Annotated in this window: 41 protein-coding genes (1 of these 41 cut by a window edge); 19 read left to right on the top strand and 22 right to left on the bottom strand. The window is 60.8% G+C overall.

Translation table 11 applies throughout. From position 1 onward, the window contains the following. Window positions 1–310 carry the beginning of a M16 family metallopeptidase gene (locus tag ACP7EE_RS05235; protein ID WP_426233809.1) on the bottom strand. It extends 1,178 nt beyond the left edge of the window, so 310 of the gene's 1,488 nt are visible here — the first part of the coding sequence; its start codon is at window positions 308–310; the stop codon falls past the left edge of the window. Then, complete coding sequence (locus tag ACP7EE_RS05240) at window positions 303–1,658, bottom strand: M16 family metallopeptidase (protein ID WP_426233810.1); 1,356 nt, start codon at window positions 1,656–1,658, stop codon at window positions 303–305. Before ACP7EE_RS05240 ends, ACP7EE_RS05235 begins: the two co-directional genes overlap by 8 nt. A 344-nt stretch (window positions 1,659–2,002) precedes the next feature. Between ACP7EE_RS05240 and ftsY the strand changes: the two genes are divergently transcribed. The 4 genes from ftsY (at window position 2,003) to rpoH (ending at window position 6,102) form a co-directional block, all read left to right on the top strand. After that, a complete protein-coding gene (gene ftsY / locus ACP7EE_RS05245; RefSeq protein ID WP_426233811.1) occupies window positions 2,003–3,442 on the top strand; it encodes a signal recognition particle-docking protein FtsY in 1,440 nt (479 codons plus the stop codon). Beyond that, complete coding sequence (ftsE, locus tag ACP7EE_RS05250) at window positions 3,439–4,110, top strand: cell division ATP-binding protein FtsE (protein ID WP_095057385.1); 672 nt, start codon at window positions 3,439–3,441, stop codon at window positions 4,108–4,110. The genes ftsY and ftsE overlap by 4 nt, the downstream gene beginning before the upstream one ends. After that, window positions 4,107–5,132: a permease-like cell division protein FtsX gene (gene ftsX / locus ACP7EE_RS05255; protein ID WP_426233812.1), complete on the top strand. Its 1,026-nt coding sequence runs from the start codon at window positions 4,107–4,109 to the stop codon at window positions 5,130–5,132. Before ftsE ends, ftsX begins: the two co-directional genes overlap by 4 nt. 115 nt (window positions 5,133–5,247) lie before the next feature. Next, window positions 5,248–6,102 carry an RNA polymerase sigma factor RpoH gene (gene rpoH / locus ACP7EE_RS05260; protein ID WP_420647366.1) on the top strand — a complete coding sequence of 285 codons (855 nt, stop codon included), beginning with the start codon at window positions 5,248–5,250 and terminating at the stop codon, window positions 6,100–6,102. A gap of 147 nt (window positions 6,103–6,249) precedes the next feature. Here the strand turns inward: rpoH and mtgA are convergent, their stop codons facing one another. After that, window positions 6,250–6,972 (bottom strand): monofunctional biosynthetic peptidoglycan transglycosylase, encoded by a 723-nt coding sequence (mtgA, locus tag ACP7EE_RS05265; protein WP_426233813.1) that lies wholly within the window; start codon window positions 6,970–6,972, stop codon window positions 6,250–6,252. 74 nt (window positions 6,973–7,046) lie between these two features. Here mtgA and ACP7EE_RS05270 point away from each other — a divergent pair, with 74 nt between their 5' ends. From ACP7EE_RS05270 to trmB, 4 genes are all read left to right on the top strand, one after another. Further along, window positions 7,047–7,418 carry a DUF423 domain-containing protein gene (locus ACP7EE_RS05270; protein WP_420647364.1) on the top strand — a complete coding sequence of 124 codons (372 nt, stop codon included), beginning with the start codon at window positions 7,047–7,049 and terminating at the stop codon, window positions 7,416–7,418. Between the two features lie 79 nt (window positions 7,419–7,497). Further along, window positions 7,498–7,698, top strand: coding sequence for a sulfur carrier protein ThiS (gene thiS, locus ACP7EE_RS05275; protein ID WP_162184594.1), 201 nt, complete (start codon window positions 7,498–7,500; stop codon window positions 7,696–7,698). A 59-nt stretch (window positions 7,699–7,757) separates the two neighbouring features. Then, on the top strand, window positions 7,758–8,552 hold the full coding sequence (locus ACP7EE_RS05280; RefSeq protein WP_426205257.1) for a thiazole synthase: 795 nt from the start codon (window positions 7,758–7,760) through the stop codon (window positions 8,550–8,552). Window positions 8,553–8,561: 9 nt separating this feature from the next. After that, window positions 8,562–9,287: a tRNA (guanosine(46)-N7)-methyltransferase TrmB gene (gene trmB / locus ACP7EE_RS05285; protein ID WP_426233814.1), complete on the top strand. Its 726-nt coding sequence runs from the start codon at window positions 8,562–8,564 to the stop codon at window positions 9,285–9,287. A 132-nt stretch (window positions 9,288–9,419) separates the two neighbouring features. Here the strand turns inward: trmB and ACP7EE_RS05290 are convergent, their stop codons facing one another. The 9 genes from ACP7EE_RS05290 to ACP7EE_RS05330 all read right to left on the bottom strand — a co-directional run bounded on the left by ACP7EE_RS05290 (window position 9,420) and on the right by ACP7EE_RS05330 (window position 16,199). After that, window positions 9,420–9,743, bottom strand: coding sequence for a DUF3392 domain-containing protein (locus ACP7EE_RS05290; protein ID WP_008083808.1), 324 nt, complete (start codon window positions 9,741–9,743; stop codon window positions 9,420–9,422). A gap of 35 nt (window positions 9,744–9,778) precedes the next feature. After that, window positions 9,779–10,984 carry a radical SAM family heme chaperone HemW gene (gene hemW, locus ACP7EE_RS05295; protein ID WP_426233815.1) on the bottom strand — a complete coding sequence of 402 codons (1,206 nt, stop codon included), beginning with the start codon at window positions 10,982–10,984 and terminating at the stop codon, window positions 9,779–9,781. Beyond that, window positions 10,981–11,577: an RdgB/HAM1 family non-canonical purine NTP pyrophosphatase gene (rdgB, locus tag ACP7EE_RS05300; protein WP_426233816.1), complete on the bottom strand. Its 597-nt coding sequence runs from the start codon at window positions 11,575–11,577 to the stop codon at window positions 10,981–10,983. Before rdgB ends, hemW begins: the two co-directional genes overlap by 4 nt. Further along, complete coding sequence (locus ACP7EE_RS05305) at window positions 11,574–12,008, bottom strand: DUF4426 domain-containing protein (protein ID WP_426233817.1); 435 nt, start codon at window positions 12,006–12,008, stop codon at window positions 11,574–11,576. The genes rdgB and ACP7EE_RS05305 overlap by 4 nt, the downstream gene beginning before the upstream one ends. A 26-nt stretch (window positions 12,009–12,034) precedes the next feature. Next, window positions 12,035–12,655, bottom strand: coding sequence for a methionine biosynthesis protein MetW (gene metW, locus ACP7EE_RS05310; protein WP_420647357.1), 621 nt, complete (start codon window positions 12,653–12,655; stop codon window positions 12,035–12,037). Window positions 12,656–12,662: 7 nt separating this feature from the next. Then, window positions 12,663–13,802, bottom strand: a complete 1,140-nt coding sequence (gene metX / locus ACP7EE_RS05315; RefSeq protein WP_426205253.1) for a homoserine O-succinyltransferase MetX — start codon at window positions 13,800–13,802, stop codon at window positions 12,663–12,665. Window positions 13,803–14,069: 267 nt separating this feature from the next. Next, window positions 14,070–14,660 carry a YggT family protein gene (locus tag ACP7EE_RS05320; protein WP_420647355.1) on the bottom strand — a complete coding sequence of 197 codons (591 nt, stop codon included), beginning with the start codon at window positions 14,658–14,660 and terminating at the stop codon, window positions 14,070–14,072. A 10-nt stretch (window positions 14,661–14,670) separates the two neighbouring features. Then, window positions 14,671–15,489 (bottom strand): pyrroline-5-carboxylate reductase, encoded by an 819-nt coding sequence (gene proC, locus ACP7EE_RS05325; RefSeq protein ID WP_426233818.1) that lies wholly within the window; start codon window positions 15,487–15,489, stop codon window positions 14,671–14,673. 23 nt (window positions 15,490–15,512) lie between these two features. Further along, the gene (locus tag ACP7EE_RS05330) at window positions 15,513–16,199 is read right to left on the bottom strand and encodes a YggS family pyridoxal phosphate-dependent enzyme (RefSeq protein ID WP_426233819.1); all 687 of its coding nucleotides are present in this window, start codon (window positions 16,197–16,199) and stop codon (window positions 15,513–15,515) included. Window positions 16,200–16,255: 56 nt separating this feature from the next. Between ACP7EE_RS05330 and ACP7EE_RS05335 the strand changes: the two genes are divergently transcribed. Continuing rightward, the gene (locus ACP7EE_RS05335; protein WP_420647352.1) at window positions 16,256–17,290 is read left to right on the top strand and encodes a type IV pilus twitching motility protein PilT; all 1,035 of its coding nucleotides are present in this window, start codon (window positions 16,256–16,258) and stop codon (window positions 17,288–17,290) included. 104 nt (window positions 17,291–17,394) lie between these two features. Here ACP7EE_RS05335 and ACP7EE_RS05340 read toward each other — a convergent pair whose 3' ends face one another. Then, window positions 17,395–18,012, bottom strand: a complete 618-nt coding sequence (locus ACP7EE_RS05340; protein ID WP_426205250.1) for a C40 family peptidase — start codon at window positions 18,010–18,012, stop codon at window positions 17,395–17,397. A 248-nt stretch (window positions 18,013–18,260) separates the two neighbouring features. On the opposite strand from ACP7EE_RS05340, the gene ACP7EE_RS05345 reads away from it, so the two are divergent. Next, entirely contained in the window at window positions 18,261–18,695 is a 435-nt protein-coding gene (locus tag ACP7EE_RS05345; protein ID WP_426205249.1) for an NINE protein, read from the top strand. Window positions 18,696–18,823: 128 nt separating this feature from the next. On the opposite strand, the gene ACP7EE_RS05350 is transcribed toward ACP7EE_RS05345, so the two are convergent. The 7 genes from ACP7EE_RS05350 to gshB form a co-directional block, all read right to left on the bottom strand. Next, window positions 18,824–20,095 (bottom strand): dihydroorotase, encoded by a 1,272-nt coding sequence (locus ACP7EE_RS05350; RefSeq protein WP_426233820.1) that lies wholly within the window; start codon window positions 20,093–20,095, stop codon window positions 18,824–18,826. Continuing rightward, window positions 20,092–21,096, bottom strand: a complete 1,005-nt coding sequence (locus tag ACP7EE_RS05355; RefSeq protein WP_095164512.1) for an aspartate carbamoyltransferase catalytic subunit — start codon at window positions 21,094–21,096, stop codon at window positions 20,092–20,094. Before ACP7EE_RS05355 ends, ACP7EE_RS05350 begins: the two co-directional genes overlap by 4 nt. A gap of 27 nt (window positions 21,097–21,123) precedes the next feature. Further along, complete coding sequence (pyrR, locus tag ACP7EE_RS05360) at window positions 21,124–21,630, bottom strand: bifunctional pyr operon transcriptional regulator/uracil phosphoribosyltransferase PyrR (protein ID WP_426233821.1); 507 nt, start codon at window positions 21,628–21,630, stop codon at window positions 21,124–21,126. Between the two features lie 97 nt (window positions 21,631–21,727). Continuing rightward, window positions 21,728–22,165, bottom strand: a complete 438-nt coding sequence (gene ruvX, locus ACP7EE_RS05365; protein ID WP_420647347.1) for a Holliday junction resolvase RuvX — start codon at window positions 22,163–22,165, stop codon at window positions 21,728–21,730. Further along, complete coding sequence (locus ACP7EE_RS05370) at window positions 22,165–22,737, bottom strand: YqgE/AlgH family protein (protein WP_420647524.1); 573 nt, start codon at window positions 22,735–22,737, stop codon at window positions 22,165–22,167. Before ACP7EE_RS05370 ends, ruvX begins: the two co-directional genes overlap by 1 nt. Before the next feature lie 223 nt (window positions 22,738–22,960). Then, window positions 22,961–23,860: an energy transducer TonB gene (locus ACP7EE_RS05375; protein ID WP_426233822.1), complete on the bottom strand. Its 900-nt coding sequence runs from the start codon at window positions 23,858–23,860 to the stop codon at window positions 22,961–22,963. Window positions 23,861–23,937: 77 nt separating this feature from the next. Further along, the gene (gene gshB / locus ACP7EE_RS05380) at window positions 23,938–24,891 is read right to left on the bottom strand and encodes a glutathione synthase (RefSeq protein ID WP_426233823.1); all 954 of its coding nucleotides are present in this window, start codon (window positions 24,889–24,891) and stop codon (window positions 23,938–23,940) included. A 225-nt stretch (window positions 24,892–25,116) separates the two neighbouring features. Between gshB and pilG the strand changes: the two genes are divergently transcribed. From pilG to trhA, 7 genes are all read left to right on the top strand, one after another. Beyond that, the gene (gene pilG / locus ACP7EE_RS05385) at window positions 25,117–25,521 is read left to right on the top strand and encodes a twitching motility response regulator PilG (RefSeq protein WP_420647344.1); all 405 of its coding nucleotides are present in this window, start codon (window positions 25,117–25,119) and stop codon (window positions 25,519–25,521) included. Window positions 25,522–25,580: 59 nt separating this feature from the next. After that, window positions 25,581–25,946 (top strand): twitching motility response regulator PilH, encoded by a 366-nt coding sequence (gene pilH / locus ACP7EE_RS05390; RefSeq protein ID WP_027926574.1) that lies wholly within the window; start codon window positions 25,581–25,583, stop codon window positions 25,944–25,946. Window positions 25,947–25,956: 10 nt separating this feature from the next. Continuing rightward, window positions 25,957–26,496 carry a chemotaxis protein CheW gene (locus ACP7EE_RS05395; protein WP_426205244.1) on the top strand — a complete coding sequence of 180 codons (540 nt, stop codon included), beginning with the start codon at window positions 25,957–25,959 and terminating at the stop codon, window positions 26,494–26,496. 154 nt (window positions 26,497–26,650) lie between these two features. Next, window positions 26,651–28,711 carry a methyl-accepting chemotaxis protein gene (locus ACP7EE_RS05400; protein ID WP_426233824.1) on the top strand — a complete coding sequence of 687 codons (2,061 nt, stop codon included), beginning with the start codon at window positions 26,651–26,653 and terminating at the stop codon, window positions 28,709–28,711. Window positions 28,712–28,735: 24 nt separating this feature from the next. After that, on the top strand, window positions 28,736–34,636 hold the full coding sequence (locus ACP7EE_RS05405) for an Hpt domain-containing protein (RefSeq protein WP_426233825.1): 5,901 nt from the start codon (window positions 28,736–28,738) through the stop codon (window positions 34,634–34,636). Further along, window positions 34,629–35,111 carry a chemotaxis protein CheW gene (locus ACP7EE_RS05410; RefSeq protein ID WP_420647340.1) on the top strand — a complete coding sequence of 161 codons (483 nt, stop codon included), beginning with the start codon at window positions 34,629–34,631 and terminating at the stop codon, window positions 35,109–35,111. Before ACP7EE_RS05405 ends, ACP7EE_RS05410 begins: the two co-directional genes overlap by 8 nt. Before the next feature lie 37 nt (window positions 35,112–35,148). Next, window positions 35,149–35,766, top strand: a complete 618-nt coding sequence (gene trhA, locus ACP7EE_RS05415; RefSeq protein ID WP_426233826.1) for a PAQR family membrane homeostasis protein TrhA — start codon at window positions 35,149–35,151, stop codon at window positions 35,764–35,766. 126 nt (window positions 35,767–35,892) lie between these two features. Here the strand turns inward: trhA and ACP7EE_RS05420 are convergent, their stop codons facing one another. Together ACP7EE_RS05420 and ACP7EE_RS05425 are read right to left on the bottom strand one after the other, a co-directional pair. After that, complete coding sequence (locus ACP7EE_RS05420) at window positions 35,893–36,612, bottom strand: 16S rRNA (uracil(1498)-N(3))-methyltransferase (protein WP_426205239.1); 720 nt, start codon at window positions 36,610–36,612, stop codon at window positions 35,893–35,895. Between the two features lie 144 nt (window positions 36,613–36,756). Beyond that, on the bottom strand, window positions 36,757–38,163 hold the full coding sequence (locus ACP7EE_RS05425; protein ID WP_426233827.1) for an adenosylmethionine--8-amino-7-oxononanoate transaminase: 1,407 nt from the start codon (window positions 38,161–38,163) through the stop codon (window positions 36,757–36,759). Between the two features lie 223 nt (window positions 38,164–38,386). Here ACP7EE_RS05425 and ACP7EE_RS05430 point away from each other — a divergent pair, with 223 nt between their 5' ends. Both ACP7EE_RS05430 and ACP7EE_RS05435 read left to right on the top strand, forming a co-directional pair. Continuing rightward, the gene (locus ACP7EE_RS05430; RefSeq protein ID WP_426233828.1) at window positions 38,387–40,246 is read left to right on the top strand and encodes a flavin monoamine oxidase family protein; all 1,860 of its coding nucleotides are present in this window, start codon (window positions 38,387–38,389) and stop codon (window positions 40,244–40,246) included. A 287-nt stretch (window positions 40,247–40,533) separates the two neighbouring features. Next, window positions 40,534–41,057: IS110 family transposase (locus ACP7EE_RS05435; protein ID WP_426233829.1), on the top strand; the 524-nt coding region annotated here is incomplete at its 3' end.

Here is a 41,057-nt window from a genome sequence, read left to right on the forward strand (position 1 = left end):
GCGCGTTGCCGTCCTGGCTGCTGCCGGCGGCGAAGATCAGGCGCAGGTCGAACATCGGCAGTTCATGGGCTTCAACGAACAGCACCTTGGCGCCTTCGGCGGTGTTCCAGGTCTGCACGTCGAGTTTGCGGCTGCTCGGCGCCTTGCCGTCGAGTTCGGCCAGCGATTGCAGTTTCTGGCTCGACTTGGCTTTGTCCAGCGCCTCGCTGGCGGTGCTCTTGTCGCTTGGTACCAGGTAGAACGCGGCGGCGCCGAACACTGCGACGGCAATCAGCCCGAGCAGCAGGCGTGGGGTTTTACGCTCACTCATGAGGCGTCTCCAGTGGCAGAACATGGGCGACGCTGAGACGTTCGCGGGTGAAATACAGCTTGGCGGCGTTCTGGATGTCTTGCGGGGTGACGCTTTCCAGATCGGCGAGTTCGGTGTCCATCAGCTTCCACGACAGACCAACGGTCTCCAGTTGACCGATGGCGGTGGCCTGGCTGGTGATCGAGTCACGCTCGAACACCAGACCGGCGATCACCTGCGCTCGCACGCGTTGCAGCTCTTCAGCGGAAGGCGCGGTGGTTTTCAGCTGCTCGAGCAGTTTCCACAGGCCGGCCTCAGCCTGGGCCATGGTTTTTTTCTTCTGGGTGTTCGGTGTGGCGGACAGGGTGAACAGGCTATCGCCGCGCGTGTAGGCGTCGTAGCTCGACGAACCGCCGGACACCAGCTCTTCGCCGCGCTCCAGTTGAGTCGGGATGCGTCCACTGTAGCCGCCATCAAGCAGCGCCGAGATCAGGCGCAGAGCGTTGACCGAGCGTTTGTCTTCAGCGGTGGCGATGCTCGGCACGTTGAAGCCAAGCATCAGGCTCGGCAACTGCGTCTGCACATGCAGAGTGATTTGGCGTTCGCCGGGCTCGGCCAGTTCCAGCGGTTGCTTGGCTGGCGGTACGTCACGCTTGGCGATGGGGCCGAAATAGCGTTGGGCGAGAGTTTTCACTTCGTCCGGGGTCACGTCGCCGACCACCACCAGCGTGGCGTTGTTCGGCACGTACCAGGATTGGTACCAGTGGCGAAGTTCTTCAACCTTCATCCGGTCGAGGTCGGCCATCCAGCCGATGGTTGGCGTGTGGTAGCCGCTGGCCGGGTAAGCCATGGCCTTGTAGCGCTCGTAAGCCTTGGACATCGGCTTGTCATCGGTGCGCATGCGGCGCTCTTCCTTGATGACTTCGATTTCCTTGGCGAACTCGTCGGCCGGCAGGCGCAGGTTGGCCATGCGGTCGGCTTCGAGTTCGAAGGCTACACCCAGACGGTCACGGGCCAGCACTTGGTAGTAAGCCGTGAAGTCGTCGCTGGTGAAGGCGTTTTCTTCGGCGCCAAGATCGCGCAGGATCAGCGAGGCTTCGCCGGGGCCAACCTTGTCGCTGCCCTTGAACATCATGTGCTCAAGCGCGTGGGACAGACCGGTCTGGCCCGGGGTTTCGTAACTGGAGCCGACCTTGTACCAGATCTGCGAAACCACCACCGGTGTGCGATGATCTTCGCGCACGACGACCTTCAAGCCGTTGTCGAGGGTGAATTCGTGAGTCGGTTGCGGGTCGGCTGCCAAGGCCGAAAGGGGCAGGCAGACTGTGCTGAGCAGCAGGCCTGCGGCGCGGCGGGCTAGAGCATTCATTCGTTTTTAAACCTGTTGGGCTGCCCGCTTGGTCTTAGCGTCAGCGGGCGAGAGGGTGCTAGGATACTGATCCGTTTTACTGGCGGCCACGCCTATGAGTCCACTTATCGGTCTATAGGTTGTACGGGTTACCGGCAGAAGCTTTGAGTTTCTCAGCTAAACTCGGCGTTTTCGCCGACGATGCCGCTCCAGTCCTTCGTATTTACAGACCTTTGAGGTGCCTGTGGCGCCTCGACAAAATGTTGCGCGTGAACAAGCTGAGTGAATAACAGTCTGTTCTGCATCGAATATTCAATTGCCGGGGCGCCCATGGGCGCGTCGCCACCGTGAGATAGCCGTCCTCCATGTTTGGTTCCAACGACGACAAGAAGACCCCAGCTGCGGCTGGCGAGAAGAAAAGCCTGTTCGGATGGCTGCGTAAGAAACCGCAGGAACCCGTCGTCGAACAGCCGCCTGCGATTCCTGAGCCAGCTCCTGAGCCTGCTCTTATAGAAGAAGCGCCGGCGCCGGTTGTGCTGCCGATTACCGAGCCAGTGTTGCAACCGGTGGTCGCGGCAGAGCCTGAGCCTGGAGTGGCCGCCGAGCTGCCGCTGACGCCAGTTGCCGAGCCTTGGTTGACCTTGCCGGTGGCGGAAGAGCCAGTGGCGCTGGTTGAAGAAGCTGCACCGCATGTGACGCCGACGATTCCTGCGCCAGTCGTTGAGGCCGCGCCTGTTATCGCCGAGCCTGAGGAGGTTGCTCCGGTCGTCGAAGTGCCTGCGCCTGCACCCGTTGTCATCGCTGAGCCGGTAGTCGTTGCAGTTGAAGTGCCAGTCGAGTCCGCCGTCGAAGCACCGCGCACAGAGGAAACCAAGGCCGGTTTCTTCGCCCGTCTCAAGCAAGGTCTGTCGAAGACCAGCGCGAGCATCGGCGAGGGCATGGCCAGCCTGTTCCTTGGCAAGAAAATCATTGATGACGAGCTGCTCGACGACATTGAAACCCGCCTGCTGACTGCGGACGTTGGCGTCGAAGCGACTTCGGTGATCATCCAGCGCCTGACGCAGAAGGTCGCCCGCAAGGAGCTGGCCGACGCCGACGCACTGTACAAATCGCTGCAAGCCGAGCTGGCGGCGATGCTCAAACCGGTTGAACAGCCGCTGAAGATTTCTTCGCAGACCAAGCCGTTTGTGATTCTGGTGGTTGGCGTCAACGGCGCCGGCAAGACCACCACCATCGGCAAATTGGCCAAGAAGCTACAACTGGAAGGCAAGAAAGTCATGCTGGCCGCCGGTGACACCTTCCGTGCCGCTGCGGTCGAGCAATTGCAGGTGTGGGGCGAGCGCAACAAGATTCCGGTGATCGCCCAGCACACCGGCGCCGACTCGGCTTCGGTGATCTTCGACGCCGTGCAAGCCGCCAAGGCCCGTGGCATCGATGTGTTGATCGCCGACACCGCCGGTCGTCTGCACACCAAAGACAACCTGATGGAAGAACTGAAAAAGGTTCGCCGGGTGATCAGCAAGCTCGACGCGGATGCGCCGCACGAAGTGCTGCTGGTGCTCGATGCCGGCACTGGCCAGAACGCCATCAACCAGGCCAAACAATTCAACCAGACCGTCGAACTGACCGGTCTGGCGCTGACCAAGCTCGACGGCACCGCCAAGGGCGGGGTGATTTTCGCCCTGGCCAAGCAGTTCGGCCTGCCGATCCGCTACATCGGCGTCGGCGAAGGCATCGACGATTTACGTACCTTTGAAGCAGAACCCTTTGTCCAGGCATTGTTTGCCGAGCGGGAGCGTGCATGATTCGTTTCGAACAGGTCGGTAAGCGCTACCCGAACGGTCACGTCGGCTTGCATGAGCTGAGCTTTCGAGTGCGCCGCGGTGAGTTCCTGTTTGTCACCGGCCACTCCGGTGCCGGTAAATCCACGCTGTTGCGTCTGCTGCTGGCGATGGAGCGCCCGACCAGCGGCAAATTGCTGCTCGCCGGGCAAGACCTGAGCACCATCAGCAATGCGCAGATTCCGTTTCTGCGTCGGCAGATTGGTGTGGTGTTTCAGAATCACCAGCTGCTGTTTGATCGCACGGTGTTCAACAACGTCGCGCTGCCGTTGCAGATCCTCGGTTTGTCCAAAGCCGAAATCGCCAAACGTGTGGATTCGGCGCTGGAGCGCGTCGCGCTGTCGGATAAAACCGATCTGTACCCCGGCGACCTGTCCACCGGACAGCAACAGCGCGTCGGCATTGCCCGCGCCATCGTTCACCGTCCGGCCCTGCTGCTGGCGGACGAACCGACCGGTAACCTCGACCCGCGTCTGGCGGCGGAGATCATGGGCGTGTTCGAAGACATCAACCGTTTGGGCACCAGCGTGCTGATCGCCAGTCACGACCTGGCACTGATCGCACGCATGCGCCACCGCATGCTGACCCTGCAACGTGGCCGATTGATTGGCGACGGGGAGGCTGCGGAATGAGTGCGACACGTAGCCCCAAGGTTTCCGAACGCGTGGCCCCGAAAGCCGCCGATCCGCAACCGCCGAAGAAGAAAAAGCACGACGATGACGACGGCCCGGACTTCGCAACGCTGTTCCGCGCCTGGGTCGAAAGCCATCGCGCCAGCCTGCTCGACAGCCTGCGTCGTCTCGGCAAACAGCCAATCGGCAGCTTCTTCACTTGCATGGTGATGGCTGTTGCGCTGAGTTTGCCAATGGGCCTGTCATTGCTGCTGAACAACGTCGAACGTCTCGGCGGTTCATGGCAACGTGCGGCGCAGATCTCGTTGTATCTGCAACTGGATGCGAGTCCGGAGCAGGGCGAGAAGCTGCGCGAACAGATCAAAGGTATGCCTGGCGTTTCTGATGCTGAATATGTCGGCAGTGATCAGGCGCTGGAAGAGTTTCAGCAACAGTCCGGACTGGGCGAAGCCCTGCGCGAGCTGCCTGAGAACCCGCTACCCGGTGTAGTTCTGGTAACGCCGAACGAAGTCGACAAGACCACGCTGGAAGCATTAAGACAAAAACTTTCCGAGCTGCCCAAGGTACAGCAGGCACAACTTGATCTAGTCTGGGTCGAGCGTCTGGCCGCCATCCTCAAGCTCGGTGACCGTTTTGTCTTCGGTCTGACGGTGCTTCTGGTGTCTGCATTACTTTTGGTGATAGGCAATACCATTCGTCTTCATATTGAAAACCGCCGCACCGAGATAGAAGTGATTAAACTCGTCGGCGGCACTGACAGCTATGTGCGGCGTCCTTTCCTTTATATGGGCGCACTGTATGGCTTCGGTGCGGGGCTGTTGTCCTGGGGTGTATTGGCGTTTGGTCTGGACTGGCTGAACGATGCGGTGGTTGGCCTGGCCGGTTTGTATGGCAGTGATTTCGCGCTGGCCGGAGTGCCAGTTGCCGACGGTCTGTCGCTCTTGCTTGGCGCGGTGCTGTTGGGTTATATCGGTGCATGGATTGCAGTCGCACGCCACCTCAGGGAGCTGGCGCCGAAGTAGAATCTTTTTTGCGCGTGATTGACCTCACGGTTTTTTAGGGAACTCGTACTTGAATTCCCGGTCAATTTTTCGCAGTGCTGAGAAGCACGAGTATGTAAGTCGGAGGTTTTTTCGTATGACCAATTCTTTGCAACCTGCGTACGCGTTGGTTCCAGGCGCAAACCTGGAAGCCTACGTGCACACCGTCAACAGCATTCCATTGCTGACGCCGGAGCGGGAGCGTGAACTGGCCGAGAGTCTCTATTATGAGCAGGATTTGGGGGCGGCTCGGCAGATGGTGCTCGCCCACCTGCGGTTTGTTGTACACATTGCCCGTAGCTACAGCGGTTACGGTCTGGCTCAGGCTGACCTGATCCAGGAAGGCAACGTCGGCCTGATGAAGGCTGTGAAGCGTTTCAACCCGGAAATGGGCGTGCGTCTGGTGTCCTTCGCGGTGCACTGGATCAAGGCCGAGATTCACGAGTTCATCCTGCGCAACTGGCGGATCGTGAAAGTCGCGACCACCAAGGCTCAGCGCAAGCTGTTCTTCAACCTGCGCAGCCAGAAGAAGCGTCTGGCCTGGCTGAACAACGAGGAAGTCCACCGTGTGGCGGAGAGCCTCGGTGTCGAGCCGCGTGAAGTGCGTGAGATGGAAAGTCGCCTGACCGGTCATGACATGGCCTTCGACCCGGCTGCAGAAGCCGATGACGACAGTGCTTTCCAGTCGCCGTCCAACTATCTGGAAGACCACCGGTATGACCCGGCCCGTCAACTGGAAGATGCCGACTGGAGCGACAACTCCAATCACAACCTGCACGAAGCTCTGGAAGTGCTGGACGAGCGCAGCCGCGACATTCTCTACCAGCGCTGGCTGGCGGAAGAAAAAGCCACGCTGCATGACCTGGCGCAGAAGTACAACGTGTCGGCCGAGCGTATTCGTCAGCTCGAGAAGAGCGCGATGAACAAGCTCAAGTTGTCGATCGCCGCATAACCGGCGCCTCGGCAATGAAAAACGCCCCGATCATCACTGATCGGGGCGTTTTTTTATTCGCGTATTTCTGGGGCTGCACCAATCCCTGTGGGAGCTGGCAAGTCAGCTCCCACAGGGATTTCGAAAGTTTGGAAGATGTGTGCCCGGCTATTGGGTCCAAGGCGCCCGTCGCGAATCATTGAGCGTCAGCAAATAGCTGTCCCCACCCAACTGGCTCATCTGCTGACGAATCCACCCGGCGCGGCGCGACACGTAACCGGTCGGATGGCTCGCGCTCCACACTCGTGGATTCGGCAGAACTGCCGCCAGATAACTCGCCTGCTGCCGTGACAGTGACTTGGCGCTCACGCCAAAGTGATGTCGCGCTGCCGCTTCTGCGCCAAACACGCCGTCGTCCCACTCGACGCTGTTCAGATACACCTCGAGAATCCGCTGCTTGGGCCAGAACACTTCGATCAGCGCGGTGAACCAGGCCTCCAGACCTTTGCGCAGATAGCTGCGACCCGACCACAAAAACAGATTCTTCGACACTTGCTGACTCAAGGTGCTGGCGCCGCGAATCGAACCGCCCAACTCGTTGTGCGCCAGTGCCGCCTGAATCGCGCGCAGATCAAAACCCCAGTGCTCAGGAAATTTCTGATCTTCGCCGGCAATCACCGCAACCTTCAGGTCATCGGAGATTTCATCCCACGGCTTCCAGTTGCGTTGCAGATCAATCGGCTCGCCATCGACCCACGATTCAATTTTGCGCTCGACCATCAGCGCAGTGCCCGGTGGCGGCACAAAGCGAAACACCAGCACCAGCAACACGCTGGCGCCCGCGAACCAGAGCAGGGCCTTGATGAAACGGCGGAAAATTAAACGCAGCATAGAGATGGCTTGGCCGAACCCGTGGAGCGGGCCATTATACAGACCCTGCCGACCGAGTCTGACTGGAGTTCCAAATGCTGCGTGGCTTTCTGATGCTGGCCGCTTTTTTCGGTTTCACTGGCGTCGCCCTCGGCGCTTTTGCCGCTCATGGCTTGAAAAACCGCCTGACGCCCGAGTACCTGGCGATCTTCCACACTGGCGTCACCTATCAACTGGTGCACGCACTCGCGCTGTTTGGCGTAGCGCTGCTGGCCACGCAGATTCAGGGTCGGCTGATCACTTGGGCAGGGATTTCGTTTGCCGTCGGCATCCTGCTGTTCTCCGGCAGCCTGTACCTGCTGACTACCATCGGCATTGGCAAACTCGGGATCATCACCCCGTTCGGTGGCCTGGCATTTCTGATCGGCTGGATATGCCTCGGCCTGGCCGCCTGGCGTTTGCAGTAACCGCTTGACGCTTGGTGCTGACCTTTGGGTCATGAACGGGCTAGAATGCCAGCCCCTAAAAATGATGGCGGCATCCGGCATGCGCATTCAGTTGAACGGCGAATCCCTTGAACTGCCCGACGGTGAAACCGTTGCGGCCCTGCTGACCCGTCTGGATCTGACCGGACGCCGGGTGGCGGTCGAACTCAATCTGGATATCGTCCCGCGCAGCCAGCACGCCGACACCGCGCTCAACGACGGCGACAATGTTGAAGTGGTGCACGCCATTGGCGGTGGCTAATCATCTGGCCTAAATCGGCCGAGAATCTGCAAGACCCTCACCCCAACAGAGGATTTCCCATGAGCATCGTTCGTAGCGACAAGCCTTTTGTACTGGCCGGTCGTACTTACCAGTCGCGTCTGCTGGTCGGTACCGGCAAGTACCGTGACATGGAAGAAACCCGCGTGGCCATCGAAGCCTCGGGTGCCGAAATTGTCACGTTCGCCGTGCGCCGCACCAACCTTGGCCAGATCAAGGGCGAGCCGAACCTGCTCGAAGTGTTGTCGCCGGATCGCTACACGTTCCTGCCGAACACCGCCGGGTGCTTCGATGCGATCGAGGCCGTGCGTACTTGCCGCCTGGCCCGTGAGCTGCTCGATGGGCACAATCTGGTGAAGCTGGAAGTGCTGGCCGACCAGAAAACCCTGTTCCCCAACGTGATCGAAACCCTCAAGGCCGCCGAAGTGCTGGTCAAGGAAGGCTTCGACGTGATGGTTTACACCAGCGATGACCCGATCATCGCCCGGCAACTGGCGGAAATCGGCTGCATCGCGGTGATGCCGCTGGCCGGTCTGATCGGTTCGGGTCTGGGCATCTGCAATCCGTACAATCTGCAGATCATCCTCGAAGAAGCCAAAATTCCCGTGCTGGTGGATGCTGGTGTTGGTACTGCTTCCGACGCCACCATTGCGATGGAGCTGGGTTGCGATGCGGTGCTGATGAACTCGGCACTCGCCCACGCGCAGCAGCCAGTGATGATGGCTGAAGCCATGAAACACGCGATCGTCGCGGGCCGTCTGGCCTACCTCGCCGGCCGCATGCCGAAAAAACTCTATGCCAGCGCCTCTTCGCCGCTGGATGGTCTGATCAAGTAAGAGCTACTGATGACTGAATCGAACGACACGCCAATCCAGACGGAAGAAGGCGACGAGCGCCAACACCGCCGCATCAAGAGTTTCGTGATGCGCGCCGGGCGCATGACCGAAGGCCAGCAGAAAGGTCTTGATCAGGGCACGCCGCTGTTCGTCCTGCCATTGGCCGATACGCCGGTGGATTACGACCAGGTGTTCGGCCGCTCGGCGCCGCGCTCGCTGGAAATCGGTTTCGGCATGGGCCACTCGCTGCTGGAAATGGCCGCCGCTTCGCCGGAGCAGGATTTCATTGGCGTCGAGGTGCACCGTCCGGGTGTCGGCGCGCTGCTCAACGGCGTGCTGACGCAAGGCCTGACCAACCTGCGGGTCTACGATTGCGATGCGATCGAAGTGCTCAACCGCTGCATCGCCGACAACAGCCTTGATCGTCTGATGCTGTTCTTCCCCGATCCGTGGCACAAAAGTCGCCACCACAAGCGTCGCATCGTTCAGGCGTCCTTCGCTGAACTGGTGCGCAGCAAGCTCAAGGTCGGCGGTATTCTGCACATGGCCACCGACTGGGAACCGTACGCCGAATACATGCTGGAAGTGATGAACGTCGCTCCGGGCTATCGCAACCTCGCCGAAGACGGCAAGTGCGTGCCACGCCCAACCGAACGCCCGATCACCAAGTTCGAACGCCGCGGCGAACGACTTGGGCATGGTGTGTGGGATCTGAAGTTCGAAAAACAGTCCTGATTCCAGGATGTAGATGAACCTGTGGGAGCGGGCTTGCCCGCGATGAGGCCATAACATTCAACATTTTTTGTCGACTGTTATGCCGCCATCGCGGGCAAGCCCGCTCCCACAGGTTTTTGTGGTGGATACAATTCAGCGGCGGTCGGCTACTACGCCAATCAACACCAGCACCACCAACAACACCGGCGCCAAGCTGTAGTTGTTGAATTGGCTCAAACCCTTGATCACCCACGGTGTGGCGTAGATCAGTGCCGCGCCGCTGCCGATCAGGCACAGCAGCGCCATCAGTGGCACGCGCAGGGCGCCGGCGATACTGCCCAGACGTTGCTCGACCCAGCCTTTGAAGTCCGCGCCGAACAGCACCAGCAGGCAACCGACCAGCGCCAGAGCGATTTCCGAAAGGTTGCTGCGGCTCCAGCGGGACACGGTGGCGAGCAGGTCGAGAATCAAATCCATGGGTTTTTCCTTGGGGCTGCCGTTGGGCGTTGGGCTCAGCTCAGAAATTTCTGCAGCAAGTCGTTGAGGAACAGTTGTCCGCGCTCGGTGGCCGCCAGACGTGACGGTTCGACCTGCAACAAGCCGCTTTGTTCTGCCTCGCGGCGGTGTTCGTCGAGGCTTTCCAGTGACAGGCCGGTGCGTTCCGGATACAGGTGCGATTCGACGCCAGCAGTCAGGCGCAGTGCGTTCATCAGAAACTCGAACGGCATTTCGTCATTGGTCAGGGCTTTCTCGCCCGCCTGATAATGCTTGGCCGGGTTGAGATAGTCCTTCGGCAGCCGCGTCTTCCAGGTGCGCACGATGCGCCCGTCCGGATGGCTGAGTTTGCCGTGAGCGCCAGCGCCGATGCCGATGAAATCGCCGAAACTCCAGTAATTGAGGTTATGCCGCGCCGCGCGACCGGGTTGGGCATAAGCCGAAACCTCGTACTGCGCGTAGCCGTGCTCGGCCAGCAGCGCTTGCCCGGCCTCTTGAATGTCCCACAGCGTGTCGTCTTCCGGCAGCACGGGCGGCTGGTTCCAGAACACCGTGTTCGGTTCCAGCGTGAGTTGATACCAGGACAAGTGTGTAGGATTCAGCGCGATGGCCTGACGCAGGTCGCTCAAGGCGTCGTCCAGCGATTGATCGGGCAAACCGTGCATCAAGTCCAGGTTGAAGTTATCGAACCCGGCCTGGCGTGCCATGCCAGCAGCACGCACCGCTTCGTCACCGTTGTGGATCCGCCCAAGCGCTTCAAGCTTTTGTTGCTGAAAACTCTGGATGCCAATCGACAGGCGATTGATGCCCAGTTTGCGGTACGCGACGAATTTTTCTTGTTCGAAGGTGCCGGGGTTGGCTTCCAGAGTGATTTCGATGTCGTGAGCAAACGTGATGCGTTGTTCAACACCTTTCAACAGCCGCCCAAGCGCTTCGGCGCTGAACAGGCTTGGCGTGCCGCCGCCAAAAAAGATCGAACTCAACTCGCGGCCATACACCGCGTGCAAATCCTGATCGAGATCGGCGAGCAGCGCGTCGACGTACTCCTGCTCCGGCAGCACCGGGCTGGCGGTGTGCGAGTTGAAGTCGCAATACGGGCATTTGCGTACACACCACGGGATGTGGATGTACAGCGCCAGAGGCGGCAGCGTCGGCAACGGCGCCCGAGGCGAGGAGGCGGCGCCGCCAATGATCAGCGACGACGCGGAGGAATCGTGAGTCATTTCAAGCCCAGACGCTGGCGCAGCAGAACCATTGCACGGGCGCGGTGGCTGATCTGGTTCTTGTCGACCGGGCAAAGTTCGGCGCTGGAAACTTCGCGCTCCGGCACCCAGAACAGCGGGTCGTAGCCGAAACCGTGCTCGCCGCTGGCGGCGGTCAGGATGCGCCCGTGCCACAGGCCCTCGCAAAGGATCGGCAACGGATCGTCGGCATGTCGCACCAGCGCCAGTACGCAAACGAACTGCGCGCCGCGCTCGGCTTCAGGCACATCCTTCAAGGCATCCAGCAGTTTGGCGTTGTTCGCCGCATCGCCTTTACCGTCGGCATAGCGTGCCGAGTAGATGCCCGGCGCGCCGCCGAGAAAATCCACCGCCAAACCCGAGTCATCGGCCAGCGCCGGCAACCCGGAGATGCGCGCCGCGTTACGCGCCTTGAGGATCGCGTTTTCGACGAACGACAGACAGGTTTCTTCCGGCTCCACGCTGCTGAATTCGCCAATCGAGCGCAGTTGCACCGATTCGCCGAGCATGGCCTGGAGTTCTTTGAGTTTGCCGGCGTTATGGCTGGCCAGTACGAGCTGTGTGAGGTTCATCATTCGCCGGGGAAAAGTTCCTGGTTGAAATTGATGGTGTCGATCTTGTCGCCGGTCTGTACTTTGATCTCAAAAGTGCGCACTTCCTGCTGCTCGACCGGGTATTGGGCGATGTAGTAGATCGCGCCCTGTTCGGTGATCTGGCGGAAGGTCAGCGGCACGCTCTGGCTGGTCAGGTCTTTGACCGTGCCAGTCACCTGCGCGATGACTGGCTTGCCAGCCTTGATCACCGAGACGTTGATCACGCCTTGATTCTTGCTGCGGATCAGCTCGGCAGCCTTGGCGATGTCCGGCGTCAGAAACGTCGAGTTGAAGGTGTTGTAGTGCACCGTCACGTCGCCGAAGGTTTGCTTGCGCTCGCCCTTGATCACGTCGGCGGCCATGGCACTGATGCTCAGGCAGGCGGTTAACACGAACAACGCTAGACGACCCATGATCTCTCTCCTCGAAATGGCGTGTTTCAGACCGCGATCTGGTGATCCGCAAGCCCGGGGCTGCTGACGCGGTAGATACCGATCTCACCCAACAGATTAGGCCATAGCTTACTGGCCCACCCGTGGCGGTGCTGTTGATCCACGGCAAGCCGATCAATGACCTTGGCTTCGCGTTCGCGGCACAGTTCTTCAAAGTCTTCGAAGGTACAGAAGTGGATGTTCGGCGTGTTGTACCAGGTGTACGGCAGAAACTCCGACACCGGCATCCGGCCCTTGCTCGCCAGGTACCAGCGGCAGCGCCAGTGGCCGAAGTTGGGGAAGGTGATGATGCACTGACGCCCGACCCGCAGCATTTCGTCGAGGATCTTGTCCGGGTAATGCACGGCTTGCAGCGCCTGCGTCATCACCACCACGTCGAAACTGTTGCTGGCGAAGTTGCCCAGGCCCTTGTCCAGATCCTGCTCGATGACGTTGACGCCTTTGGCCACGCACTGCGCGATGTTGTCGGCGTCATTTTCCAGGCCATAACCGGTGACCTGCTTGTGGTCGCGCAGCCAGGTCAGCAACTCGCCATCACCGCAGCCGAGGTCGAGCACGCGGCTGCCGGCGGGGATCCATTCCTGGATGATTTCCAGATCAGCTCTCATGGCTTTCTCACAACGTGATTCGGTTCATGTAATTGCCGAACGCCTGCAAATAACGCGGGATCGGAATCAGGAAGGCGTCGTGGCCCTGCGGCGCGTCGATCTCCAGGTAGCTGACGTCCTTGCGCGCGGCCATCAGCGCGTCCACCAGCTCCCGCGAGCGGGCAGGGGAGAAGCGCCAGTCAGTGGTGAACGACATCACACAGAACTTGGCCGTAGCGTTGGCGAAGGTTTTCGCCAGGTCATCATCGAAGTTCGCCGCCGGATCGAAGTAATCCAGCGCCTTGGTCATCAACAGATAGGTGTTGGCATCGAAGCGCCCGGAGAACTCTTCGCCCTGATAGCGCAAGTAGCTTTCGACCTGGAATTCGACGCTGTGGAAGTCGTAGTTGAGCTTCTCGCTCTTCAGGCCCCGGCCGAATTTCTCGCCCATCGAATCGTCGGACAGATACGTGATGTGCCCGACCATCCGCGCCAGCATCAGGCCGCGCTTGGGGATTACGCCGGCTTCCTGGAACGAGCCACCGTGGAATTCCGGGTCGGTGAGGATCGCCTGACGCGCCACTTCGTTGAAGGCGATGTTCTGCGCCGACAGCTTGGGGGCCGAGGCGATGGCCAGGCAATGCCGCACGCGATCCGGGTAAGTGATGGTCCATTGCAGCGCCTGCATGCCGCCGAGGCTGCCGCCGATCACTGCCGCCCATTGGCCGATGCCGAGCAGGTCAGCGAGACGCGCCTGGCTGTGCACCCAGTCTTCCACGGTCAGCACCGGGAAATCGGCGCCGAAGGGCTTGCCGGTCTCGGGGTTGATGCTGCTCGGGCCGGTGGAGCCGTTGCATCCACCGAGGTTGTTCAGGCTGACCACGAAGAATTTGCTGGTGTCGATCGGCTTGCCGGGGCCGATGCAGCTGTCCCACCAACCGGGCTTGCGGTCGTCGACGCTGTGATAACCGGCGGCGTGATGATGGCCGGACAAGGCGTGGCAGATCAGCACGGCGTTGCTCGCCTGTGCGTTCAGCGTACCGTAGGTTTCGTAGATCAGGTCATAAGCGGGCAGCGACCGGCCACAGGCCAGGGCCAGCGGTTCGCTGAAGTGCGCCGTTTGCGGCGTCACCAGACCAACAGAATCGGGGGGAAAGGCAGCTGGCATCGACCCTGCTCTCGTTGAAATGAGGCGTAAGTCTAAAGACCGGGGGGGTTAGCGGCAAGCGGCCCTCACCCTAACCCTCTCCCGGAGGGAGAGGGGACTGATCGAGGCGATCTTCAGAGCGACGCCGACCTGAAATTTCCGCGCCGGACTCCGGTCTCGGAAACAACACAGCTGAGCTCCCTCTCCCTCGGGAGAGGGCTGGGGTGAGGGGAGAGGCCGACACGGAATCAGACCGAACAACGCCCACACCGCCCCAGCAAAAACCGATCACATCAACAAACGCAATATCTCCGGCATCATCGTCATCGCCGCCAGGTTGTTGATCACCAACATATCGATCAACTTCAACACCAGGAACGCGAAGATCGGCGATAGATCCAGGCCACCAAGATTTGGCAGGAAGCGACGGAACGGCGCCAGAGCCGGTTCACAGATCTGGTTCACCAGTTCAGCGCCCGGGTTATGGCTGCCCGGTGCGACCCAAGACAGAATGATGCTGATGATCATGGCCCAGAAGAAGATCTTCAGGAACAGCGCGGCCACGCCGATCAGCGACCAGATAAACAGTTGCAGCGGATTGCCGGTGGTGCCGTACGTCAGCAGCAGGGTCAGGGCCATCAGCGCCAGTTGCACCAGAATTGCCAGTACCAGCGACGACATGTCCAGACCGAACATGCTCGGGATGATCCGGCGCAGTGGCTTGAGCAGCGGCTGGGTGGCTTTGACGATGAACTGGCAGAGCGGGTTGTAGAAGTTCGCGCGCACCAGTTGCAGAACGAAGCGCAACAACACGATCAGCAGATATAGACTGCCGAGGGTTTGCAGCACGTAAACCGCTGCGGTGTTCAATCCAATCATGTAAGGCTCCTTATTTGCCCAGTTGTTCGGCCATTTCGGCCGAGCGGTGCGCGGCGGCGCCGAGTGCTTTTTCTACCAGCGCTTCGAAGCCGCCAGCCTGGAACGATTTGATCGCGGCTTCAGTGGTGCCGGCCGGCGAGGTCACGCGACGGCGCAGTTCGGCGGCGTCAACGTCACTGGAAACGGCCATATGCGCGGCGCCGAGAGCGGTTTGCAAAGTCAGTTGTTCGGCGGTTTCTTTTGGCAGACCGAGTTTGACGCCAGCGGCAGTCATGGCTTCGATCAGCAGGAAGAAGTACGCCGGGCCGGAGCCGGACACGGCAGTGACTGCGTCCAGTTGCAGCTCTTCGTTCAGCCACAGCGCGATGCCGACGGCGGACAGCAACTCTTCGGCCTGCTGACGCTGCTCGGCAGTCACTTCGCCGGTGGCGTACAAGCCGCTGACGCCTTGGCGCAGCAGCGCCGGAGTATTCGGCATGCAGCGCACAATCGGCTGCTCGCCGAGCCACGCGGTCATGCTCGCGCAGGTGATGCCGGCAGCAATCGAGACCACCAGTTGATGGGGTTTGAGGCTCGGGCGAATCGCTTCGCATACGGCTTTCATGGCTTGCGGCTTGACCGCTAGCACTACTACGTCGGCGCCGTCGATGGCCTGAGCGTTGTCGGCGAAGGTTTCGATGCCGTGCTCGCGGCTGACGCGCGTGCGGGTTTCTTCACCCGGATCGCTGGCGCGGATCAGCGCGGCGTCCAGACCCTTGGCCCGCAGGCCGCCGATCAGGCTGGCGGCCATGTTGCCGGCACCGATAAAGGCAATACGTGTGTCGCTCATGTCTGATCCTTATCTGGAAATGTTCAAGATTGGGAATAGTCTCTGGCGCCAAACAGGGCCGTACCAATACGTACCCAAGTGGCGCCTTGGGCAATGGCCGACTCTAGGTCGTGGCTCATGCCCATGGAAAGTGTGTCGAGCGGCAGATCGAGGCTGGCTTGCAAGTGTTGTACGGCGGCAAACGCCGCGTCCTGTTCGGCGCGATCTTCGGTCGGCTCGGGAATCGCCATCAATCCGCGCAACTTGATCCGTGGCAACGCACTGATCGCTTGCGCCAATGCCGGCAGGTCAGTCGGAGTGCAGCCGGACTTGCTGGCTTCACCGCTGACGTTGACCTGAATGCAGATGTTTAGCGGCGGCATGTTCGCCGGGCGTTGTTCGGACAGGCGTTGGGCGATTTTCAAACGATCCACAGAGTGCACCCAAGCGAAATGCTCGGCGATGGCGCGAGTCTTGTTCGATTGAATGGGGCCGATGAAGTGCCAGATCAAGGGCAGGTCGGCCAGTTCGAGCTGTTTGGCCAAGGCTTCCTGCAGATAGTTCTCGCCAAAATCCCGCAGGCCGGCGGCGTACGCTTCACGCAGGGCTGCGGCGGGTTTGGTCTTGCTCACGGCCAATAGCTGGACGCTGTTTTCGGCGCGCCCGGCGGATTCGGCGGCGGCACGGATGCGCGAACTAACCTGAACAATGTTGTCTGCTATCGTGGACATCAAGAGGCGCCAGCGGTCTGAAGGTTCGCGGCATTCTACTGGAATTGAGGGACGCTATGGATATCACTGAACTGCTGGCCTTCAGCGCCAAACAGGGCGCTTCCGACCTGCACTTGTCGGCCGGATTGCCGCCGATGATCCGCGTCGATGGCGATGTGCGGCGGATCAATCTGCCGGCGCTCGATCACAAACAAGTGCACGAATTGATCTACGCCATCATGAACGACACCCAGCGCGTGGACTTCGAGAAACATCTGGAAACCGACTTTTCCTTCGAAGTGCCCGGAGTCGCGCGCTTTCGGGTCAACGCCTTCAATCAGAATCGCGGCGCTGGCGCGGTGTTCCGCACCATTCCGTCGAAGGTGCTGAGCATGGAAGACCTCGGCATGGGCGACGTTTTCCGCAAGATTACCGACGCCCCGCGCGGGCTGGTGCTGGTCACCGGGCCGACTGGCTCGGGCAAGTCGACCACGCTGGCGGCGATGATCGATTACCTCAATACCCATCGCCATCACCACATCCTGACCATTGAAGACCCGATTGAATTCGTCCATGAATCGCGCAAATGCCTGATCAATCAGCGTGAAGTCCACCGTGATACCCGCAGTTTCGCCACAGCGCTGCGTTCGGCATTGCGTGAAGATCCGGACGTGATTCTGGTCGGCGAGATGCGCGATCTGGAAACCATCCGCCTGGCGCTGACCGCCGCGGAAACCGGACACCTGGTGTTCGGCACGCTGCACACCACGTCGGCGGCCAAAACCATCGACCGGGTGGTGGACGTGTTTCCCGGTGACGAGAAGTCCATGGTGCGTTCGATGCTCTCGGAATCGCTGCTGGCGGTGGTGTCGCAGACGCTGATCAAGAAGATCGGTGGCGGTCGGGTGGCGGCGCACGAGATCATGCTCGGCACGTCGGCGATCCGCAATTTGATCCGCGAGGACAAGGTCGCGCAGATGTATTCGTCGATTCAGACCGGTGGGTCGTTGGGCATGCAGACACTCGATATGTGCCTGAAGGAACTGGTGACCAAGGGCTTGATCAGCCGCGAGCATGCGCGAGAGAAAGCGCGTACGCCGGATAATTTCTGAGGGCCAAAAGCAAAAGATCGCAGCCTGCGGCAGCTCCTACAGGGAAACGCTAATCCCGTGTAGGAGCTGCCGCAGGCTGCGATCTTTTGATCTTGCTGTAAGGCTTAGCGCTGAACCACGCGCAACTGGTTCGGTTCTTTCGGCAACACACGCTTGGCAACCACGTAGTGTTTTTCCCAGTACGGCTTGTTCAGTGTGTCGATGCTCACCGACTTGCCACGACGCGGTGCGTGGATAAAGCGGTCGTTGCCCAGGTAGATGGCAACGTGATTGACCCGACGACTCTTGATGTTGAAGAAAATCAGATCGCCCGGCTTCAGATCCTTGCGTTCGACTTTCTCGCCGTGGCCGCTGGCCATGGCGTTCGAGGTGCGTGGCAGGTCGAACGTAGCGTCGTTGAACGCGTATTTCACCAGACCGCTGCAATCAAAGCCTTTACTTGGGCTGCTGCCGCCCCAACGATACGGAGTACCGAGGACGTTTACCGCGCGGCTGAGGACATTGCTGCTTTCCTTGCTCGCCATCGGTGGCACCAGCTTGCTGTTGCCTTTGCTGCTCAGCGTGGTGGTTTTGCTCTGCTTGCTCTTGTTCGAGGGAGCAGAAGCATGGGATTTCGGGGTGAAACCGTTAACGTTGGGAAGACGTTGCTCACGATTGGTGGCGTGGGCGGCCAGTGGCAGTAACAGGCAAATGGTTAGCCATGTCTTGAAAAATGGTCGCATTAGGCGTGGCTCTTAAGTGATAGCGCGCAACTTTATAACAGCTTTTTTGTCCCTTCCGAGGCCGTTGGTCGATTCAAGCGGCGGGCAACGGAACCAAATAAGCGGCAAATTGACGCGATTGTCGGACACGAGTCCGATGCTATAAGGCTTTGACGGACGTCACCCTAACATTTGCCATACGTCGGCTACCTGTAAAAAAGTCACAAAGAATTCAACAATATTTATCTATCGTGTGCATCGAGGTCTTAATGAGCAGCTATCAGCTACCCCGTGTGAAAGAAAAAGACACCCACAGCAAATTCATCGGTTACCTGCTGTGGATATTCGGATTTACCGGCGCGCACCGCTTTTATTACGGCAAGCCGGTGACCGGGACGATCTGGTTTTTCACCCTTGGATTGTTGGGAATCGGCTGGCTGATCGACCTGTTTCTGATCCCGGCAATGGATCGCGAAGCAGATCTGCGTTTCACCGCAGGGCCGATCGAGTACAACGTGGCGTGGATTCTGCTGGCGTTTCTCGGCGTATTCGGCGTGCACCGGATGTATCAGGGCAAGTGGATCAGCGGATTGCTGTACTTGCTGACGGGCGGGTTGTTCTTTCTGGGGGTGTTGTATGACTTCTGGACGCTGAACGATCAGGTCTCGGTGCGTAACGCGCAGAATCGCGGCACCTTCCAGTAAGCCATCGCCAGCCTGCTGGCGATTGCGGCAACGCTGAGTGAAGATCAAAAGATCGCAGCCTGCGGCAGCTCCTACAGGTTGGAACGCATTCCATTGTAGGAGCTGCCGCAGGCTGCGATCTTTTGCTTTTAGGCTTGGTGGCTGATCCGCCCATCCACCAAGGTGTAGCGAACCACACCCGGCAAAGTGTGACCCAGGAACGGGCAGTTCTCACCCTTCGAGCGCCAGCCTTCACCGGCCACTGTCGAAGCCTTCGGATCGAACAGCACGATATCCGCTGCGCCACCCACCGCCAGCTTGCCCGCCGGCAGGCGCAAGGCGTCGGCCGGGCCAGCGCTCAAACGCGCGAGCAAGGTCGGCAGATCGAGCAGACCATCCTCAACCAGCGTCATCGCCAGCGGCAGCAGCAGCTCAACACTGCTGATGCCCGGCTCGGTCGCGCCGAACGGTGCCAGTTTCGCGTCACGTTCATGCGGTTGGTGATGGCTGGAGATGGCCGACACCACGCCGGACTTCACCGCTGCACGCAAACCATCGCGGTCGGCGCGGGTGCGCAGTGGCGGTTGTACGTGATACAGGCTGTTGAAGTCGATCAGCGCTTCGTCAGTCAGAATCAGCTGATACAGGGCGACATCCGCCGTCACCTTCAGACCACGCGCCTGCGCCTGAGCGATCAATGCCACGCCGCGCGCGCTGGTGAGCTGACTGAAATGCGCACGCACGCCAGTCTGCTCGACCAACAATAGATCCCGAGCCAGCGCGACTGTTTCAGCGGTTTCCGGAATGCCTGGCAGGCCAAGGAAACTTGCGGTCGGGCCTTCGTGCGCCAAACCACCTTCAGCCAGATCGTGATCCTGCGAATTGAAAATCACCGTCAGATCAAAGGTCGCCGCATAATCCAGCGCCCGGCACAGGGTGCGAGTGTTGCGGAAACTCTCGAGACCGTTGCCGAACGCCACGCAACCGGCGTCGCGCAGGGCCACCAGTTCGGCCAACTGTTCGCCGTCCAGACCTTTGCTCAGCGCGCCAATCGGGAACACCTTGGTGTTGCCGGCTTCGCGAGCGCGGTCGAGGATCAGCTCGGCCACCGCCGAGGTATCCAGCACCGGTTTGGTCTGTGGCGGGCAGCACAGGCTGGTCACGCCACCGGCGGCAGCGGCGCGGGTTTCGCTGGCAATCGAGCCTTTGCGGCTGTAGCCCGGCTCGCGCAGGGCGACGTTGAGGTCGACCAGTCCGGGCGCGGCTACCAGACCGCTGGCGTCGATAGTTTCCACGGCTGTGAAACCGGCCGGCGCAGCGCCAATTGCGATGATCTTGCAGGCTTCAACGTGAATATCGGTGATTTGATCCAGGCCACTGCTTGGATCGATGACGCGGGCGCCGAGAATGCTGAGCTTCACTGGGCGTTCTCCTGCTCGAATTGACGTTGCGCAGTCTGCCCGCTCATGGCCATCGACAGCACGGCCATACGGATCGCGATGCCGTAGGTAACTTGATTGAGGATCACCGAATGCGGGCCGTCGGCCACTGCGGATTCGATCTCCACGCCACGGTTGATCGGCCCCGGATGCATCACGATGCAATCGGGTTTGGCCCCGGCCAGACGCGCGGTGGTCAGGCCGAACAGGCGATAGAACTCGCCTTCACTCGGCAGCAGGCCGCCGGTCATGCGCTCGCGTTGCAGACGCAACATGATCACCACGTCAACGTCTTTCAGGCCTTCGGTCATGTCGGTGTAGACCTTCACGCCGTACTGCTCGATGCCGATCGGCAGCAATGTTTTCGGCGCGATCACGCGAATGTCCGGGCAGCCGAGGGTTTTCAGCGCGAGCATGTTCGACCGCGCGACCCGCGAGTGCAGGATGTCGCCGACGATGGCCACCGAGAGGTTTTCGAAGCTGCCCTTGTGCCGACGGATGGTCAGCATGTCGAGCATGCCCTGAGTCGGGTGCGCGTGACGGCCGTCGCCGCCGTTGATGATCGCCACTTGCGGGCAGACATGTTCGGCGATGAAGTGCGCAGCGCCGGAATCACCGTGGCGCACGACGAACATGTCGGCAGCCATCGCTTCGAGGTTGCGCAGGGTGTCGAGCAGCGTTTCGCCCTTGCTCGCCGACGAGGTCGAGACGTTCAGGGTGATCACGTCCGCTGACAGCCGTTGGGCGGCCAGTTCGAAGGTGGTACGGGTGCGCGTGGAGTTTTCAAAGAACACGTTGCACACGGTCTTGCCGCGCAGCAACGGGACTTTCTTCACCGCCCGGGCGCCGACTTCAAGGAACGAATCGGCAGTATCGAGGATTTCCGTCAGCAACTCGCGGCGCAGGCCGTCGAGCGAGAGGAAGTGGCGCAGCTGGCCCTGATCATTGAGCTGCAGCGGGCGCTTGGTATCTAGAGGCGTCATCGCGAGGGGGACTCTCAATAGGGCGGATTAAAGGGTGAAGTCTTGCAGTTCGAGCGTCAGCGGCTCCGGGCCGGACAGCTTCACGCGCTCGTGAGCGGCCAGCGACAGGGTCGCGCCCACCACGTTCGGGCGGATCGGCAGCTCGCCGGCGTCCAGATCCAGCAGGCACACCAGCGTCACGCTGGCCGGGCGGCCGTAGTCGAACAATTCGTTCATGGCGGCGCGGATGGTGCGGCCGCTCATCAGTACGTCGTCGATCAGCACCAGATGCTGGCCTTCGATCTCGAAGGGCAGGGCGGACGGGCGCACTTGCGGGTGCAGGCCGTTCTGGCTGAAATCGTCGCGGTAGAAGGACACATCCAGGGTGCCGAGCGGCGCATCGCTGCGCATTTCCTTGAGCAAGGCCTGGGCGACCCAGATGCCACCGGTGCGAATGCCGATGTAACGCGGTTCGCTGATGCCGCGCTGGGCCAGGTGCGCCTTGAGGCTAGTGGCCATCTGGCTGATCAGTTCGGCGGGATTGGGCAGACTCATGGTTGCTCCTTCTTTGACCCGAGCCGAATCCTGCCGGACGTGGCTCGGGGGTTTAGCCAAAAGAAAAGCGCCGTAGCGCTTCTCGAATTAAATGCGCTCAGGACGCAAACAGTGCAGTGTTTTCATCGAGCCAGCCTTGCAGCAGCAGGGCGGCGGCGATGGCGTCCACCGGGTTGTCGCGGTAGCTGCCTTTTTGTCCGCCACGCGCCAGGCGCTCGCCCTTGGCTTCGAAAGTGGTCAGGCGTTCATCGTGTGTATAGAAGGGCAGGTTGTAGCGGCCGTTGAGGCGGCGGGCGAATTTCTCGGCGCGTACGCACATGTCGCTTGGCGTGCCGTCCATGTTCAGCGGCAGGCCGACTACTACAGCGTCGGGTTTCCATTCCTTTATAAGCGCTTCGACCTGATTCCAGTCCGGAACGCCGTTTTGCGCTTTCAAGGTGCACAGCTCGCGGGCCTGGCCGGTAATCACCTGACCGACCGCGACGCCGATCTGTTTGGTGCCGTAATCGAAGCCGAGAATCAGACGCAGAGCCATCAGGCGTGTCCCGCCTGGCTGGTCAGCAAGCTGAGGTTGATCCCCAGATGCTTGGCTGCCGCTTCCAGACGCAGTTCGCTGCTGGTGTTGAACAGGATGTCCGCGTCATACGGGCAGTTGAGCCAGGCGTTGTCGGCGAATTCGGCTTCGAGTTGCCCGGCTTCCCAACCGGCGTAGCCGAGGGTGATCAGGCTTTTCGCCGGGCCGACGCCGTCTGCGATGGCGAACAGCACATCTTGAGAAGTGGAGAGCGCCAGATCGCCTTCCAGTTCGACGGTGGCCTGAAAGGTCTTGCCCGCCGGATGCAGGACAAACCCGCGATCAGTCTGCACCGGACCGCCGATGAAGATTGGCACGTGCTGGCACAGTGCTGGCGGCTCGATGTCCGGGCGCAGTTGTTCGAGGATGTCGGCCAGATTCAGCTCTTGCGGTCGATTGACCACCAGCCCCATTGCGCCATTGGCCGTGTGCTCGACGATGTAGGTCAAGGTGTGGGCAAAGTTCGGGTCGGCCATGTGTGGCATGGCGATCAGGAATTGATGCTTGAGGTAGCTGGGGCTGACGTTTTTCATGTGCGCTAGTGTGGCGTTCAAGGGGCGAACTGACAAGCTGGGGATGCGTTGCAAATGGTCTTCTGATCGTTCAACAGACCACTGTGGCGAGGGAGCTTGCTCCCGCTCGGCTGCGCAGCAGTCGCAAAATCTGCTGGCGCGGTGTGTCTCAAGAAAAGCAGGGGGCCGCTTCGCAGCCCAGCGGGAGCAAGCTCCCTCGCCACAAAAGCTGTACGGGTGGTATTCAGTTACTGGAAAGCTTGTCGCCCCGAGCGAATTTCCAGGTGCGGATGATTTCCAGTCGGTCGACATCTGCCAGATCGCCGCTGAACGGTGCAAACGGCGCTGCCAGCCGCACAATCCGCTGCGCCGCCTGATCCAGCAGCGGCTGGCCGGAGGATTCCAGCACCAGCACTTCATACAGCGAGCCGTCGCGGTTGATCGAAACCATCAGGCGCAGGTTGCCGTAAATCTGCTGGCGGCGCGCTTCGTCGGGATAATTCAGGTTGCCGATGCGCTCGACCTTCTTGCGCCAGTCATCCTTATACCAGGCGCCCTTGTCGCGCATGGTCGAGGCCGCGCTGAGGCGGTGGATACGCGGGCGTTTGGCGTACAGCTGTTGTTCGTTGGCCAGTTCCGCTTCGAGACTGGCGATGTCGCTGGACAGCTGCGAGCTGTCGAACGTCGGCGCATCGACCGTCGGTTTGATCGGGGTTTTGGCTTCTTCTTTCTTGGTCGGGGCTTTTTTTGGCTTCGGCGCGACGGTGGTCACCGCAGCCTTGGGCGCGGCCTCCTGCACCTGCGGCTTGGCGGCCGGCGGCGGGGTGACCTTCTTCACCTCGTTGGCCTGGAACGGCGCGACTTCAGTCGTCTTCGGAATCGCCTTCTTATCGAGCGTGCCGCTGCCTTCCTGATTTTCCTGCGCAAGGAAATCGGCCTTCTTCGGCTTGCTTTCGCTCTTGAACGTGGCGAGGGTGATTTCCAGGGTTTTGCTGATCTGCTTGGGCTCGACCATGGTGAAACCCACGCCAAGCAGCAGCGCCAAATGGATCAGCGCCGCGAGAAACAGGGTAAATCCGAGGCGATCGACCGGGCGCACGCCACGATGGGCGAGTTCTGCGGGCAGATCGGACGGGAGGGTCATGACAAGTAAACCAACATCGCGTTTTTCACAGGCCGCGCATGATAACGCAATGTTGGTCGCATCTTGGTTGTTCTAACTCAACGAGCCTTGAGCTTCTGATCGATGGCATCCATCAGCATGCCGCCGATGTCGGTGCCGAACGCGTTGTCGATCTCGCGGATGCAGGTCGGGCTGGTGACGTTGATTTCGGTCAGGTGCTCGCCGATCACGTCCAGACCGACGAACAGCAGACCTTTCTCGCGCAGGGTCGGGCCGACTTGTGCGGCGATCCAGCGATCCTTGTCGGTCAGCGGACGTGCTTCACCACGACCACCGGCCGCGAGGTTGCCACGGGTTTCGCCCTGAGCGGGGATCCGCGCCAGGCAGTAATCCACCGGCTCGCCGTCGATCATCAGGATGCGTTTGTCGCCGTCCTTGATCGCCGGCAGGTAGGCTTGGCCCATGATCTGCTGGCCGCCGAGAGCGGTCAGGGTTTCCAGAATCACCGACAGGTTCGGGTCGCCGGCACGGTGACGGAAAATCGAGGTGCCGCCCATGCCGTCCAGCGGCTTGAGGATCACGTCGCCGTGTTTGGCGGCGAATTCACGCAGCACGTCGGCGCGGCGGCTGACCACGGTTGGCGGCGTGCACTGCGGGAACAGCGTGGCGAACAGCTTTTCATTGCAGTCGCGCAGGCTCTGCGGCTTGTTCACCACTAGCACGCCAGCGGCCTCGGCCTGCTCCAGCAGATAGGTGGAGTAAACGAACTCCATGTCGAACGGCGGATCCTTGCGCATCAGGATCACGTCCAGATCGCTCAGCAGCGAATCCTGCTCGGCGTCCAGTTCGAACCATTTTTCCGGGTTGGCGAACACCTTCAGCGGACGCATGCGCGCCCGCGCCTGACCTTCGCCCTGATACAGGTCGCGCTGTTCCATATAGAACAGTTCCCAGCCGCGCTTCTGCGCGGCCAGCAGCATGGCCAGCGAGCTATCCTTTTTATAGGAAATGCTGGCGATAGGGTCCATGACAATCCCGACGCGAACGCTCATTGGGTTTTCCTCGAAAATGGGCTACCGGAACGGTATGAAAAAAGTGCCGCCAGAGTGGCGCCGGGCGGGTTTGCGGTCAAGGAAAAACCCGTCGATAGATTGCATCTGGAGACTGTGCTAAAAAGGCTGGCAATACGTGCTGGCCCTTGAGCATCAAGGGTTTGAAGCCAGCGGTCATCGCAAAACGGACAAATTGATTCGCAAAGGCGACGGTAGAGCCCCCTTATGGAACAGCAGTCCAGCGCCTTGAAGGTCATGGTGATCGACGACTCGAAAACGATTCGTCGCACCGCCGAAACATTGTTGAAAAATGCGGGTTGCGAAGTCATCACGGCAATCGACGGTTTCGACGCTCTGGCGAAGATCGCCGATAACCATCCCGGGATCATTTTTGTCGACATCATGATGCCGCGTCTGGATGGTTATCAGACCTGCGCTTTAATCAAGAACAACAGCGCGTTCAAGGCCACGCCGGTGATCATGCTGTCGTCGCGTGACGGGCTGTTCGACAAGGCCAAGGGGCGGATTGTCGGTTCCGATCAATTTTTGACCAAGCCTTTCAGCAAGGAAGAACTGCTCGACGCGATTTCGGCCCATGTTCCGGGCTTCGCCGCCGTTTTGCCGCAGTAAGACATGTATACAGACGCGCGGTCAGCGGGCCGTGGGTCGACAAGAAAATGGGGAAAACCATGGCACGTATTCTGATCGTCGATGATTCGCCGACCGAAATGTACAAACTGACCGGCATGCTCGAAAAGCACGGTCATGAAGTGTTGAAAGCCGAAAACGGTGCCGACGGCGTCGCCTTGGCCCGTCAGGAAAAACCCGACGCGGTGCTGATGGATATCGTCATGCCCGGCCTCAACGGCTTTCAGGCCACGCGCCAGTTGACCAAAGACCCGGACACCGGGCACATCCCGGTGATCATCATCACCACCAAGGATCAGGAAACCGACAAGGTCTGGGGCACCCGTCAGGGCGCCAAGGACTACCTGACCAAACCGGTCGACGAAGAAACCCTGATCAAAACCCTGAACAACGTGCTGGCCGGTTGATCGCGCAGCCATGAGCGAGTCGCTGACCGCGTTCGAGCTGTTATGGCAGATCGACCAGCGCTGCCGTTTGCTGGCGGCGGACTTGCCGTCGCAAGCGGCGCGCGAGGATCGCTGGAGCGGCATCGGCTTTCGTCTCGGCGAACACTGGTATGTCGCGCCGATGGGCGAAGTCAGCGAAGTGCTGCCGGAACCGCGCTTCACTCAATTGCCCGGGGTCAAGCCGTGGGTCAAGGGTGTGGCTAACCTGCGCGGGCGTTTGCTGCCGATCATGGATCTGTGCGGGTTCTTCGGCCATGAGCTGTCGCCGATGCGCAAGCAGCGGCGGGTATTGGTGGTGGAGCATCAGGACGTGTTTGCCGGGCTGATCGTCGATGAAGTGTTCGGCTTGCAGCATTTCGAACAGGACAGTTTTGAACCGATGCCGATCAGCCAGCGCCACGGCTCGAAGGCCGAGTTCGTGCAGGGGCATTTCCGCCGCGAACAGGACTGGCGCGTGTTCAGCCTGTTTGCGCTGGCGCAGTCACCGGTGTTCATGAACGTAGCGGTATAACAGATCCAATACCGTCCACTGTGGGAGCGGGCTTGCCCGCGATGAGGCCGGCACATCCGAAATTGATTGCGACTGACTTGACGCCATCGCGGGCAAGCCCGCTCCCACAGGGTATTCGGTGAGCTTCAAATAGTGCGGGAATAGGCGAGGACCGATGACAAAAGCAAAAACAGGCAAGCCCGCAGAAGGCTCGCGCAGCCGCTCGCAGATCATCGTGCTGTTTATCGCGCTGATCGTGTTCATCATGCTGCTGTTCGCCAACTTCGCTTACCTCAACACCCAGGCCAACTACGACAAGCAGTACATCGGCCACGCCGGGGAACTGCGCGTGCTCTCGCAACGCATCGCCAAGAATGCCACCGAAGCCGCCGCCGGCAAGGCTGCCGCGTTCAAGTTGCTCAGCGATGCGCGCAACGATTTCGCGCAGCGCTGGGGCTATCTGAAAAAGGGTGACCCGCAGACCAGCCTGCCGCCAGCACCTTCCGCCGTACGCCCGGAAATGCGCGCCGTGCAGCTGGACTGGGAACGCTTGCTGAAAAACACCGACGCGATTCTTTCCAGCGAACAGACCGTACTCTCGCTACATCAAGTCGCCGCAACCCTGGCCGAAACCGTGCCGCAGTTGCAGATCGAATACGAAAAAGTCGTCGAAATCCTCATCCAGCGCGGTGCCCCCTCCGCACAAGTGGCGATGGCCCAGCGTCAATCGTTGCTCGCCGAGCGCATTCTCGGCGCGGTCAACACCGTGCTGTCCGGCGACGAAAACTCCCAGCAAGCCGCCGACGCTTTCGGCCGCGACGCCGCGCGTTTTGGCCAGGTGCTCAACGGTATGCTGCAGGGCAACCCGGCACTGAAAATCAGCCAGGTCGAGGATCGTGATGCGCGTGCTCGCCTGAGCGAGATTTCCGAGCTGTTCCAGTTCGTCTCAGGCTCCGTGGATGAAATCCTCGAAACCTCGCCCGAGCTGTTCAAGGTGCGCGAGTCCGCCACCAACATTTTCAGCCTGTCGCAAACCCTGCTCGACGAAGCCTCGCATCTGGCCACGCGTTTCGAAAACCTGGCCGGCGGGCGCAGCACCGACACCATCGGTGGCTACGTTTTGGGCTTGCTGGCGCTGGCCTCGATCATCCTGATCGGCCTGGTCATGGTGCGCGAAACCAACCGCCAGTTGCGCGAGACCGCCGAGAAGAACGAGCGCAACCAGAACGCGATCATGCGTCTGCTCGACGAAATCGAAGACCTTGCCGACGGCGACCTGACCGTGACCGCCTCGGTCACCGAAGACTTCACCGGCACCATCGCCGACTCGATCAACTATTCGGTCGACCAATTGCGCGATCTGGTCGCGACCATCAACCTTACCGCCGGCCAGGTTGCCGCCGCGGTGCAGGAAACCCAGGCCACGGCGATGCATCTGGCCCAAGCCTCCGAGCATCAGGCGCAGCAGATTTCCGAAGCTTCGACCGCCATCAGTGACATGGCCGAATCGATCGATCAGGTGTCGGCCAACGCCGCTGAATCCTCGGCGGTGGCCGAGCGTTCGGTGGAGATTGCCAACAAGGGCAACGAGGTGGTGCACAACACCATCCACGGCATGGACAACATTCGCGAGCAGATTCAGGACACCGCCAAACGCATCAAGCGTCTCGGTGAGTCATCGCAGGAAATCGGCGACATCGTCAGCCTGATCGACGACATTGCCGACCAGACCAACATACTCGCCCTGAACGCCGCGATTCAGGCTTCGATGGCCGGAGACGCCGGACGCGGTTTCGCCGTGGTTGCCGATGAAGTGCAGCGGCTGGCCGAGCGCTCGTCCGCCGCCACTCGGCAGATCGAAACGTTGGTGCGGGCGATTCAGACCGACACCAACGAAGCCGTGATTTCCATGGAACAGACCACCACCGAAGTGGTACGCGGCGCACGGCTGGCGCAGGATGCCGGTGTGGCGCTGGAAGAAATCGAAGGCGTATCGAAGACCCTCGCGGCGCTGATCCAGAGCATTTCCAACGCGGCGCAGCAGCAGACCTCTTCGGCCGGGCAGATCTCGCTGACGATGAACGTGATCCAGCAGATCACCTCGCAGACCTCGTCCGGCTCCACAGCCACTGCCGAGAGCATCGGCAATCTGGCGAAGATGGCCAGTCAGTTGCGCCGTTCGGTGTCCGGTTTCACCTTGCCGGCGGAACCGGGCGCGGCGACGGACAAGGCTTGAGGCAGCATGTTGAGCGGAGCGGTTATGGTTGACCGGCACGATTACGTGGCCCTCGAATGGGTCAAGGGCGAAATTGCCGAAACGCTGAAGCAGGCGCATCAGGCGATTGAGTCGGTGCTTGATGATCCGCAGGCGTTCCCCGGTCTGGATCAATGCCTGGCGTGCATCCATCAGGTGCACGGCAGTTTGCAGATGGTCGAGTTCTACGGCGCGGCGCTGCTCGCTGAAGAAATGGAACAACTGTGCGCCGCGCTGCAACACGAGCGCGTCAACCATCGCGACGAAGCGCTGCACTTGCTGCTGCAAGCGCTCGGCCAGTTGCCGGTTTATCTGGATCGCGTACAAAGCGCGCGCCGCGATCTGCCGCTGGTGGTGCTGCCGCTGATCAACGATCTGCGCAGCGCGCGTGGCGAAAGCCTGTTGTCGGAAACCAGTCTGTTCAGCCCGCAATTGCCCGAGCTGCAGCCGCTCAGCGATGAGGCGCTGGCGCTGCTCGCACCGGCAGACTTGCCGAATGTGCTGCGCAAGCTGCGGCAGATGCTGCAAATGGCCTTGGTCGGTTTGCTGCGCGAGCAGGATGATCAGACGCACCTCGGTTATCTGGCCAAGGTCTTCACCCGTCTCGAAGCCTTGAGCGGCAATGCGCCGTTGAGTGCGTTGTGGCAGGTTGCCTCGGCGCTGGTCGAAGGCATGCTCGCCGGGCGGATCGCCAACAGCCCGGCGCTGCGCAGCTTGTTCAAGGATGCCGACCAGCAACTCAAACACCTGCTCGAACAGGGCATGTCTGGCCTGAATCAGCCGCCTCCGCCGGAGCTGCTGAAAAGCCTGCTGTTCTATATTGCTAAAGCCGAACATCCCACCGGGCAGATGCTGACCATGAAAGATCGCTACTCGCTGGATGATGCATTGCCCGACAGTGCGATGGTCGACGAAGAACGCGCGCGTCTCGCCGGGCCTGACCGCGATGCGATGCGCTCGGTGCTCGCGGCGTTGTGCGAAGAATTGGTGCGGGTCAAAGAGCGCCTCGATTTGTTCGTGCGCAGCGACCGTCAGCACACCTCGGATCTGGACAGCTTGCTCGCGCCGCTGCGGCAGATCGCCGATACCCTGGCGGTGCTCGGTTTCGGCCAGCCGCGCAAGGTCATTATCGATCAACTGGCGGTGGTGCTGAGTCTCGTCCAGGGCCAGCGTGAACCGAACGACGCGATCCTGATGGACGTCGCCGGCGCCTTGCTTTACGTCGAAGCGACGTTGGCCGGGATGGTCGGCACGGTCGAACCGGAGAGCCAGGAAGACAATCGTCTGCCGACCACCGACCTGACGCAGATTCATCAGATCGTGATCAAGGAAGCGCGCATCTGCCTGCAACAGGCCAAGGACATGATCGTCGATTACATCGACGCTGATTGGGATCGCCAGCATCTGCAACCGTTACCCGCGCTGCTGACCCAGGTGCGTGGCGCGCTGGCGGTGATCGGCCTGAGTCGCGCGGCGAATCTGGTCGAGGCTTGCAACGGTTTTATCCGCGAGCATCTGCTGCTCGACCCGCAAGAGCCGGGCTGGCAGCAACTGGACAACCTCGCCGACGTTATCACCAGCCTTGAGTATTACCTCGAACGCCTGACGGATGACCCGATAGCACCGAGCGAACAACTGCTCGACGTTGCGCAAAAGAGCCTGGCCAGTCTTGGCTACTTTCCCAGCCAACAGCATGTGCCGGTGCTGGAAGACGTACTCAGCCCCAACGAAGCGCAGGTGATGCAGGATCTGCAGGCGCTGGATGACCCGGAAACTGTGCAGTCGTTGGCCGACGTGTTAGCCAGCCCGGTGTCGGCGGTCAACCCGCCCGCGCTGATCACTCCGGGCAGCCTGATGCCGCCGCCGGCCGATGAAGAACCGGTCGATGATGAACTGCGCGAAGTGTTCCTCGAAGAAACCGATGAAGTCCTCGAGGTGCTGCGTGAATACCTGCCGCGCTGGTCCGCCGATCCCGGTGACCGCACGGCGCTGAGCGAACTGCGTCGCGCGTTCCACACCTTGAAGGGCAGCGGGCGCATGGTGCGCGCGTTGATCCTTGGCGAGCTGGCGTGGGCGGTGGAAAACCTGCTTAACCGCGTGTTGGAGGACAGCGTCGAACCCGGCCCGGCCGTGCAGCAATTGCTCACGGACAGCCTGCTGTTGTTGCCGGATCTGATTGCCGAGTTCGCGGTCAATCGCCAGCGTCAGCGGCAGGATGTGGATCAACTGGCGGCGCGCGCGCACGCCTTGGCCAAGGGTGATAACCCACCGTCGGCCGAGGACGTGGAAGACGTCGCCGCGCTCGATCCGCTGTTGCTGGAGATCTTCCGCAACGAAGCCGAAACCCATCTCGCCAGCCTCAATCGCTTCCTCGACCAAGCCGCCGAGCATGTGCCGTTGCAGGCCAGCGACGAGTTGCTGCGCGCGCTGCACACGCTCAAGGGCAGCGCGTCGATGGCCGGTGTGCTGCCGATTGCCGAACTGGCGGCGCCGCTCGATCAACTGGCCCGCGAATTCAAGGCGCATCAACTGGCGCTGGACCTCGACGAAGTCGAATTGCTGCTCGAAGCCGAAGGCTTGTTCCGCGTCGGTTTGCGGCAATTGCGTCACGATCCGCTGGCACCGATTGTCGGCGCGCAGTCGCTGATCAAACGCACCCAGACACTGCTGAACCAGCGATTGGAATCGATCCTCAACGCACCGAGCAGCGGCCTGCGGGTCAAGCGCGATCCGCAATTGATCAACAGCTTTCTGGCGCAGGGCATGGACATCCTGCTCGACGCCGAAAACCTCTTGCAGCGCTGGCAGCAACACCCCGGTGAGCGTCAGGAACTCAGTGCGTTGCTGGATGAATTGACCACCCTCGGTGAAGGCGCGCATCTCGCCGATCTGCTGCCGGTGGATGTGCTCTGCGAAGCCTTGCTCGACCTCTATGGCGCGGTGGAAGAAAGCAGTCTGGCGGTCAGCGAACGTTTCTTCAGCGAGGCGCAACTCGCCCACGAAGCGCTGATCAACATGCTCGACGAACTGGCTGCCGGTCAGGAAGTCACGCCGCAACCGCAACGTATTCACGCGCTGCACGAGTTGCTTGATGAAAGCCTCGACCCGTCGTCAATGGGCCTGATCCGCAGCGACGGCAGCCGCACTCTGAGCATCCGCGAACTCGGCAGCGCCACCGCAGAGCTGCAGAAGACCGCTGCCGAAACCGAGCCAAACGACGAAATCGTCGACATCTTCCTCGAAGAGGCGGTAGATATTCTCGACAGCGCCGGCCAGGCCTTGCAGCGCTGGCTCGGCGACACCGACAACAGTGCGCCGCTGTCGTCATTGCAACGCGATCTGCACACGCTCAAGGGCGGTGCGCACATGGCCGAAGTCGAAGCAGTCGCAGATTTGGCGCAGGAGTTGGAAAGCCTTTACGAAGGTTTGGTGGATCGGCGCTACAGCCACAGCGATGCCCTGGGACTGTTGTTGCTCAGCTGTCATGAGCGTCTGGCGCTGTTCCTCGACCAGTTGCACAACAATCAGCCGCTGAATCCCGCGCAGGATCTGATCGAGGCGATTCGCCAATTCCGTCAAGCCCAGTCCGGCACTGCGCAAGCCGCGACTGCCCCAAGCCAGACGGGCGCCGGTCACGATCCGGAGCTGCTGGAAATCTTCCTCGAAGAAGGTTTCGACATCATCGAAAACTCCGGCGCGGCGCTGCAACGCTGGCAAGCCGAGCCGGGCAACCGCCAGGAAATGGAAACCCTGCTGCGCGATCTGCACACCCTCAAGGGTGGCGCGCGCATGGTGGAGATCGGCCCGATTGGCGATCTCGCCCACGAGCTGGAATATCTTTACGAAAGCCTCGCCACCGGCGCGCAACAACCGGGGCCTGAGATGTTTGCGCTGGTGCAGCGCAGCCATGACCGACTGGCGCAAATGCTCGACGCGGTGCGCGCCGGCCAGCCGTGCCCGCCAGCCGATCGCCTGATCAATGCGATCCAGAATTTCAGTCACCCGATAGCCGTTGAAACACCCAAGGCGCCGGCGTCGGTTGTGGTCAAAACCGAGCCGGCCGCACCGGTTGCCGAGCCCGGCGCGGACATGGTCAAGGTCTCCGCCGAACTGCTCGATGAGCTGGTGAATCTGGCCGGCGAAACCTCGATCTTTCGTGGGCGTATCGAGCAACAGGTCAACGACGCGCAAATCGCCCTCACCGAGATGGAAACTACCATCGAGCGAATGCGCGATCAGCTGCGTCGCCTCGACACTGAAACCCAGGGGCGAATTCTCAGCCGCCAACAAGTCGACGCCGAGCGCCTCGGCTATGAAGAATTCGATCCGCTGGAAATGGACCGTCATTCGCAGTTGCAGCAACTGTCACGCGCGTTGTTCGAGTCCGCCTCCGACTTGCTCGATCTGAAGGAAACCCTCGACCGGCGCAATCACGACGCGGAAAACTTGCTCCAGCAGCAGGGCCGGATCAATACCGAATTGCAGGAAGGCCTGATGCGTACGCGCATGGTGCCGTTCGAACGCATGTTGCCGCGGCTCAAACGCATCGTCCGTCAGGTTGCCGAAGAGCTGCACAAGGACGTGGAGTTCAGCGTCGGCAACGCCGAAGGCGAGATGGATCGCAACGTCCTCGAACGTATGGCCGCGCCGCTGGAACACATGCTGCGCAACGCCGTCGATCATGGTCTGGAATCCGCCGAAGTGCGACTGGCCGCAGGCAAGCCGGCGCAGGGGCAGATCACTCTGGATCTGTCGCGCGAGGGCGGCGACATCGTTTTCGACATTCGCGACGACGGCGCCGGCGTGCCGCTGGACGCCGTGCGCCGCAAGGCAATCAAGCGTGGTTTGCTCGCGCCGGACGCCGAGATCAGCGACCGCGAAGTGTTGCAGTTCATCCTCCAACCGGGGTTTTCCACTGCCGAAAAAATTACCCAGATTTCCGGACGCGGCGTGGGCATGGACGTGGTGCACGAAGAAGTGCGCCAGCTCGGTGGCAGCATGGTCATCGATTCGGTGCCGGGGCAGGGCGTGCATTTCCGTATTCGTCTGCCATTTACGGTGTCGGTTAACCGCGCTTTGATGGTGCAGTGCGGCGAGGATCAATACGCGATTCCGCTGAACACCATCGACGGCATCGTCCGCGTGCTGCCGACGGAGCTGGAAGGACATTTCCGCCACGATCCGCCGCGCTATGAATATGGCGGCCAGCGCTATGAGCTGTGCTATCTCGGCGAACTGCTGAAAACTGCGCCACGCCCGAAACTGCTTGGCCAGAGCCTGCCGTTGCCGGTGCTGTTAGTGCAGTGCAACGAGCGGCACGTTGCGGTGCAGGTCGATGCGATGGCCGGCACTCGCGAGATTGTGGTCAAGAGCCTCGGCGCGCAATTCGCGGCAGTGCAGGGCGTGTCCGGCGCGACGATTCTCGGCGATGGCCGGGTGGTGCTGATTCTCGATTTGCTCGCGCCGATCCGTGCGATGCAGGCGCGTTTGCCGCAACGCCCGGCCAATCCCGACATCGACAACGAGCCGCAGAAACCGCTGCTGGTGCTGGTGGTCGACGACTCGGTGACGGTGCGCAAGGTCACCAGCCGTTTGCTTGAACGCCACGGCATGCAAGTGCTGACCGCCAAGGACGGAGTCGATGCGATGCTGCTGCTCGAAGAACACATGCCCGACGTGATGCTGCTCGATATCGAGATGCCGCGCATGGACGGTTTCGAAGTCGCCACTCAGGTGCGCCACGACGAGCGCCTGCAACACCTGCCAATCATCATGATCACCTCACGCACCGGGCAGAAACACCGCGACCGCGCGATGGCCATCGGCGTCAACGACTACCTCGGCAAGCCGTACCAGGAAGCGCTGCTGCTGGAAAGCATCGCCCTATGGAGCAAAAAACATGCATGAACGCCGGCATAACCAACGCACCAGCCAACTCACCGGGCTGCTGCTGCCGCTGGCGGATCGCAATCTGATCCTGCCCAACGTCGCCGTCGCCGAGTTGATCGACTATCAGCCGAGCGCGTTCGATCTGGATACCCCGCCGTGGTATCTGGGGCGCGTGACCTGGCGTGAGCGGCAGATTCCGTTGTTGAGTTTCGAGTCGGCCTGCGGGCAGAAAGTCGTGATTGGTGAGCGGGCGCGGATCGTGATTTTGAATGCGCTCGGCGGGTTGCCGCAGTTGCAGTTCATTGCGCTGTTGGTGCAGGGGATTCCGCGTTCGTACAAGCTCGACAGTCAGTTGAGTTATGTCGATGTGCCGCTGTGTGCGCTGGAGCAGGCGGCGGTGCAGGTGGGGGAGCAGGTGGCGAAGGTGCCTGATCTTTTAGCGCTTGAGCAATTATTGGTGGATACCGGGCTCGACGCGCTGTCAGTTGCGTAAAGAAGCTTTGCAATAACGATTACGAGGTGTGCGATACATGTATCACGGGGAAAAACTCAACGCCTGGACGCATCTGGTCGGGGCGGTGGCGGCGTTTATCGGCGGGGTATGGATGCTGGTGATCGCCTGTCTCGATGGCAGTCCGTGGAAGATTGTCAGCGTGGCGATTTACGCGTTTACGTTGCTGGTGCTGTATAGCGCTTCAACGGTTTACCACAGCGTGCGCGGGCGCAGGAAAGCCATCATGAAGAAGGTCGATCACTTTTCGATCTACCTGCTGATTGCCGGCAGTTACACGCCGTTTTGTCTGGTTACGCTGCGCGGGCCGTGGGGCTGGACGCTGTTCGGGATTGTCTGGGGGCTGGCGCTGATCGGCATATTGCAAGAGATCAAACCGCGCTCCGAGGCACGCATTCTGTCGATCGTGATTTACGCGGTGATGGGCTGGATCGTGCTGGTGGCGGTCAAGCCGCTGATCGCGGCGCTGGGCACGACGGGGTTTGCCTGGCTGGCGTCGGGCGGCGTGTTGTATACGGTGGGGATTGTCTTTTTTGCGCTGGATCACCGGTTAAGGCATGCGCATGGGATCTGGCATCTGTTCGTGATTGCCGGGAGTTTGCTGCACTTTGTGGCGATTATGTTTTACGTCCTGTAGACCGAGTTGCGGCTAATCGCTGGCAGGCTAGCTCCCACAGGGTTCAGGGTTGTTCACAGATTTTGTGGTCAACTCAGATCCTGTGGGAGCTGCGGTTCGACGATTCGACTTGCCAGCGATGGGGCCCTAGAAATCACCCCAGAGTTGTTGGGCCACCGCCAGTGCAACCACCGGCGCAGTCTCGGTGCGCAACACGCGCGGCCCAAGTCGTGCAGCGTGGAAACCGTTGCCCTTGGCCTGCTCAACCTCGGCATCCGACAAGCCACCCTCCGGCCCGATCAGGAAAGCCAGGGTCGAAGGCTTGGCATGGCTCACCAACGGCTCCGCCACCGGGTGCAGCACCAGCTTCAATTCGGCTTCCGTCTGCTTCACCCAGTCCGCCAACAACACTGGCGGATGAATCACCGGCACCCGCGAACGACCGCATTGCTCGCACGCGCTGATCGCCACCTGGCGCCAGTGCTGCAGGCGTTTGTCGGCGCGTTCGTCCTTGAGGCGGACTTCGCAGCGCTCGCTGAAGATCGGGGTGATTTCGTTGACGCCCAGCTCGGTGGCTTTCTGAATCGCCCAGTCCATCCGCTCGCCACGGGACAGGCCCTGGCCGAGGTGGATGTGCAGTGGCGATTCGATCTGCCCGGCGAGTTGTTCGTCGATGCGCACCGTCACGCGTTTCTTGCCGACTTCCAGCAATGCACCGCGAAACTCATGGCCGGAGCCGTCGAACATCTGCACCGCATCGCCCTCGGCCATGCGCAGCACGCGGCTGATGTAATGCGCCTGGGCTTCCGGCAGTTCGTGGTCGCCGATGCTCAGCGGGGCGTCGATAAAGAAGCGGGACAGTCTCATGCGAGGTCTCTGCAAAAAATTTATAAGTCTGGCGGCCCCATCGCTGGCAAGCCAGCTCCCACAGGGTTTTGCGCAGAACCTGTGGGAGCGGGCTTGCCCGCGATGCCGGTAGTCCGATCACCGCTGAAGCTTAAGTGAAATAGATCAGCCCGGATCGCGGAAGCCGGGATGGAAATCCTTCGGCACTGCCACGCTGACGCTGTCACGCGTGGCGATGTCGATGCCTTCGCTGGCGACTTCGGCGAGGAAGTCGATCTGCTCCGGGGTGATCACGTACGGCGGCAGGAAATACACCACACTGCCCAGCGGACGCAGCAACGCGCCACGCTCCAGCGCATGCTGGAACACCTTCAGGCCGCGTCGTTCCTGCCACGGGTAGGCTTCTTTGCTGGCCTTGTCCTTGACCATCTCGATCGCCAGCACCATACCGGTCTGGCGCACTTCGCTGACGTTCGGATGATCAACCAGATGCGCGGTCGAGGAAGCCATGCGCTGAGCGAGGGCCTTGTTGTTTTCGATCACGTTGTCCTGCTCGAAAATATCCAGCGTCGCCAATGCTGCCGCACAAGCCAGCGGATTACCGGTATAGCTGTGCGAGTGCAGGAACGCGCGCAGGGTCGGGTAGTCGTCGTAGAACGCGCTGTAGACGTCATCAGTGGTCAGGCACGCGGCCAGCGGCAGATAGCCGCCGGTCAGGGCTTTCGACAGACACAGGAAGTCCGGGCGGATGCCGGCCTGTTCGCAGGCGAACATTGTCCCTGTGCGGCCAAAGCCAACGGCGATTTCGTCGAGAATCAGATGCACGCCATAGCGGTCGCAGGCCTCGCGCAGCAACTTGAGGTACACCGGGTGATACATGCGCATGCCGCCCGCGCCCTGGATCAACGGCTCGACGATCACCGCAGCCACGCTGTCATGGTTCTCGGCGAGGGTCTGTTCCATCGCCGCGAACATGTTGCGCGAGTGTTCTTCCCAGCTCATGCCTTGCGGGCGCATGTAGCAATCCGGGCTCGGCACCTTGATGGTGTCCAGCAGCAGGGCTTTGTAAGTTTCGGTAAACAGCGGTACGTCGCCGACCGACATCGCCGCCATGGTTTCGCCGTGGTAGCTGTTGGTCAGGGTGACGAAGCGCTTCTTGTTCGGTTGCTCGCGGTTGAGCCAATAGTGAAAGCTCATTTTCAGCGCGACTTCGATGCACGATGAACCGTTATCGGCGTAGAACACCCGATTCAGGCCTTCGGGCGTCATCTTCACCAGACGCTCGGACAGTTCGATCACCGGCTGATGGCTGAAGCCAGCGAGAATCACGTGCTCCAGCTGATCGACCTGATCCTTGATCCGCTGATTGATGCGCGGATTGGCGTGGCCGAACACGTTGACCCACCACGAGCTGACCGCATCGAGGTAGCGCTTGCCTTCGAAGTCCTCCAGCCAGACGCCTTCGCCGCGCTTGATCGGGATCAGCGGCAGATGTTCGTGGTCTTTCATCTGGGTGCAGGGATGCCACAACACCGCGAGATCGCGTTGCATCCACTGATTATTCAGGCCCATTTACAGTCTCCTCGAGGCGGCTCGCGTCGGACGCGGGCAAACAATCGCGCAAGCCTATGCAATGCATCGCGTCGGGACAACCCATTGTGTCGATTGAGCTACTTTGTATGGGGCGATAGACGTCGCTGGCGGCGTTTTGATGGCTGACGTATTCTTCGCGGTTATCTGGGTCGTCTGACCCGAAAAGCTGCTTTTTCCTACGTGTATTTCCGGAGTTCGCTGAATGTCTGTCGGTTGGCTGCGCGCCTGTGCGCTGGTGATGTTGGGGCTGTTCAGCGTGACTGCGCTGGCCAAGGATAAAACCGCAATCGTGATCGGCGGCGGCCTGTCGGGCCTGACCGCAGCCTACGAGCTGCAAAACAAGGGCTGGCAGGTCACGCTGCTCGAAGCCAAACCAAGCCTGGGCGGTCGCTCCGGCATGGCCACCAGCGAGTGGATCGGCAACGACAAGACCCAGCCGGTGCTGAACAAATACGTCTCGACCTTCAAGCTGAGCACCACGCCAGCGCCTGAATTCGTGCGGACTCCGAGCTACCTGATCGATGGCGTGTATTACACCGCCGCTGATCTGGCCACCCGCGAGCCGGCCACCGCCGAGGCGCTCAAGCGCTACGAGAAGACGCTCGACGATCTGGCGCGCTCCATCGACGATCCGCAAAACCCGGCGGCCAACAACACATTGCATGCGCTGGATCAGATCAACGTGTCGAACTGGCTCGATCGCCTGACGCTGCCTGCTACGGCGCGTCAACTGATCAACCAGCAGATCCGCACCCGTTATGACGAACCGTCGCGCCTGTCGCTGCTGTACTTCGCGCAGCAGGGCCGGGTTTATCGCGGCGTGTCCGACCGTGACCTGCGCGCCTCGCGCCTGGTCGGTGGCAGCCCGGTGCTGGCGCAAGCCTTCGTCAAGCAGCTGAAAACCATCAAGACCAACGCTCCGGTGTCGGCAATTGTTCAGGACAAGGACGGTGTGACCGTCAAGGTCGGCGCAGTCGGCTATCAGGCGGATTATGTGGTGCTGGCGGTGCCATTGCGCGCCCTGAGCAAGATTCAACTGACCCCGGCGCTGGACGCCCAGCACCTGGCGGCGATCAAGGGCACCAACTACGGCTGGCGCGACCAGATCATGTTGAAGTTCAAGACGCCGGTCTGGGAAAGCAAGGCGCGCATGTCTGGCGAGATCTACAGCAACACTGGTCTGGGCATGCTTTGGGTCGAGCCGGCGCTGAAGGGCGGCGCCAACGTGGTGATCAACCTGTCCGGCGACAACGCACGGGTGATGCAGGCCTTCGGCGACAAGCAAATGGCCGATCAGGTGCTGATCCGTCTGCACGCGTTTTATCCACAGGCGCGCGGCTCGTTCACCGGTTATGAAATCCGTCGCTACAGCACCGACCCATCGACTGGCGGTTCGTACCTGGCCTTCGGCCCGGGTCAGATCAGCAAATTCTGGCGCATCTGGGAACGTCCGCTGCAACGCGTAGCGTTCGCCGGCGAACACACCGACACCTTGTATCCTGGCACTCTGGAAGGCGCTCTGCGCACCGGCCAGCGTGCGGCCAGTCAGGTTGAAGACCTGGCGGCAGGCAAGTCGTTTGAGCCAGTCAAAGTCGTGCCGGCAGCTACTGCGGCAGCGGCGGGTGCAGTAGCAGCGAAGAAAGGCAATTTCTTCAGCAATATGTTCGGCGGCTCGGACGACAAGGCTGCTTCCAAAGCTGAACCGGCCAAGGCTGACGCGAAAGCCGATGAGGCGAAGCCGGGCTTCTTCAAGCGCCTGTTTGGCGGCGGTTCCGATGCAGCTCCGGCCAAGGCGCCAGAGCCGGCTCCAGTTCCGACACCGGTTGCTCCAGCGCCTGCTCCTGCTCCTGCGCCAGCTCCGGTGGAAGCACCGAAGCCAGCGGCCCCGGTGAAAGCCGAGCCCGCGAAGAAGGCTGCGGCCAAACCGGCAGCGAAGAAACCGGCAGCCAAAACCGAAGCGAAAAAAGCGCCGGCCAAGCCTGCGGCGAAAAAGGCTGAACCGGCCAAGAAGCCAGCAGCCAAACCGGCTCCGGCAGCGACCACCGAGACCAAGGCGCAGTAAGCCTTGCGGTGAATGAAGAAGCGCGGCTCTGATGCCGCGCTTTTTTATTGTCTGTCAGATAGCCATCGCTAGCAGGCTAGCTTGTATGCTTAGTACTTGAAGGGAGGAGAAGGGACTAGGCTGGCTTCTGACTGTTGACGCAGTACAGATCCGTGGGAGATTTCGCCCCTCCTCCTTTCACCCAAGCGCCGATAAAGAATGCATCTGGCTCGACCGACGATAGAAACAAGCCTGCGCCTCTGGGTGACCCCTTCAAGTGTTCAAAACCATATCTCGGGGGGTGTGCAATGGCAATGCCGATTACTGTCGTAAAGCCTATCGTGGGCGTGGATGTCGCCAAGAATGAACTGGTCATCTATCAGGCTGAGCTGGATCGACTCGAGACCATATCCAATGACAAGTCTGCCATCAAAAAATGGTTGAAAGCCTTGCCTGCACCGGTTGATCTCGCCATCGAATCAACCAATACCTATCACTTGGCGCTCGCCGATCTGGCCTACGAAGCCGGCTGCACGATTTACATGGTCGACGGCTACGAACTGAGTCATTACCGAAAAAGCGTGAAAGTTCGCGCGAAAACCGACGCGCTGGACGCCAAACTGCTGGCTCGCTATCTGAAGAACGAATACCAGGAGCTTCGTCCCTGGACCCCTCCATCGCCGCTATATCGCCGCCTTCTTAGTCTTTTCCGTCGTCGCGCGGCGCTGGTTCAGGCGCGAGTAGCCCTGGCGCAAAGCTGGGCGAACGAGCCGCTGCTCAAAAGCGCGTTTGCCGAACACCTGACATCAATGCAGAGGCTTGAAACGCTGGT

The sequence above is a fragment of the Pseudomonas sp. TWP3-2 genome, from assembly GCF_049897765.1.
Lineage (GTDB): Bacteria > Pseudomonadota > Gammaproteobacteria > Pseudomonadales > Pseudomonadaceae > Aquipseudomonas.

Excerpts from the sequence above, each read along its gene's own strand:
- ACP7EE_RS05240 (WP_426233810.1), bottom strand. The coding sequence starts at position 1,658 with ATGAATGCTCTAGCCCGCCGCGCCGCAGGCCTGCTGCTCAGCACAGTC.
- ftsY (WP_426233811.1), top strand. The coding sequence starts at position 2,003 with ATGTTTGGTTCCAACGACGACAAGAAGACCCCAGCTGCGGCTGGCGAG.
- ftsE (WP_095057385.1), top strand. The coding sequence starts at position 3,439 with ATGATTCGTTTCGAACAGGTCGGTAAGCGCTACCCGAACGGTCACGTC.
- ftsX (WP_426233812.1), top strand. The coding sequence starts at position 4,107 with ATGAGTGCGACACGTAGCCCCAAGGTTTCCGAACGCGTGGCCCCGAAA.
- rpoH (WP_420647366.1), top strand. The coding sequence starts at position 5,248 with ATGACCAATTCTTTGCAACCTGCGTACGCGTTGGTTCCAGGCGCAAAC.
- mtgA (WP_426233813.1), bottom strand. The coding sequence starts at position 6,972 with ATGCTGCGTTTAATTTTCCGCCGTTTCATCAAGGCCCTGCTCTGGTTC.
- ACP7EE_RS05270 (WP_420647364.1), top strand. The coding sequence starts at position 7,047 with ATGCTGCGTGGCTTTCTGATGCTGGCCGCTTTTTTCGGTTTCACTGGC.
- thiS (WP_162184594.1), top strand. The coding sequence starts at position 7,498 with ATGCGCATTCAGTTGAACGGCGAATCCCTTGAACTGCCCGACGGTGAA.
- ACP7EE_RS05280 (WP_426205257.1), top strand. The coding sequence starts at position 7,758 with ATGAGCATCGTTCGTAGCGACAAGCCTTTTGTACTGGCCGGTCGTACT.
- trmB (WP_426233814.1), top strand. The coding sequence starts at position 8,562 with ATGACTGAATCGAACGACACGCCAATCCAGACGGAAGAAGGCGACGAG.
- ACP7EE_RS05290 (WP_008083808.1), bottom strand. The coding sequence starts at position 9,743 with ATGGATTTGATTCTCGACCTGCTCGCCACCGTGTCCCGCTGGAGCCGC.
- hemW (WP_426233815.1), bottom strand. The coding sequence starts at position 10,984 with ATGACTCACGATTCCTCCGCGTCGTCGCTGATCATTGGCGGCGCCGCC.
- rdgB (WP_426233816.1), bottom strand. The coding sequence starts at position 11,577 with ATGATGAACCTCACACAGCTCGTACTGGCCAGCCATAACGCCGGCAAA.
- ACP7EE_RS05305 (WP_426233817.1), bottom strand. The coding sequence starts at position 12,008 with ATGGGTCGTCTAGCGTTGTTCGTGTTAACCGCCTGCCTGAGCATCAGT.
- metW (WP_420647357.1), bottom strand. The coding sequence starts at position 12,655 with ATGAGAGCTGATCTGGAAATCATCCAGGAATGGATCCCCGCCGGCAGC.
- metX (WP_426205253.1), bottom strand. The coding sequence starts at position 13,802 with ATGCCAGCTGCCTTTCCCCCCGATTCTGTTGGTCTGGTGACGCCGCAA.
- ACP7EE_RS05320 (WP_420647355.1), bottom strand. The coding sequence starts at position 14,660 with ATGATTGGATTGAACACCGCAGCGGTTTACGTGCTGCAAACCCTCGGC.
- proC (WP_426233818.1), bottom strand. The coding sequence starts at position 15,489 with ATGAGCGACACACGTATTGCCTTTATCGGTGCCGGCAACATGGCCGCC.
- ACP7EE_RS05330 (WP_426233819.1), bottom strand. The coding sequence starts at position 16,199 with ATGTCCACGATAGCAGACAACATTGTTCAGGTTAGTTCGCGCATCCGT.
- ACP7EE_RS05335 (WP_420647352.1), top strand. The coding sequence starts at position 16,256 with ATGGATATCACTGAACTGCTGGCCTTCAGCGCCAAACAGGGCGCTTCC.
- ACP7EE_RS05340 (WP_426205250.1), bottom strand. The coding sequence starts at position 18,012 with ATGCGACCATTTTTCAAGACATGGCTAACCATTTGCCTGTTACTGCCA.
- ACP7EE_RS05345 (WP_426205249.1), top strand. The coding sequence starts at position 18,261 with ATGAGCAGCTATCAGCTACCCCGTGTGAAAGAAAAAGACACCCACAGC.
- ACP7EE_RS05355 (WP_095164512.1), bottom strand. The coding sequence starts at position 21,096 with ATGACGCCTCTAGATACCAAGCGCCCGCTGCAGCTCAATGATCAGGGC.
- pyrR (WP_426233821.1), bottom strand. The coding sequence starts at position 21,630 with ATGAGTCTGCCCAATCCCGCCGAACTGATCAGCCAGATGGCCACTAGC.
- ruvX (WP_420647347.1), bottom strand. The coding sequence starts at position 22,165 with ATGGCTCTGCGTCTGATTCTCGGCTTCGATTACGGCACCAAACAGATC.
- ACP7EE_RS05370 (WP_420647524.1), bottom strand. The coding sequence starts at position 22,737 with ATGAAAAACGTCAGCCCCAGCTACCTCAAGCATCAATTCCTGATCGCC.
- ACP7EE_RS05375 (WP_426233822.1), bottom strand. The coding sequence starts at position 23,860 with ATGACCCTCCCGTCCGATCTGCCCGCAGAACTCGCCCATCGTGGCGTG.
- gshB (WP_426233823.1), bottom strand. The coding sequence starts at position 24,891 with ATGAGCGTTCGCGTCGGGATTGTCATGGACCCTATCGCCAGCATTTCC.
- pilG (WP_420647344.1), top strand. The coding sequence starts at position 25,117 with ATGGAACAGCAGTCCAGCGCCTTGAAGGTCATGGTGATCGACGACTCG.
- pilH (WP_027926574.1), top strand. The coding sequence starts at position 25,581 with ATGGCACGTATTCTGATCGTCGATGATTCGCCGACCGAAATGTACAAA.
- ACP7EE_RS05395 (WP_426205244.1), top strand. The coding sequence starts at position 25,957 with ATGAGCGAGTCGCTGACCGCGTTCGAGCTGTTATGGCAGATCGACCAG.
- ACP7EE_RS05400 (WP_426233824.1), top strand. The coding sequence starts at position 26,651 with ATGACAAAAGCAAAAACAGGCAAGCCCGCAGAAGGCTCGCGCAGCCGC.
- ACP7EE_RS05405 (WP_426233825.1), top strand. The coding sequence starts at position 28,736 with ATGGTTGACCGGCACGATTACGTGGCCCTCGAATGGGTCAAGGGCGAA.
- ACP7EE_RS05410 (WP_420647340.1), top strand. The coding sequence starts at position 34,629 with ATGCATGAACGCCGGCATAACCAACGCACCAGCCAACTCACCGGGCTG.
- trhA (WP_426233826.1), top strand. The coding sequence starts at position 35,149 with ATGTATCACGGGGAAAAACTCAACGCCTGGACGCATCTGGTCGGGGCG.
- ACP7EE_RS05420 (WP_426205239.1), bottom strand. The coding sequence starts at position 36,612 with ATGAGACTGTCCCGCTTCTTTATCGACGCCCCGCTGAGCATCGGCGAC.
- ACP7EE_RS05425 (WP_426233827.1), bottom strand. The coding sequence starts at position 38,163 with ATGGGCCTGAATAATCAGTGGATGCAACGCGATCTCGCGGTGTTGTGG.
- ACP7EE_RS05430 (WP_426233828.1), top strand. The coding sequence starts at position 38,387 with ATGTCTGTCGGTTGGCTGCGCGCCTGTGCGCTGGTGATGTTGGGGCTG.